This window comes from Burkholderia sp. YHN3-13 (assembly GCF_055810675.1).
Genome location: NZ_JBVVNQ010000006.1, coordinates 334,251 through 381,804, shown reverse-complemented (window position 1 = coordinate 381,804; position 47,554 = coordinate 334,251). Strand labels below are relative to the sequence as shown.

Sequence of the window (47,554 nt, the reverse complement as noted above, 5' to 3'; positions counted from 1 at the left end):
GGGTCGGCGGCGGCTCGGCCGGCCGGCGCCGCCGCTCGGCGGCAATCAGCAGGCCGCCGATCGCGAACGACGCGACGGCGAGCAGCGCCGGCACGAGCACCGGAAACCAGCGTTGCGCGAAATCGTCGATCAGGGCGGGGCGGTCGGGGTGGGCGGGGTCGAGCAGCACGTCGACGTTCTCGCCGATGTCGTACGCCGGGACGGTCGAGGCGGTATTGCCGGCAATTTCGCGGCGCTGGCCGTCGTTCGCGAGGTACGCGACGATCGGCCGGTACGCGCGCATCGCGTCGCTGTCCTGCACGATGCGCACGACCGTGCCCGGCGCGCGGATCAAGTGGCCGGTTGCGCGGCCGGCCGTGACGGCGAGCACGCCTGCGAGCACGAGCAGCGCGACGCCGAGTGCCAGCGCGACGAGCGCGTCCTTACCCGGCATGGTCCGATCCGGTTCGTGCGTCGCGCGGCGGATTCGGACGGGCTCGGGTGCGCGGCTCGACCGGACGGACAAGCCGATATCGGCGCAACCAGGCCCTCTGAATGGTCGCGTCTCGTTCACATGCTTCCATGTATGACGTCCCATGTTCTCTCAGTGCCGGCAGGCAAACGCCTGGGCCGGTCGTGTGATATTTGTCGGACGATTCTAGCGGAAACGTTGCGCGAGAGGCGCGCGGGTTGCATGCCGAGAAAGGTGTACAACCGTGAAATTCGGCGGCGGAAAAGGAAAAGGCCGGTCAGCTTGCGCTGACCGGCCTTTGAAATTCCTGGTGGGGCGTGAGTGACTCGAACACTCGACCTACGGATTAAGAGTCCGCTGCTCTACCAACTGAGCTAACGCCCCCAACAGAAGAAAGATTATGCCGGGGTTTTCAGGACATGGCAAGCCATTTGTGCAAATTTCCTGAAAATATTTCGTCACGCCGGCGGCCGGCGGCGGCGCGGTAACGAGCGATCGCAGTTTGCGCGCTCCCGGTATGATGACGCCACACGTGTTGCGCGGCGGTCGCGCAACGCTTTCTGGACAGTCGAAGATGGACGAAAACGCAGTCCGCGAATTGCTGGATCGCCTGCTGGCCCCGTGGGTCCGCTCGCTGGGTCTGGTCCCCGTGTCGATCGGCGACGACAGCGTCACGCTGCGCCTGCCGTTTTCCGGCGAATTCCGCCATTCGGGCGGCATCATCTGCGGCCAGGTGTTCACGGCGGCCGCCGATACCGCGATGGTGGTCGCGATCTCGTCCGCGCTCGGCGAGTTCCGGCCGATGACGACGGTATCGCTGAACACCAACTTCATGCGTCCCGTGCGCAAGGGCGACGTGCTTGTCACCGCGCGCGTGCTGCGGATGGGCCGCAACCTCGTGTTCGGCGAAGTCGAGCTGTTCGACGAGGACGGCAAGATGGCCGTCCATGCGACGTCGACCTACGCCCTCGTCAGCTGAGCGGCGCGATGTTCGACCAGATCGTTTTTGCGGGCGGCGGCAATCGCTGCTGGTGGCAAGCCGGCTTCTGGGACGTCGCGCAGCCGGCGCTCGGCCTGCGCCCGCGCGTGATCACCGGCATCTCGGCCGGCGCCGCGACCGCGTGCATGCTGTATACACGCGACGCCGCATGGGTGATGCGCTATTACGAAGAGGCGCTGCGCGACAACCGGAAGAACGCGTACTGGGGCAACCTGTTCGGGCGCGAGCCCGTGTTTCCGCATTACCGCATCTATCGCCAGGCGTTGCTCGACATCTACGGCGAGCCGTTCGCGAAGCTGGCCGACGCGCCGGAGATCCGCATCGGCGTGTCGCACGTGCCGCGCTGGCTCGGCGCGCGCAGCGCGGTCGCCGCCGGGCTCGTCGCGTACAACATCGAGAAATACGTGCGCAAGACGCTGCACCCGACGCTCGGGCGCACACTCGGCTTTCGGCCCGAATTCGTGCGGGCGCAGGCCTGCACGCGCGTCGACGAACTCGCCGACCTGATCCTGCAGTCGTCCTGCACGCCGCCGTTCACGCCGGTATTGCGCCGCGGCGGCCGGCCCGTGCTCGACGGCGGGATGGTCGACAACGTGCCCGTCGACGCGCTCGACCCGTCGCCCGGCGACGTGCTGGTGCTCGTCACGCGGCTGTATCCGCGTCCGCAGATGTTCACGGTCGCGCACGGCGATCAGCGGCGGCTGTACGTGCAGCCGTCGAGCAAGGTACCGATTTCGAGCTGGGATTACACGAGCCCGTCGCAGATGCGGCACGCGTACGATCTCGGGCGGCGCGACGGCGAGCATTTCCTCACGCGCGTCGGCGCGATGACGGGCGGCCGCGCGGCCGCCTGACGATCGGGAAGGGAGAAGCGGGGCCGCGCGGCGCGCGCAGCCCGTGCGATCAGCGCTTGCGGATCGGCGTCAGCGCTTCCGGGTTGGCGACGCTCGACATGTCGCCGTCGTCGAACGCGAGGATGTTGCGGAACGCCGCGCTGAAGTAAAGCTCGTAGCTTTCGCGCTCGACGTAGCCGATGTGCGGCGTGCAGATCACGTTTTCCATCCGCAGCAGGCTGTAGCCCTGCAGGATCGGCTCGCTCTCGAACACGTCGATCGCGACCATCCCCGGACGGTTGTGCGACAGCGCGTTGACGAGCGCGTTTTCCTCCAGCAGCTCGGCGCGGCTCGTGTTGACGAGCAGCGACGTCGGCTTCATTCGCATCAGGTCTTCCTGCTTCACGATCCCGCGCGTGTCGTCGTGCAGGCGCAGGTGCAGCGACAGCACGTCGCTCTGCTCGAACAGCGCTTCGCGGCTCTCGGCCGCCGTGTAGCCGTCGGCGCGCGCGGCTTCGAGCGAATGCTCGCGGCCCCAGATCAGCACGTTCATCCCGAAGGCCTTGCCGTAGCCGGCGACGAGCCGGCCGATCTTGCCGTAGCCCCAGATCCCGAGCGTCTGGCCGCGTAGCACCTGGCCGAGGCCGAAGTTCGGCGGCAGCGCCGACGTCTTCAGGCCCGACTGCTGCCAGGCGCCCTGCTTCAGGTTCGCGACGTATTGCGGAATGCGGCGCTGGGCGGCCATCACGAGCGCCCACGTCAGTTCGGCGGGCGCGATCGGCGAACCGGTGCCTTCGAGCACCGCGATGCCGCGGTCGGTACAGGCTTCCAGATCGATGTGGCTCGACACGCGGCCGGTCTGGCTGATCATGCGCAGGTTCGGCAGCTTGGCGAGCAGTTGCGACGTAATCGGGGTCCGTTCACGAATCAGCACGAGCGCCTCGACTTCCGCCAGGCGGCTTGCGAGCTGTCCCAGGCCGCGCACCGTATTGTTGAAGACCTTCACGTCGTGGCCGGCGAGCATCTCGAAGCAGTTCAGCTTGCGGACGGCGTCCTGGTAGTCGTCGAGGATGGCAATTTTCATGGTGAACGGGTGTCGCGCGTTGAAAGCGGCCGTGGCGGCGGCGCACGTTGCGCGCCCGTCCCGCCCGGCCGGGGCCGACATGATGCTACGTCGGCCGCCTGCGTGGTGTCTTTTTAACAGGTTGTTACGCTCCGCCGCAATTGGCGGGAGCCTGACCCGGCGCCGCTCGCGCGCAGTGTGGAAGGGTGCGCTGTTGTGTCGCATCAGACACGTCCTTCCTGATTCGGCTGCTTACTCGACGAGGTTCACCCAATTGTTGCTCCAATCAGAATAATTGGATCATCCATCCGCGTAAGGCGAGGATTTTTGACTATTTTTATCGTCAACCGGTGCCTTGTTGAGCAACTCTGCATCATTTCCGCTGTCGTAGGAGAATTACGCATTTGCTTCATCTTTTTGAAGTTGTACTAGCGGCAGGAGTCGTTTATGGATCATTTGCAGTCGATGCGCGTGTTCGTCAAGGTTGCAGATCTCGGCAGTTTCGCGCGGGCCGCGAGCGCAATGGATATCTCCAACGCGGTCGCGACGCGCCATGTCGCCGACCTGGAAGGCCGGCTTGGCACACGTTTGCTCAATCGCACCACGCGCAGCCTCTCCCTGACGGAGTCGGGTCAGGTCTATCTGGAGCGTGCCCGCCAGATCCTCGATGAGCTCGAGGACGTCGAGCAGATGGTCGTCGCGCGCAATCACGAGCCGGTCGGCACGCTGCGCATCGTCGCGCCGGTCGTGTTCGGCCTGCACAACCTCGCACCCGTGCTGCAGTCGTACACGGAGAATTTCCCGAAAGTGGTGCCGGATCTCACGCTGGTCGACCGGCAGGTCGATCTCGTCGAGGAAGGCTTCGACGTCGGTATCGTCGTCACGCGCCAGATGCGCAGCGCGAGCATCGTCACGCGGCGCCTGACCACCGGCTGCATGACCGTGTGCGCGACGCCGAGCTACCTGGAGAAGCACGGTGTGCCGACGCATCCGGAGCAGCTCGCCGAGCACCCGAGCCTGAGCCTGCCGACCGAATACTGGGGCGACGAGCGCGTGTTCACGGGGCCGGACGGCGAAGTGCGCGTGCGCCCGACCAACGTGATCGTCGCGAACAACACCGCGATGCTGCGCCAGTTCGCGCTGCTCGGCATGGGCGTCGCGATCCTGCCGAGCTACCTGATCGGCAGCGACATCGCGCGCGGCGCGCTGGTGCGGCTGCTGCCGGATTTCCGGCTGCCGCAGGTCGAGATCAACATCGCGTACCCGAGCCGGCGCCATCTGCCTGCGAAGGTTCGGACCTTCATCGACCACCTCGTCGAGCATTTCAGCCACTCGACCGACGCGATGATGGGGGAACAGTGGGCCGCGCAGAGTTCGGCGCTCGCGCCGATCGGCGTCGAGACGCGTGCCGAGCAGCCGGAAGCGGCCGACCCGAACCTGTCGCCGCGCCTGCCGCGTTCGCCGCGTACGCGCGTCGCGGCGCCGTCGCCGCTGTAACGGCGCGACGGCCGGGCGGCGGTTGCCGCCGGCACAAAAGAAAAACGCGGATCGAGCGATCGATCCGCGTTTTTTTCATGGCTGCCTGGCGCAGCCCGATACGCCGGGGAAGGCTCCCGGCTCCCGGCGGTCGGGCCGTTACGACCCCGTCTTGCGCGTCGTCGTCTTGCGGGCGGCGGTCTTGGTCGCCGTGGTCTTGGCGGCCGTCTTGCGGGCCGGTGCCGATTTCTCTTCGGCGCCTTCCGTCACGGTTTCGGCCTCCTTCGTCGCCGATTTTGCCGTCTTCTTCGCGGCGGCGGCCTTCGGTTCCTTCTTCTCGAACTCGAAACCGATCTTGCCGTCCGGCTGCTTCACGAGGAACGCCTTGAAGTTGCGGCCGGTACGCGACGACTTGAAGTTCGGCAGCAGATCCGTGCGGCCGTCGGCCAGCAGCTTGCCCATCTGCTCGCGCGTGATTTCCTGTTGCAGGATCACCTTGCCCGAGCGGAAGTCGCAGGTCTTCGGGTTCGCCACCGAGTGCTCGCACACGTAGCTCATCCCGTGCTCGAACACGCGGCCCTTGCACTTCGGGCACGCGCCGACCGGTTCCTGCGCGGAGAAGTCGGGCGCTTCGCCTTCCTCGCCGCCCTGGTCCTGGCCGAAATCGAACTCGAGCTTGTAGTTCTTCGTCTCGTCGTCGAAGGACAGCTTGAGGATCGCCGAGAACGGGCGGCCCATCTTGCTGCGGAAGCCGGACAGCGGCCCGATTTCCTTCTTCTGCAGCAATTCCTCGACTTCCGGGATCTCGAACTGCCGGCTGCCCGGGATCTTCGAGATCGAGAACTCGCACTTCGTGCACGCGAAGCGGCGGTAGTTTTCCTTCACCTGGCCGCCGCAGTTCGGGCATGGCGTCTCGAGCGTCGCGTAATCGCCGGGGATCGTGTCGGAATCGTATTCCTTCGCGCGCTTGACGATCTGCTGCGTCATGCGGGCGATTTCCTGCATGAACGCGTCCCGCCCGAGATTGCCGCGCTCCATCTGCGACAGCTTGTATTCCCATTCGCCGGTCAGCTCGGGCGCGGTCAGTTCCTTCACGCCGAGCCCGCGCAGCAGCGTCATCAGCTGGAATGCCTTCGCGGTCGGGATCAGCTCGCGGCCTTCGCGCAGCAGGTATTTCTCGCCGAGCAGGCCTTCGATGATCGCCGCACGCGTTGCCGGCGTGCCGAGACCCTTCGCGGCCATCGCCTCGCGCAGCTCGTCGTCCTCGACGAGCTTGCCCGCGCCTTCCATCGCCGACAGCAGCGTCGCTTCCGAATAGCGTGCGGGCGGCTTCGTCACGAGCGCGACGGCGGCGATTTCGTCCGTCTTCACCTTCTCGTCCTTCTGCACCGGCACGAGGTTCGCGTCCGCGCCTTCGGCGTCGCGGCCGTACACCTGCAGCCAGCCCGGCTCGACGAGCACCTTGCCTTCGGTCTTGAAGTGATGGCCGGCGACTTCGGTGATCCGCGTCGTGACGCGGAATTCGGCCGCCGGGAAGAACACGGCGAGGAAGCGCTTCACGACCATGTCGTACAGCTTCTGCTCCGGCTCGGACAGCGACTTCGGCGCCTGCAGCGTCGGGATGATTGCAAAGTGGTCGCTGATCTTCGAGTTGTCGAAGATCCGCTTGTTCGGCTTGACCCAGCCCTTGTCGAGCACCTGCTTTGCGTGCGGCAGGTAGTTGTTGCTCTCCTTGAGCATCTCGAGCGTGGACTCGACCGTCGACAGGTAGTCTTCCGGCAGCGCGCGCGCGTCGGTACGCGGGTAGGTCAGCACCTTGTGCTTTTCATACAGCGCCTGCGCGAGACCGAGCGTGTTCTTCGCGGAGAAGCCGAAGCGGCTGTTCGCCTCGCGCTGCAGGCTCGTCAGGTCGAACAGCAGCGGCGACAGTTGCGTTGACGGCTTCGATTCCTCGGAGACCGTGCCGATCTGGTCGCGGCACGCGGCGACGATCGTTTCGGCGGCCGGCAGGCTCCACAGGCGGGAGTCGCGCCTCTCCGGATCGAATTCGTCGCGCTTGAATTTCGGGTCGAACCACTTGCCTTCGTAGAAGCCGCCGGCGCACGCAAACTCGGCCTTCACTTCCCAGTAGTCGCGCGGAATGAAGCGGCGGATTTTCTCTTCACGTTCGACGACGATCGACAGCGTTGGCGTCTGAACGCGGCCGACGGTGGTCAGGAAGAAGCCGCCGCCCTTGCTGTTGAACGCGGTCATCGCGCGGGTACCGTTGATCCCGACGAGCCAGTCGGCTTCCGAGCGGCAGCGCGCGGCGTCGGCGAGCGGCTGCATGTCGGTGTCGCTGCGCAGGTTCGCGAAACCGTCGCGGATCGCCTGCGGCGTCATCGACTGCAGCCACAGGCGCTGGACCGGCTGCTTCGCCTTCGCGTGCTGCGCGATCAGGCGGAAAATCAGTTCGCCCTCGCGCCCCGCGTCACATGCGTTGATCAGGCGGTCGACGTCCTTGCGCTTCATCAGCTTCGTGAGCACCTTGAGGCGCGACTCGCTTTTTGCGATCGGGTTCAGGTCGAAATGCGGGGGGATGACGGGCAGATGCGCGAAGCTCCATTTCCCGCGCTTGACCTCGTACTCTTCCGGGGCGGCGATTTCCAGCAGGTGGCCGACAGCGGACGAAAGGACGAAATCGTCGCTCTCGTAATACTCGTCATGCTTGGTAAAGCCGCCCAAAGCGCGTGCGATGTCGTTCGCGACAGAAGGCTTTTCCGCAATGATCAGTGCTTTGGACATGACAGGTGTGTGTTGGTAGACCGGGTTCGCCGGTTGTGGGTCGCTTTTACGACCGCTTTATAGCACACGCCGCAGCGACGGCGGCTCGGCGTGTAAAAAGCGGCCCATCATAGAGGGGGGCTGCAACGGCGGCAAGCGCCTCGCCGCGGCGAGGCGCGCAAACACGCGCCCAACCGCTGCGCCGGCCGGCGAATTCAGGCTTCGACGATCAGGACGTTGCGCAATTTCGGTGCGTGCGGCGCGCCGGGTACCGCGCTCAGGTCGGACAGCATCCGCTCGACGATCGCCGCGTGCGGCAGCACCGTGCCGAAGAAACGTGCGGTGTTGGCGTCCTCGATCAGGATCGTCGGGAAGTTCTCGACGTCGAGATCGTCGAGCCGGTCGGCATGCGTTTCGATGTCGATCCAGGCGAAACAGGCGTTTGGATGCGCATCGGCGAGCTGGTCGAAGGCCGTCCGGTAGTCACGGCACGTGCCGCACCACTCGGCGCACAGGCAGGCGACGAGCAACGTGCCGGGATCGGCGAGGCGCTCGGCGATCCGATCCGCATCGGTGTCGAGGTTCAGCGCGGGCATGGAATTCCTTGGATATCGTCGGCGGCTTGGCCGCCTCTATGCCGGGGAATGTAGCACGCCGCGCGCGGCCGGGGTGGGCGCGGCGTCAAGCCGCGCGAAGCGTCCGCCGGGGAGGCTGGCGACGCGGCCGGCCAGCTCCAGCGCCAGCAGCGCGCCGTGCAGCACGTCGTCGGGCAGGCCGCTGTGTTCGGCGAGCCACTCGTAGGTAACGGGGCCGTATCCCAAGGCGGCAAGCACGGCTCGCTCCGGCGGGGAGCAGGGTGGCGGGCCGTCGATCCGGGCCGGCGCGATGGCCGCTGCGGCGGAATCCGCTGGTGCGATGGAGGCGGATTCGGGGGCGCGAATTTCGCCGTCTGTCGGGTCACGGCTGTCGGCGCGCGCGGCACCACCCGTCGCGCGCGCTGCCGGTTCACCCAACCCGTATTCCTCCAGCACGTCGAGCGGCGATGCGGTGAGCTTCGCGCCGTCGCGGATCAGCGCGTGGCAGCCCTGGGCAAGCGGTGCGTGGATCGAGCCCGGCACCGCGAACACGTCGCGCCCCAGTTCGTTCGCGAGCCGCGCGGTGATCAGCGAGCCGGAGCGCGGCGCGGCCTCGACGACGAGCGTGCCGATCGCCAGCGCGGCAATCAGCCGGTTGCGCCGCGGGAAATGCGCGGCACGGGCCGGCGTGCCGAGCGGCCATTCGGACACGATCGCGCCGCGCGCGGCGATCTCGTGCGCGAGTGCGCGATGCCGCGCCGGATAGACGAGATCGGCGCCCGTCGCGATGACGGCGACCGTGCCCGAGCGGCCGTCGAGCCCGCCGCGATGCGCGGCACCGTCGATCCCGAGCGCGAGGCCCGAGACGATCGAGAGCCCTGCGTCGGACAACGCGCGTGCGAAGCCCGTTGCGTCGGCGAGCCCCTGCGGCGTCGGGTGCCGGCTGCCGACCACGGCGAGGCCGCGTGCATGCAGCAGGTCGAGCCGGCCCTTTACATATAGCAGGGGCGGCGGATCGTGCAGGTCGCGCAGCCGCGGCGGGTAGGCCGGATCGTTGAGCGTGACCAGCACATTGCCCGGCGCGTCGAGCCACGCGAGCGCGGCGTCGGTGCACACGTCGAGATCGCCGCGCTCGCTTGCGCGGACGGCTTGCGCGGCGGCGGCGCTGCTCACCGCGGCAATGGCCGGGTCGGATGCGCGCAGCAGCGCGGCCGGCGAACCGAAGGTATCGAGCAGGATCTGCAGCACGGCCGGCGCGAGGCCGGGCGCATGCGCGAGCTGGAGCCACGCGCGCAGCGCGGACGGCGTCAGCGCTTGCGGCGACATGAGGCTGCCCTCGAATGCGGCGGCCAGCGAACCGCGTGGCGCCATGATAAAATTTTCATCATCCGAAATACTCGACAGGGCCGCGCGCACAAGCGCCCGGCCGATTGCAGGAGGCGCGATCCGCGGCGTTGATTCGCCACGCATCCGCCCCATCTTCATTGCATCCCGGCGGCGGCACCAGTCGGTCGGACGGCCGATGCGGCACGTCGCTCCACCGAATACCGAACACCATGGCTTTGCTCAATATTCTTCATTACCCCGACAAGCGGCTGCACAAGGTCGCCAAGCCCGTCGACAAGGTCGACGACCGGATCCGCAAGCTCGTCGCCGACATGGCCGAAACCATGTACGCGGCGCCCGGCATCGGCCTGGCGGCCACGCAGGTCGACGTGCACGAGCGCGTGATCGTGATCGACGTCTCCGAGGAGAAGAACGAGCTGCGCGCGTTCATCAACCCCGAGATCGTGTGGTCGAGCGACGCGAAGCAGATCTATGAAGAGGGCTGCCTGTCGGTGCCCGGCATCTACGACGAAGTCGAGCGGCCCGATCACGTGCGCGTGCGCGCGCTCAACGAGCAGGGCGAGACCTTCGAGCTCGACTGCGAAGGCCTGCTCGCCGTGTGCGTCCAGCACGAGATGGATCACCTGATGGGGCGCGTGTTCGTCGAATACCTGTCGCCGCTCAAGCAGACGCGCATCAAGACGAAGATGAAGAAACTCGAACGCGCGATGTAACGCGCGTTCCCCCTGCCCGACCCGAACGCTTTCATGACCCATACGTTGCGCGTGATTTTTGCCGGCACGCCGGAATTCGCCGCGGCTGCCCTTGCCGCGATCCACGAGGCCGGTTTCCCGGTGCCGCTCGTGCTCACCCAGCCCGATCGCCCTGCGGGGCGCGGGATGAAGCTGCAGGCGAGCGCCGTGAAGCGTTACGCCGTCGAGCACGGGATGCCGGTCGCGCAGCCGCCGTCGCTGCGCCGCGCGGGCAAGTACCCGGCCGAGGCGGCCGACGCGATCGAGCTGCTGCGCACGACGCCGCACGACGTGATGGTGGTGGCCGCGTACGGCCTGCTGCTGCCGCAGGAAGTGCTCGACATCCCGCGCGCCGGCTGCATCAACATCCATGCGTCGCTGCTGCCGCGCTGGCGCGGCGCCGCGCCGATCCATCGTGCGATCGAGGCCGGCGACGCCGAGACGGGCGTCACGCTGATGCAGATGGACGTCGGCCTCGACACCGGCGCGATGATCGAGGAAGCCCGTGTCGCCATCGCGGCCGACGATACGACCGCGACGCTGCACGACCGTCTGGCCGCCGACGGCGCGCGGCTGATCGTCGACGCGCTCGTGCGGCTCGAGCGCGACGGCACGCTGCCGGCGACGCCGCAGCCGGCCGACGGCGTGACCTATGCGGAAAAGATCGACAAGCACGAAGCGGCGCTCGACTGGCGCAAGCCTGCCGACGTGCTCGCGCGCCAGGTGCGTGCGTTCGATCCGTTTCCGGGCGGCGTCGCGACGCTCGACGGCGCGGCGATCAAGCTGTGGGCGGCCGAGCCCGTGGCGGCGCGCGGCGACGCGGCGCCCGGCACGATCGTCGAAGCCGCGCCGGAAGGCGTGGTCGTCGCGTGCGGCAGCGGCGCGCTGCGCGTCACGCAGTTGCAGAAGCCGGGCGGCAAGCGGTTGCCCGCGCGCGAATTCCTGGCCGGCTCGCCGCTCGCCGCGGGCCAGCGTTTCGCGTTGCCCGACGCGGCCTGAGCGCTATTCGATCCGACCTGCCCGCCCTGCGCAATCGGCCGAACGGCCGAGTCGCGCGGCGCGGCAGGCGCGCGTAGAATTTCCCTGCGCTCTCCGGTTTCGAGGTTTTCATGTTCGGCATCACCCATTTCGGTTTCTTCGTGCTGGCGGTTTTCTTGCTGAACGTCACGCCCGGCCCCGATACGGCCTACATCGTCGGCCGCAGCGTCGCGCAGGGCCGCGGCGCGGGGCTGATGTCGGCGTTCGGCATTTCGGCCGGCTGCTGCGTGCACGCGCTCGCGTGCGCATTCGGCCTGACCGCCCTGCTCGCGGCGTCGGCCACCGCGTTCACGGTGATCAAGCTGGTTGGCGCGGCCTACCTGATCTACCTCGGCGTGCGGATGATCGTCACGAAGCAGGCCGCCGCGCCGTCGGGCGCCGAAGCCGCGCAGGCCGCGGCCGTCAAGCCGCTGCGCCAGCTGTTCATGCAGGGCTTCTGGACCAACGTGCTGAACCCGAAGGTCGTGCTGTTCTTTGTGTCGTTCTTTCCGCAGTTCGTGTCGGCCGACAGCCCGCACAAGGCATGGGCGTTCCTGACCCTCGGCGCGGTGTTCGTCGCGATGAGCACGGTCTGGACCAGCCTCGTCGCATGGGTGGCGGGCAGCGTCACGCAGCGTTTTTCCGGCAAGCCGGGCGTCAGGAAATGGCTCGACCGCACGGTCGGCAGCGCGTTCGTCGGCCTCGGGCTGCGTCTTGCGGCATCGCAACGCTGAGATTGAATTTTTCCGGCAAGACCTTATCTAACAAATCGCTTACAATTTTCCGCCGTGCGCTGTGATGCGCGGCGGGTCCCCTGACGGATAAGGAGTGGGTATGTTCAATTGGGTCAAAACGGCGATGCTGATGGCCGCGATCACGGCCCTGTTCATCGTGATCGGCGGGATGATCGGCGGCTCGCGGGGCATGACGATCGCGCTGCTGTTCGCGCTCGCCATGAATTTCTTCTCGTACTGGTTCTCGGACAAGATGGTGCTGCGCATGTACAACGCGCAGGAAGTCGACGAGAACACGGCGCCGCAGTTCTACCGGATGGTGCGCGAGCTGGCCACGCGCGCGAACCTGCCGATGCCGCGCGTCTACCTGATCAACGAGGATGCACCGAACGCGTTTGCGACGGGCCGCAACCCCGAGCACGCGGCGGTTGCCGCGACGACGGGCATCCTGCGCGTGCTGTCGGAGCGCGAGATGCGCGGCGTGATGGCGCACGAGCTCGCGCACGTGAAGCACCGCGACATCCTGATCTCGACGATCACCGCGACGATGGCGGGCGCGATCTCCGCGCTCGCGAACTTCGCGATGTTCTTCGGCGGGCGCGACGAGAACGGCCGGCCGGCCAACCCGATCGCGGGTATCGCGGTCGCGCTGCTCGCGCCGATCGCCGGCGCGCTGATCCAGATGGCGATTTCGCGGGCCCGCGAGTTCGAGGCCGACCGCGGCGGCGCGCAGATTTCCGGCGATCCGCAGTCGCTCGCGACCGCGCTCGACAAGATCCATCGCTATGCGGCGGGTATCCCGTTCCAGGCGGCCGAGGCCCATCCGGCCACCGCGCAGATGATGATCATGAACCCGCTGCACGGCGGCGGCCTGCAGAACCTGTTCTCGACGCACCCGGCCACCGAGGAGCGCATCGCGCGCCTGATGGAGATGGCGCGTACCGGCCGCTTCGACTGAACCCCGGTGTACCGCGCGGCCGTTGCCGCGCGGGGGCCGTCACGCCACCCCGCACGCTTCGCGCTGCGGGGTGTTTCATTTGGGCGCGCCTTAAAGAGGTCAAAGGGGCCAAAGGGGCCGCGTGGTCGCACGCTACAATGCGCGGTTGGGGATCGCGGGGCCTCGCGGCCGCCGCGATCCTGCCGTTAGCCGTATTTGTTTGCCGCGCCTGATTGCCGATTCCGTACCGATGACACGAACCCGTTCTTCCGCTCCGTCTTCTTCCGGCCGCCCGGCGCGTCTGGCCGCGCTGCATCTGGCGCCCGATTCGCTCGGCTTCGCGCTCGACGCGGCCGCGCAGGCGGTCGATGCGGTACGGCGCGGCACCGCGCTGCCGGCAGCGTTGTCGGCGGTATTCGCGCAGATGGCGTCCGGCGCACAGGCGCTCGCGCGCGGTGCGACACAGGACGTCGCCTACCGGACGATGCGTCGCCTCGGCAGCGCGGACTGGCTGATCGGCAAACTCGTCAGCAAGGCGCCGCCCGCGCACGTGCATGCGGTGCTCGCCGGCGCGCTCGCGCTGCTGCTCGACCCGGCGGACGAGGCCGCGTATCCGGCGTTCACGGTGGTCGACCAGGCCGTCACCGTCATCGGCGCGCGGCGCGAATGCGCGTTCGCGAAGGGCATGGTCAACGCGGTGCTGCGCCGTTTCCTGCGCGAACGCGATGCGCTCGTCGCGGCAATGCAGGACGATCCGGTCGCACGCTGGAATTACCGCGCATGGTGGGTCGATGCGGTGAAGCGTGCAGCGCCCGATGCGTGGCCGGCGATCCTCGCGGCCGGCGAACGACAGGGGCCGCTGACGCTGCGCGTAAATGCGCGCCGCGCGAGCGTCGACGCGTATCTCGAGACGCTGCGTGCGAGCGGGATCGAAGCGACCGCAATCGGCCAGCACGCGGTGCGGCTTGCGTCGGCGCTGCCGGTCGAACGCATTCCGGGGTTCGCCGACGGCGTCGTGTCGGTGCAGGACGCCGGCGCGCAGCTCGCGGCCGAATGGCTCGACGCGCGCGACGGCATGCGCGTGCTCGATGCATGCGCGGCGCCCGGCGGCAAGACCGGCCATATTCTCGAACTCGCTGACGCGGAAGTCGTTGCGCTCGAAAGCGATGCGACGCGCGCGGCGCGCATCGGCGAGAATCTCGTGCGCCTGTCGCTCGAGGCGGACGTGCGCGTCGGCGATGCCGGCTCACCCGACGCGTGGTACGACGGGCGCCCGTTCGACCGGATCCTCGCCGACGTGCCGTGCTCGGCGTCCGGCATCGTGCGGCGGCACCCCGACATCCGCTGGCTGCGCCGCGAGGCCGACATTCCGGCGCTCGTCGCGGAGCAGCGCCGCATCCTGTCGGCGCTGTGGCCGCTCGTGAAGCCGGGCGGCGAACTGCTTTACGTGACCTGCTCGATCTTCCCGGAAGAAGGCGAAATGCAGGCCCGCTGGTTTGAAGCGGCCTGTGAAGATGCGGTACGATTGGACGCCCCCGGCCAGCTGCTGCCGGGCGGCGTGCAGGGACGGGCGGCCGCCGGCGCACTCGACCAGAACACCGATCACGACGGATTTTTCTACGCGCGGTTTCAGAAACGGTGACGATCAAACACCTTTTTCCCTTTCGGCTCGCGGCCGTCCTGCTGGTCGCGTTGATGCTGTGCCTGGCCGTCGTCCGGCCGGCGCATGCCGAATCGATCGCCGTGCAGCGCGCGTCGCTCCAGGCCGACGGAAGCGGCTGGAGCCTCGACGCGCGTTTCGACTTCGAGCTGAATCCGAACCTCGAGGATGCCGTCAACAAGGGCATCCCGCTTTACTTCACGACCGACTTCGAGCTGAGCCGCGCGCGCTGGTACTGGTTCGACGAGCAGCCGGTGGCGGTGACGCAGACGATCCGCCTGTCGTTCCAGCCGCTCACGCGCGAGTACCGCGTGTCGACGGGCGGCCTGCAGCTCGGCTTCCCGTCGCTGAAGGACGCGCTCGCCGTGATCCGGCACATCACGTCGTGGCACGTGATCGACCGCAACCAGGTGCGCGCGGGCGAGACCTACACGGCGTCGGTGCGGATGCAGCTCGACACGGCGCTGATGCCGAAGCCGTTCCAGGTCGATGCCGTGAACAACCGCGACTGGACACTCGGGTCCGACTGGAAGCGCTTCAACTTCACGGTGACCGAACGTGCTAAATAAAGTGCGCCGCGCGGCCAGCGGGAAGAGCTTCCTCATTCGCGTGATCGTCTCGACCGTCGCGCTGACCGCGTTGCTGCTGCTCGTGCTGCTCGCCGCCGCGAGCGCGAACACCGAGTTCTTCGATCGCTACTACTCGTGGCTGTACGCGACGAACATCGTCGTCGCGCTCGTGTTCCTGCTCGTGGTGCTCGGGCTGATCGGGATGATCGTCGTGCGCCTGAGGAAGGGCAAGTTCGGCACGCGGCTGCTCGCGAAACTCGCGGTGTTCTTCGCGCTCGTCGGCGTGGTGCCGGGCGGGATCATCTACATCGTGTCGTACCAGTTCGTGTCGCGCAGTATCGAGTCGTGGTTCGACGTGAACGTCGAGACGGCGCTGACGGCCGGCCTGAACCTCGGCCGCGGGATGCTCGATGCATCGCTGTCCGATCTGCAGACGAAGGCGCGGCTGATGTCCGACCAGCTCGCGAGCGTCGACGCGAACACGAACGGCACGACGCTCACGCTGCTGCGGCTGCGCGACCAGTTCGGCGTGCAGGACGCGACGATCGTCGAGCCGAGCCGCGGCGGCTCGGGCGCGGCGCCCGACCTGCACATTGTCGCGCAGGCGTCGGGCAATTTCGCGGCGCTGATTCCGGACGACCTGCCGACACCGCTGATGCTGAGCCAGGCGCGCGAACACGGCGCGTACGCGGCGATCGAGGGCGAGGTCGACGGCGACCCGCGCGCGCATGGCGCGAAGGGCGCGCTGCGGCTGCGCGTGGTGCGGCCGATTCCCGATGCGACGACGTCGCTGCTGCAGCCGGCGGAGCGCTTCCTGCAGCTCACGCAGCCGGTGCCGCCGACGCTCGCGCACAACGCGGACGCCGTGCAGCGCGCCTACCGCGAGTACCAGGAAAAGTCGCTCGGCCGCACGGGGCTGCGCAAGATGTACATCGGCACGCTGACGCTCGCGCTGTTCCTCGCGACCTTCATCGCGATGATGCTCGCGCTCGCGCTCGGCCAGCAGCTCGCGCGGCCGCTGTTCCTGCTCGCGCAGGGCACGAAGGAAATCACGGAAGGCGATTACACGCCGAAGCGCGAGATCAAGACGCGCGACGAGCTCGGCTTCCTCACGCAGTCGTTCAACGCGATGACACGGCAGTTGTCCGAGGCACGGCTCGCGGTCGAGAAGAACCGCATCGCGCTCGAGCATTCGAAGACGTATCTCGAGAGCATCCTCGCGAACCTGACGGCCGGCGTGTTCGTGCTCGACCGCCAGTTCCGGCTGACGACGGCCAATCGCGGCGCCGAGCGGATCTTCCGGCAGCCGTTCAACTCGATGATCGGCACGACGCTCGACCGGATCGGCGTGGCCGCGGGGTTCGGCGCGATGGTGCGCAAGGCGTTCGCCGATCGCGAGGCGGCGTCCGACGGCGGCAGCGGCGACCGCGGCCACTGGCAGCAGCAGTTCGCGATCGAGGTGCCGGGCGAAAGCGATCCGCTGACGCTGCTCGTGCGCGGCACGCGCCTCGTGTCGACGGTCGAAGGGCAGGCAGACGATCCGCAGACGTCCGGTTACGTCGTCGTGTTCGACGACATTTCCGACGTGATTTCCGCGCAGCGGTCGGTCGCGTGGGGCGAGGTCGCACGCCGGCTCGCGCACGAGATCAAGAATCCGCTGACGCCGATCCAGCTGTCGGCCGAGCGGCTGCAGATGAAGCTGTCCGACAAGCTCGCGCCGTCCGATGCGGACGTACTCAAGCGCGGCGCGACGATGATCGTGAACCAGGTCGCGGCGATGAAGCGGATGGTCGACGATTTCCGCGAATACGCGCGCACGCCGCCGGCGGTGCTCGCGAACCTGCAGTTGAACGAGCTGGCGAGCGAGGTGCTCGGGCTGTATGGTGTCGGCGAAGGCAAGAGCCCGATCGTCGCCGAGCTCGCGCCGTCGCTGCCGGTGATACGCGGAGACGCGACGCAACTGCGCCAGGTGATTCACAACCTGCTGCAGAATGCGCAGGATTCGGTCGCGGAGTCCGCTCATCCGCGTGTGTTGATCGAAACCAAGACAGTAGAATATGGCGATCCCGACGCCGAGGGTAAAACGCGCGTCGCGGTACGTCTTACCGTGTCCGACAACGGGCCCGGTTTTCCGGCACGCATCCTGACCCGCGCGTTCGAGCCTTATGTGACGACGAAGGCGAAGGGCACGGGGCTCGGGTTGGCCACGGTCAAGAAAATCGTCGACGAGCATGGCGCGCGGATCGATCTGCGCAATCGCATGCACGGCGAGACCGTTGAGGGTGCGCAGGTGTCGATCCTGTTCCTGCAGATGGCAAGCGATACGCCAGGCGCCGAACATCGCGCACAGGACGGGGCGACCCCCGCTAAGACAAAAGCAAGTGAGCAGACAAAGGCAGCGTAAATGGCAACCATCCTGGTGGTAGATGATGAAATGGGCATCCGGGAATTGCTCTCGGAGATCCTCAGCGATGAAGGACATGTCGTCGAGGCGGCGGAGAACGCGCAGGCTGCGCGGGAATACCGACTGAATCAGGCGCCCGATCTCGTGCTGCTCGATATCTGGATGCCCGATACCGACGGCGTGACCTTGCTCAAGGAGTGGGCGGCGCAAGGGCTGCTGACGATGCCCGTGATCATGATGTCCGGGCACGCGACGATCGATACGGCCGTCGAGGCGACGAAGATCGGCGCGCTCGATTTCCTCGAGAAGCCGATCGCGCTGCAGAAGCTGCTGAAGTCCGTCGAGCACGGCCTCGCCCGCGGCGCGGCGCCGGTGTCGGCGAACGCGGCGGCGAAGGCCGGCGCCGGACAGGCCGCAGGGCCCGCGGCGGTTGCGTCCGCGGCCGCGCTGCCGACGCTCGGCGACGACATGGCATCGGCACTCGGCCTGGCGGGCCAGACGGCCGCGATCCCGTTCGACATCCCGTTGCGCGAAGCGCGCGACGCGTTCGAGCGCGCCTACTTCGAATATCACCTCGCGCGCGAGAACGGCAGCATGACGCGCGTCGCGGAGAAGACGGGCCTCGAGCGCACGCACCTGTACCGCAAGCTCAAGCAGCTCGGCGTCGAGCTCGGCAAGAAGCCGACCGAAGGCGCCGTATAAAAATATTTTGTGAAAGCACTTGCTCAGGTACGAATAGCTCGATATACTTTCATTCTTCGTTGGCCCGGTAGCTCAGTTGGTAGAGCAGCGGATTGAAAATCCGCGTGTCGATGGTTCGATTCCGTCCCAGGCCACCAGCATTTAAAACCCCAAGAATCGGAAGGTTCTTGGGGTTTTTCGTTTGTGGTGGGTATCGCGTGTCGTGGGCGGCGTGGCCGGCAGCATTCGCAGGGGCATGATAAAATCCGTGCCCGCTCAATGACTTAGCGCATCGCTTCACGCGCACGGCAGGCTGCGAAGCGCACGCCGCCGCGGCATGCGGCAACGATGCTGCGCGATGGACGGTATAAGCGCGCCGCCGCGTTCGCGGCCGACCGCGCTGCCTATACTGGTCGAGCCGGCGCGGGCCGGCCGCGTCGGGCCGCCCGGCGGCAGCCGGCCCAGGGTCGGAGCGCGACGCGAGCCTACACATTCACGGAGTATCACGGTGACTCGGACAGACGCTAAAGACGGCGCGCTCGTGTTGTTTTCCGGCGGGCAGGACTCGGCCACGTGCGTGGCATGGGCCCTCGAACGCTACCAGACGGTCGAGACGCTCGGCTTCGATTACGGCCAGCGCCATATCGTCGAGCTCGAATGTCGCGAAGGCGTGCGCGAAGCGCTGAAGCGCGATTTTCCCGCATGGTCGGACCGGCTCGGCGACGATCACATGATCGACCTGTCGGTGCTCGGCGCGATCAGCGATACCGCGATGACGCGCACGATCGAGATCGAGACGACGGCGAACGGCCTGCCGAACACGTTCGTGCCGGGCCGCAACCTGATGTTCATGACGATCGCCGCGGCGATCGCCTATCGCCGCGGGCTGCGCGTACTGGTCGGCGGGATGTGCGAGACCGATTTCTCGGGCTATCCCGACTGCCGCGACGACACGATGAAGGCGCTGCAGGTTGCGCTGAATCTCGGGATGGATACGCGCATGGTGCTCGAGACGCCGCTGATGTGGCTCGACAAGGCGCAGACCTGGCAACTGGCCGAGCAGCTCGGCGGCGAAGCGCTCGTCGAACTGATCCGCGTCGAGACGCACACGTGCTACGTGGGCGAGCGCGCGGAACTGCACGACTGGGGCTTCGGCTGCGGCGAGTGCCCGGCCTGCAAGCTGCGCAAGCGCGGCTACGAGGCTTACCTGAAGGGCGAGCGGGTGACCGAAGCGCCGCTGTGACGCGGATGCGCCGGCAGCGCCGCATGAATAACGGATTCTGATCGATAACGAGCGGCGCGAGCCGGACGAAGCACGATGACTTACGCGGTCAAGGAAATTTTCTACACGTTGCAGGGCGAGGGCGCGAATGCGGGCCGGCCGGCCGTGTTCTGCCGGTTCGCCGGCTGCAACCTGTGGTCGGGCCGCGAAGAGGATCGTGCGGAGGCCGTGTGCCGCTTCTGCGATACCGACTTCGTCGGCACCGACGGCGAGAACGGCGGCAAGTTCAAGGACGCCGATGCGCTCGTCGAGACGATCGCCGGCCTGTGGCCGGAGGGCGAGGCGCACCGCTTCGTCGTCTGCACGGGCGGCGAGCCGATGCTGCAGCTCGACCAGCCGCTCGTCGACGCGCTGCACGCGGCCGGCTTCGAGATCGCGATCGAGACCAACGGCTCGCTGCCGGTGCTCGAATCGATCGACTGGATCTGCGTGAGCCCGAAGGCCGACGCGCCGCTCGTCGTCACGAAGGGCAACGAGCTGAAGGTCGTGATCCCGCAGGACAACCAGCGGCTGGCCGACTATGCGAAGCTCGACTTCGAGTACTTCCTGGTCCAGCCGATGGACGGCCCGTCGCGCGACCTCAATACGAAACTCGCGATCGACTGGTGCAAGCGTCATCCGCAGTGGCGGCTGTCGATGCAGACCCACAAATATCTGAACATTCCCTGAGCCCCGGCTTTTGACATCGTGCTGATTACCCGAAAACTCGAATTCGACGCGGGCCACCGCATCCCCGATCACCGCAGCCAGTGCAGGAACCTGCACGGCCATCGCTACGTGCTCGAAATCACGCTGCGCGGCGATCTCGTCGATACCGAGGGGGCGCCCGACCGCGGCATGGTGATGGATTTCGCCGACGTGAAGGCGCTCGCGATGGAGCACCTCGTCAGCAAGTGGGATCACGCGTTCCTGGTCTATGCGCGCGACGAGGTCGTGCGCTCGTTCCTCGAGCAGATGGCCGACCACAAGACCGTCGTGATCGACCGGATCCCGACCGTCGAGAACCTCGCCGCGATCGCGTTCGACCTCCTCGCGAACGTGTACGACGCGCACTACGGCGTGAACCTGCGCCTCGAGCGCGTGCGGCTGTACGAAACGCCGAACTGCTGGGCCGACGTCGAGCGCCAGCCCGGCCGCTGATTTTCCTTCCCGGCAGCCCGCGCCGGCCGGTGCGGGCTGCCCGTCACCGTGCCGTGCGGCTTCGACCCGCGCCGGCGCCGCATCCCGCCTGTTCCCACATTCCGCGTAACCGCGCGCTATGATCGTCGAGTGGCACCGGACACGATGCCCGTGCGCCGTCGTACGGCATGCGCTGTCAGATCGGCTGCCTGTCGCCGACTAACGATTCCAGGGGCGATCCTGGTGCCGCCGCCGTGCCGCACTGCACGACGGGTTGCGTCCCGCCTCGCCTGTTGCTTGTCCCGTTCGATTGCCGTTCCGTCCAGGAGGCCGTATCGATGAGCACGCTCACCAATTCCCTCAAACAACGCCTGCGTGATGGCGACGATCCGCTGTACGGCCTGTGGCTGTCGCTCGGCAGCGAGTCGGCCGCGGAAGCGCTTGCGCATGCCGGCTACGACTGGCTCTGCATCGACATGGAGCATGCGCCGAACGACAGCCGCGACGTGGCCTCGCAGCTGCGCGCGATCGCGGCCGCCCACCTGCCGAGCGAGCCCGTCGTGCGGGTGCCGGCGCGCGAGCCGTGGCTCGTGAAGCGCGCGCTCGACGCCGGCGCGCGCACGCTGATGTTCCCCGGCATCGAGACGCCCGACGAAGCCGCGCACGCGGTGCGGCTCACGCGCTATCCGTCGCCCGATTCGCCCGACGGGCTGCGCGGCGTCGCGGGCATGGTGCGCGCGGCGGCATTCGGCATGCGCCGCGATTACGTGCAGACGGCGAACGCGCAGGTCGCGGTGATCGTGCAGATCGAATCGGCGCGCGGTGTCGACGAAGTCGAGCGGATCGCGGCGACGCCGGGCATCGACTGCCTGTTCGTCGGCCCGGCCGATCTCGCGGCGAGCCTCGGGCATCTCGGCGACATCCGCCACCCGGACGTCGAAACCGCGATGGCGCGCGTGCTGGCGGCCGGCCGGCAGGCCGGCGTCGCGGTCGGCATCTTCGCCGGCGACACGGCGGCCGCGCGCCAGTACCGCGAGGCCGGCTACCGGATGATCACGGTGTCGGCCGACGTGAGCTGGCTGTTGCGCGCGACGCGGCAGGCATTGCAGGAGGTACGGTCATGAACGGCGGCAGCGGTGAATGCGGCGTGCGCGCGCGGATCGGCGTGATGGTCGGCCTGTGGGCCCTGTGTATCGCGGCGGCCGCGCAGGGCACGCCGCAAGCGAAGCCCGATCCGTCGCGCGAGACGCAGTCGGCGGTCGCGGACTACAACGCCGGCGACTATCGCGCGGCGCTGGTGCAGTTCCACGACGCGGCCGAGCGCGGCGATCGTCTCGCGCAATTCAACTACGCGATGATGCTGCTGACGGGCGAGGGCGTGACCGCGAACGTCGACGAAGGGTTGCGCTGGCTGAAGCGCGCGGCCGACGCGAACATGTCGCATGCGCAATACGTGTACGGCCGGATGTTCGACGACGGCGAGTTCGTCGCGCGCGACCCGGCCGAAGCGCATCGCTGGTTCCTGCGGGCGGCGAAGCAGGGGCACGTGCAGGCCGAGCTGTCGCTCGCGAACCAGTTCCTCGACGGGCGCGGCACGCCGCGCGACAACCGGCAGGCGTTCGGGTGGTACAAGCAGGCCGCCGACGCCGGCGAGCCGACCGCGCAGTACGTGACCGCGTCGTTCTACGAGCGCGGCGGCGACGGCGTCGCGCAGAACCTGAACATCGCGCGGGCGTATTACGCGGCGGCGGCCGCGCAGGGCGACGAGACGGCCGGGCTGAAATTCAAGGAGCTGAGCGCGCGGCTGAAGTCGCAGGGGCCGGCACCGGGCGGAGCGGCGGAGCCGGGCGGGCCGCACGCGCCGCCGCCATGAGCGCACGCGGCGTTGTGGTCCGCTCCATGAAAAACGGCGCCCCGGAGCGCCGTTTTCCTCGACCGCGGCGCAGGCCGCGCGGTCAGCTCTTCATCAGCCGCCGCTGCCGCCCGACGCTCATGATCATCCCGATCGCGATGCCGAGCGTCGTGAGCGCGGTGCCGCCGTAACTCATGAACGGCAGCGGCACGCCGACGACCGGCAGCACGCCGCTCACCATCCCGATGTTGACGAACGCGTAGACGAAGAACGCGAGCGTGAGCGAGCCCGCGAGCAGGCGGCCGAACAGCGTCGCGCCTTGCGCGGCGATGTAGAGCCCGCGCGCGATCAGCGCCATGTACAGCGTCAGCAGCACGAGCCCGCCGACGAGCCCCCATTCCTCCGAGAACACCGCGAAGATGAAGTCGGTGTGCTTTTCCGGAATGAATTCGAGGTGCGCCTGCGTGCCTTTCAGATAGCCCTTGCCGAGCACGCCGCCCGAGCCGATCGCGATCACGGCCTGGATCGTGTGGAAGCCCTTGCCCAGCGGGTCGGAGGTCGGGTCGAGCAGCGTGCACACGCGGTGCTTCTGGTAATCGTGCATCAGCGGCCACTGCACGTCCGGCTGGCAGATGCGCTCCTCGAACACCGCGATCGAGCCGACCGCGATCACGCCCGCGACGAGCACCGGCACGATCAGCTTGAACGACAGGCCGGCAAGGTAGATCACGAAGAAGCCGGCCGCGAACACGAGCAGGCCCGTGCCGAGGTCGGGCTGCTTCGCGATCAGCCCGACCGGCACCATCAGGATCCCGAACGCGGCGACGAAGTCGTACCAGCGCAGCCCGCCCTCGCGGCGCTGGTAGTACCACGCGAGCATCAGCGGTGTCGCGATCTTGAGGATTTCGGACGGCTGGATCACGACGCCGACGTTCAGCCAGCGCTTCGCGCCCTTCTTGGTCATCCCGAACAGCGCGACCGCAACCAGCAGCGCGACCCCGAACGTATAGAGCGGGACCGCGAAGCGCATCAGCGTGGTCGGCGGAATGTTGGCGATCACCCACATCAGCACGAAGGTCAGCAGGATGTTGCGCAGCTGATCCTCGACGCGGCCCGGCATGTCGATCGATGCGCTGTACAGCGTGACGATGCCGACGCACAGCAGCAGGAACACGATGAGGGCGAGCGGGCGGTCGAAGCCCGCGAACATCTGCTTGATCTTGTCGAGCCAGGCGCGCTTGTCGAATTGCATGCCTTTCTCCGTTAATGAGCGGTGCCGGCGTCCGCCGCTTTCGCGGGGGCCGTCGCACGGTGGTTGTCGTCCCGCGGCGCGGCGGCGAGCGGCTGCGCATCGCTGGCGGGCCGGCGCGGCCGGTGCGGGCGCCGGATCGGCGGCAGGCTCGCGGCCCTCGGCGCCGCGGCGCTCGCGTCGGCCGGCTGGGCCGCGCTGGCGGCTGCGTCCGATGCGGCGGCGGCCGAGGCAGCCGATGCCGCATCCGCCGCGCTGGCCGCGGTCGGCACGACCGGCTGCGGCAGCGCCTTGAAGCCGGCCGCGACGGCGGCGGGCTTGGTCGCATCGCCGATCACCGGTGCGCTGATGGGTTCGGTCGCCGACGCGGCGGCCGCCACGGCCGCCGCCTCGTTCTTCGGGTTCTGGCGCTCGACCAGGTAGTAGTCGAGCACGCGGCGCGCGATCGGGCCGGCGGCCTGCGCGCCCCAGCCGCCGTTCTCGACGACCAGCGCGATGGCGATCTGCGGGTGGTCGACCGGCGCGTACGCGATGAACAGCGCGTGGTCGCGCAGGTGCTCGGCGAGCAGGTGGCCCTTGTAGTTCGAGCCCTGCAGCGAGAACACCTGCGCGGTACCGGTCTTGCCGGCCGCGAGGTACGGCGCGCCGCGGAATACCTTGTACGCGGTGCCGGACGGGTTCTCGATCACGTTCTCCATCCCGCGCTTCACGACGTCGATGTCGGCCGCCTTGAGCGGGATCACCTCGCTTTCCTTCGGCACGGTCAGGTGGCGCGCGCGCGTGATCGGATCCTCGACTTCCTTCACGAGGTGAGGCTTCATCACGACGCCGTTGTTCGCGAGCGTCGCGGTCGCGTGAGCGAGCTGCAGGATCGTGAACGAGTTGTAGCCCTGGCCGATCCCGAGGCTGATCGTTTCGCCGTCGAACCACTTCTGCTGCGCGGCCTTCTTGAACGCCTTCTTCTTCCAGTCGGTCGACGGCAGGATCCCGCGCGCCTCGCCCTGGATGTCGATCCCGGTGATCTGGCCGAAGCCGAACGGCTTCATGAAGTTGGCGATCGCGTTCACGCCGAGGTCGCGCGCGAGCATGTAGAAGTAGGTGTCGTTCGACACCATGATCGCCTTGTTCATGTCGACCCAGCCCTGGCCCGAACGCACGTCGTTGCGGAACGTGTGGCCGCCGAACGTGAAGTAGCCGGGATCCTGGAAGCCCCAGCCCGGCGTGCGCTTGCCGAGCGTCAGGCCCGCGAGCGCCATGAACGGCTTGTAGGTCGAGCCGGGCGGGTAGGTGCCGTGCAGCGGGCGGTTCAGCAGCGGCTTGTCCGGCGAGTTGTTCAGCTCGTCCCAGGTCTGCTGGTCGATGCCGTCGACGAACGAGTTCGGGTCGAAGCTCGGCGACGACACGAACGCGAGCACGTCGCCCGTTTTCGGCTCGATCGCGACGAGCGCGCCGCGCTTGCCGGCGAACGCCTGCTCGGCGACCTGCTGCAGCCCGATGTCGAGGGACAGCACGAGGTTGTTGCCGGGCGTCGCCTGCGTGCGCGACAGCGTGCGCACCGGCCGGCCGCCGGCCGTCACCTCGACTTCCTCGAAGCCCGTCAGCCCGTGCAGCTCGGTCTCGTAGCTCTGCTCGACGCCGATCTTGCCGATGTAGTCGGTGCCCTTGTAGTTGTTCGCGTCGCGGCGCGGATCGTAGTTTTCCTGGTCGCTGTCGTTGTCGTCGCTCATCGCGTCGATGCGATCCTGGTCGCGCTTCGAGATCCGGCCGATGTAGCCGATCACGTGCGCGGCCGTCATGCCGAGCGGATATTGCCGGAACAGCCGCGCGCGCACGTCGACGCCGGGGAAGCGGAAGCGCTGCGCGGTGAAACGCGCGACTTCCGCGTCGGTGAGCCGCGTGCGGATCGGCAGGCTCTCGAAGTTCTTCGAGTCTTCCTGCAGCTTCTTGAAGCGGCGGCGGTCGCGCGCGTCGATCGGGACGATCTCGGACAGCTTGTCGATCGTGTTGTCGAGCGTGTCGTCGAGCTTCGACGGCGTGATCTCGAGCGTGTACGCCGAATAGTTCTTCGCGAGGATCACGCCGTTGCGGTCGGTGATGATCCCGCGGTTCGGCACGATCGGCGCGACCGAGATGCGGTTCTCCTCGGCCTGCAGCGCGTATTTGCCGTGCTGCATCAACTGCAGGTAGAAGAAGCGGCTCGCGAGCAGCCCGAAGCAGACGAACACGAACACGCCCGCCGCCGCGACGCGCAGGCGGAACTTCGAGAGCTGCTGTTGGGTGTCGTTGAATTCGGTCATGCGGTTAGGGGCGGTCTGGCCCGCGCGGGCGGGCGAGGTGCCGCCCCTGGGCGCAACGGGCGTGGGGGCGGCGGGTATTCAAGGTCGGTCCGGCTCAGATGGGGCGCGTGTCGTCCGGATCGACCGGGCGGCGTTGCGGCATCAGCAGCAGGTGGCTCGCGATCGGCCACAGCGCGGCTTCGACGAAGCCGTCGACGAGATAGCGCCAGCCCGGGAACGCCGCGCCCATCAGCAGACGGATCACGAACGGCACGAGCTGCGCGACGACGAGCAGTGGCGTCACATACAGCACCTGCACGCCGATCGGCATCCACAGCACGCGGCGGTGGATCGTGATCGCGCCGTACGACAGCAGCGTATAGGCGAGCGCGTGCTCGCCGAGCAGCCCCGCGTCGTGCACGTCCATCAGGATGCCGAGCGCGAACGCGACGCCCATCCCGACCTTGCGCGGCTGATGGATGTTCCAGAACAGCAGCACGAGCGCGACGAAGTCGGGCACGCCGGGCAGGCGGCCCCACGGCATCAGGTTCAGCAGGAACGCGGCGGCGAGGCTGAAGACGATGAAGTACGGATTGACCGGCTGCAGGATGTATTGCGGGCGGTTCATCGCTGGGCTCCTGGTTGCCCGGCCGCGGGCTTCGCGGGCGCGGCGGCCGGCTTGGCCGGAGCGGCGGGCGCCGCCGGTGCAGGCTTCGCGGCCGGCGGGGTCGCGGCGGCCGGCTTCGCGTTCGCGTCGGCCTTCTCGCCCTTCGCGGCGGCTTTCGCGCCCTTCTTGCCCTTCGCGTTCTTGTCGGCGGCCGGATCGGGCTCGGCCGGGCGCGGCGGGATGTCGTTCTGGTAATGCAGCACGAGCATCTGGCGCGCGCCGCGCACGGCGGCGATCGGCGCGCAGGTCACGCGTGCGAATGCGGTATCGGCGAGCTTGTCGACGCGCGCGACCTTCGCGACCGGCAGGCCGGGCGGATAGACGCCGTCGAGGCCGCTCGTGACGAGTTCGTCGCCGGCGACGAGATCCGCGCTCGTCGGCACGAAGCGCAGGTCGAGCGAATCGCCCTTCGGCGTGCCGTAGATCACGCTGCGCAGGCCGGTGCGCAGCACCTGCACGGGAATCGCGAGATCGCGGTCGGTGACCAGCGTGACTTCGGCCTGCAGCGGGAACACGCGCGTGACCTGGCCGATCACGCCGTCCTCGCTGACGACGGGCGAGCCGTTCTGGATGCCCTGTTGCGAGCCTTGTCCGATCACGATCTTCTGCGTGAACGGATCGCTCGTGTCGTACTGGATCTCGACCGGCGTCGATTGCGTCGCGATGTGCTGGCGCAGCTCGAGCACCGCGCGCAGGTGCGCGTTTTCCTGCGTGAGCACGGCGGCCTGGTTGGCCTGCGTGGACAACTGCAGGTTGCGTTTGCGCAGATCGTCGTTCTCGTGGCGCAGCGACGCGCCGGTGACGGCGATGTCGGCCGCGCCCATGAACAGGTCGCGCGGCACGAGTGCCGCGCGCTGCAGCGGATAGAGCACGGTGCCGAGCACGCCGCGCACGATTTCGAGCGTGCTGAAGCGCGCGTCCGACACGAGGAGCGCGATGGCGAGGGCAACGAAGAAGATGAGCCGCGCGAGCGCGGGCGGACCTTGCTTGAAGAGGGGCGGCGGACTGTATTCCATGGTCGGCGCCGGGCGCGTGTGATCGGTTAAATGATGCTCAGACGCGCAAACGGCGCGGCGGTTCGTTCTGAACGAGCGATCCGGCCACGCCGCGGGTGCGTCATGTCAGGGAACTGCCTAGACGATCACTCGTACGAGAAGATGCTGCCCAGCTTGTCCATGCGCTCGAGCGCCATGCCCGAACCGCGCACGACGCAGGTGAGCGGATCTTCGGCGACGAGCACCGGCAGGCCGGTTTCTTCCGCGAGCAGGCGATCGAGGTCGCGCAGCAGCGCGCCGCCGCCCGTCAGCATCATCCCGCGTTCGGCGATGTCGGCGCCGAGTTCCGGCGGCGTCTGCTCGAGCGCGATCTTCACCGACGACACGATCTGGTTCAGCGGATCGGTCAGCGCCTCGAGGATTTCGTTGCTCGAGATCGTGAAGCTGCGCGGAATGCCTTCCGACAGGTTGCGGCCCTTCACTTCCATTTCCTTGACTTCGGAGCCCGGGAACGCGGAGCCGATTTCCTTCTTGATCGCCTCGGCGGTCTGTTCGCCGATCAGCATCCCGTAGTTGCGGCGGATGTAGTTGACGATCGCCTCGTCGAACTTGTCGCCGCCGACGCGCACCGAACCCTTGTACACGATGCCGCCGAGCGAGATCACGCCGACTTCGGTCGTGCCGCCGCCGATGTCGACGACCATCGAGCCGGTGGCTTCCGACACCGGCAGGCCCGCGCCGATCGCGGCCGCCATCGGCTCCTCGATCAGGTAGACCTGCGATGCGCCGGCGCCGTGCGCGGCTTCCTTGATCGCGCGGCGCTCGACCTGGGTCGAGCCGCACGGCACGCAGATGATGATGCGCGGCGACGGCGAGAACATGCGCGATTCATGAGCGGTCTTGATGAACTGCTTGATCATCTGCTCGGTGACGGTGAAGTCGGCGATCACGCCGTCCTTCATCGGGCGGATCGCCTCGATGTTGCCCGGCACCTTGCCGAGCATCTGCTTGGCTTCCTTGCCGACCGCCTGGATCGTCTTCTTGCCGTTGGGGCCGCCTTCCTGGCGGATCGACACGACGGACGGCTCATCGAGGACGATGCCCTTGCCGCGCATGTAGATCAGGGTGTTTGCGGTGCCGAGGTCGATCGCAAGATCGTTGGAGAAGTAGCTGCGCAAAAAACCGAACATTCAGAATCCTGTTTCGCTCTGGGCCGGCCCTGCTTAGCGGACGCTGAGGGCGGCAGCGGAAAAAATAACAGCCTCGGGAAGCGTGGCGGAAGCGGCCGCCGCGGCGCACGAAGCTGCGAGTGATGTCTACCGGGGATCGCACGAAGCACGCACGGCTTGCCGAAGCGGGGCGAAACGGTGCGGGAAAAGGCTGCCGGGTTTGGGTCGAACGCGTAATGATACCTTATAATTTCACGGTATTTGAATCGAAACGGGCGGTATTTTTGCCGCTTCGGCCCCGATTTTTGAGGGTGGGATCGCACCCTCCAACCCCCCGCCGCAGCGCTGCTTTCGATGCGCTGCGCAGCCTTGTTTTTCCGGTGATCGCATGGCCCTGACCCTGACCGATGTGAAACGCATCGCGCACCTCGCGCGACTCGAAATGGCCGACGCCGACGCCGAGCACATGCTCGGCCAGCTCAATGAATTCTTCGGGCTCGTCGAGCAGATGCAGGCGGTCGACACCGCCGGCATCGCGCCGCTCGCCCACCCGATCGAACAGATCCAGCAAGTCGCGCAGCGCCTGCGCGACGACGCCGTGACGGAAGTCGTCAATCGCGACGACAACCAGCGTCCGGCGCCGGCCGTCCAGGACGGCCTCTACCTCGTGCCGAAGGTGATCGAGTAAGCATTCGATGACAAGCGCGCCGGCCGCCCTGCGCCGCGCGCCACCCAGAATTCCCAGGAAAACCACTCAATGCACGCAAAAAGCCTCACCGAACTGCGCGCCGCGCTCGCCGCCAAGGAGTGCTCGGCCGTCGAGCTCGCGCAGCTCTACCTGAAGCGGATCGACGCCGCACGCGACCTGAACGCGTTCGTCCAGGTCGACGCCGACCTGACCCTCGCGCAGGCGAAAGCCGCCGACGCGGAACTCGCGCGCGGCGCGGGCGGCGCGCTCACCGGCCTGCCGATCGCGCACAAGGACGTCTTCGTCACGCGCGGCTGGCGCTCGACCGCCGGCTCGAAGATGCTCGCGAACTACGAGAGCCCGTTCGACGCGACCGTCGTCGCCCGCCTGCAGGCGGCCGGCATGGTCACGCTCGGCAAGACCAACATGGACGAGTTCGCGATGGGCTCGTCGAACGAGAATTCCGCGTTCGGCGCGGTGAAGAACCCGTGGGACACGAACGCCGTGCCGGGCGGCAGCTCGGGCGGCAGCTCGGCCGCCGTCGCCGCGCGCCTCGCGCCGGCGGCAACCGGCACCGACACCGGCGGCTCGATCCGCCAGCCCGCGTCGTTCGCGGGCGTGACGGGCATCAAGCCGACCTACGGCCGCGTGTCGCGCTACGGGATGATCGCGTTCGCGTCGTCGCTCGACCAGGGCGGCCCGATGGCGCAGAGCGCGTCCGACTGCGCGCTGCTGCTGAACGGGATGGCCGGCTTCGACGAGCGCGACTCGACGAGCCTCGAGCGCGACGACGAGGATTTCACGCGCCACCTCGGCCAGCCGTGGGCGGCCGGCAACGATGCGGGCAAGCCGCTCGCGGGCCTGCGTATCGGCCTGCCGAACGAGTATTTCGGCGACGGCCTCGCCGACGACGTGCGCGCGGCGATCGACGCGGCGCTGAAGCAGTATGAGGCGCTCGGCGCGACGCTCGTGCCGGTGTCGCTGCCGAAGACGGAACTGTCGATCCCCGTGTACTACGTGATCGCGCCGGCGGAAGCGTCGTCGAACCTGTCGCGTTTCGACGGCGTGCGTTTCGGCCATCGTGCCGCGCAGTACGGCGACCTGCTCGACATGTACAAGAAGTCGCGTGCCGAAGGCTTCGGCCCCGAGGTGAAGCGCCGCATCCTGGTCGGCACGTACGTGCTGTCGCACGGCTACTACGACGCGTACTACCTGCAGGCGCAGAAGATCCGCCGCATCATCGCGAACGATTTCCAGGAAGCGTTCAAGACCTGCGACGTGATCATGGGCCCGGCGTCGCCGACGGTCGCATGGGATCTCGGCGCGAAGGGCGACGATCCGGTGCAGATGTATCTCGCGGACATCTACACGCTGTCGGTGAGCCTCGCCGGTCTTCCCGGCATGAGCGTGCCGTGCGGCTTCGGCGCGGGCGCGAACGCGAAGCGCCCGGTCGGCCTGCAGATCATCGGCAACTATTTCAACGAAGCCCGGATGCTGCAGGTCGCCGACGCGTTCCAGCGCGCGACCGACTGGCACAAGCAAGTTCCGGCAGGGGTGTAAGCAATGGCTACTCAATGGGAAGTCGTCATCGGTCTCGAGACGCACGCGCAACTGTCGACCGTCTCGAAGATTTTCTCGGGCGCGTCGACGCAGTTCGGCGCCGAGCCGAACACGCAGGCCTGCCCGGTCGACCTGGCGCTGCCGGGCGTGCTGCCGGTGCTGAACCGCGGTGCGGTCGAGCGGGCGATCCGCTTCGGCCTCGCGATCGGCTCGACCATCGCGCCGCGCAGCATCTTCGCGCGCAAGAATTATTTCTACCCCGATCTGCCGAAGGGTTATCAGATCAGCCAGTACGAGATTCCGGTCGTGCAGGGCGGCCGGATCACGATCCAGGTGCCCGCCAACGAGAAGGCCGGCAAGCCGGCCTACGAGAAGACGGTCAACCTGACCCGTGCGCATCTCGAGGAAGATGCGGGCAAGTCGCTGCATGAGGACTTCGCCGGGATGACGGGGATCGACCTGAACCGCGCGGGCACGCCGCTGCTCGAGATCGTCACCGAGCCGGAAATGCGCAGCGCGGCCGAGGCCGTCGCGTACGCGAAGGCGCTGCACGGGCTCGTCGTGTGGCTCGGCATCTGCGACGGCAACATGCAGGAAGGCTCGTTCCGCTGCGATGCGAACGTGTCGGTACGCCCGGTCGGCCAGGAGAAGTTCGGCACGCGCGCGGAAATCAAGAACCTGAACTCGTTCCGGTTCCTCGAGGAAGCGATCAACTATGAAGTGCGTCGCCAGATCGAGCTGATCGAGGACGGCGGCGAGGTCGTGCAGGAAACGCGCCTCTACGATCCGGACAAGCGCGAGACGCGTTCGATGCGCAGCAAGGAAGACGCGCACGACTACCGCTACTTCCCCGACCCCGACCTGATGCCGCTCGTGATCGGCCAGGACTGGATCGAGCGCGTGCAGTCCGGGATGCCCGAGCTGCCGGCCGCGATGCAGCAGCGCTTCGCCGACGAGTACGGCGTGTCCGCGTACGACGCGGGCGTGCTGACGTCGAGCAAGGCGATGGCCGCGTATTTCGAGTCGGTGGTCGCGAAGGCCGGCGCGGCGAACGCGAAGACCGTCGCGAACTGGCTGATGGGCGACGTGTCGTCGCAGCTGAACCGCGACGGCATCGAGATCGACGCGATCCCCGTGTCGGCCGCGCAGCTCGCGCTGTTGCTGCAGCGCATCGCCGACGGCACGATCTCGAACAAGATCGCGAAGGAAATCTTCGCGACGATCTGGGACGAGAAGGCGACCGACGAAGGTGCGGCCGACCGCATCATCGATGCGAAGGGGCTCAAGCAGATCTCCGACACCGGCGCGCTGGAAGCGATCATCGACGACGTGCTCGCGGCGAACGCGAAGTCGGTCGAGGAATTCCGCGCGGGCAAGGAAAAGGCGTTCAACGCGCTGATCGGCCAGGCGATGAAGGCGACCAAGGGCAAGGCCAATCCGCAGCAGGTCAACGAACTGCTGAAGAAGAAGCTCGGCTGAGCATGACCGCGCGCCTGAACCGCGCTTGACGACGGGCCGCCTCGAACCAGTTCGGGGCGGCCCGTTGCGTTTGGCGGATGCGTTATCGTATGCGCCACACCGTCCAACGGAGGAACGAATGGCGAAACAACCGTCTCTCGACGATTTCCGCGTGCCTGAATTCACGCGCGAGAAGGAAGCCGCCGCATTCAAGCTCGATGCGTTCGACCCGGCCGCGAAGCCGTTTTCGTCCGGCTCGAAGGACGCCGACCGCGAACGGCTGTCGGCCGTGTCGACCGAGCTCGACGTCCAGCAGGAGCGCCTGCACACGCAGCAGAAGAAGCGTGTGCTGCTCGTGCTGCAGGGGATGGACACCAGCGGCAAGGACGGCACCGTGCGCGCGGTGTTCCGCGAGGTCGACCCGCTCGGCCTGCGCGTCGTGTCGTTCAAGGCGCCCACGCCGATCGAGGCCGCGCACGATTTCCTGTGGCGCGTGCACGCGCAGGTGCCGGCCGCGGGCGAGCTCGCGATCTTCAACCGCAGCCACTACGAAGACGTGCTGGTGCCGCGCGTGCTCGACGCGATCGACGCGAAGGAGTGCGAGCGCCGCTACCGGCAGATCCGCGATTTCGAGACGATGCTGCACGAAAACGGCACGACGATCGTCAAGTGCTTCCTGCACATCTCGAAGGACGAGCAGCGCGCGCGGCTGCAGGCGCGCATCGACGATCCGACCAAGCACTGGAAGTTCGACATCGCCGATCTCGATGCGCGCAAGCATTGGGACGCCTACCAGTCCGCGTACCGCGACGCGCTCGCCGCGACGTCGGTCGAGCATGCGCCGTGGTACGTGATCCCCGCGAACTCGAAGACGCACCGCAACGTGATGATCGCCGAGCTGCTGCTGCGCACGATGACCGACATGAAGCTGGAATTCCCGCCGCCGAAGCCCGAGCTCGAAGGCGTGAAGATCCGTTAAGCTGCCACCCTGTAAAAACATCGAACTGAACGGAACCCGACATGATGCGAGTGATTACCGCCAACCTGAACGGCATCCGCTCCGCCGCGAAGAAGGGCTTCTTCGACTGGCTCGGCGAACAGAACGCCGATTGCGTGTGCGTGCAGGAAATCAAGGTATCGGCCGACGACCTGCCGGCCGAATTCGTCGAGCCGCACGGCTTCAAGAGCTATTTCCACCACGCCGAGAAGAAGGGCTACAGCGGCGCGGGCGTGTACAGTCGCCGCGAACCCGATGACGTGATCATCGGCTTTGGCAGCAGCGAATTCGATGCCGAAGGGCGCTACGTCGAGGCGCGCTACGGCAAGCTGTCGGTCGTGTCGGTGTACGTGCCGTCCGGTTCGAGCGGCGAGGAGCGCCAGCAGGCGAAGTACCGCTTCATGGACGAATTCATGCCGCACCTCGCGCAGCTCAAGAAGAAGCGCGAGGTGATCCTGTGCGGCGACGTGAACATCGTCCACAAGGAAATCGACATCAAGAACTGGAAGAGCAACCAGAAGAACTCGGGCTGCCTGCCGGAAGAGCGTGAATGGCTCACGAAGCTGTTCGACGACGTCGGTTATGTCGACGTGTTCCGCACGCTCGACCCGCGTCCCGAGCAGTACACGTGGTGGAGCAATCGCGGCCAGGCGTACGCGAAGAACGTCGGGTGGCGGATCGACTACCAGATCGCGACGCCGGGCGTGGCCGGTACCGCGAAACGCACGTCGATCTTCAAGGACATCAAGTTCAGCGATCACGCGCCGCTGACGATCGACTACGACTACGCGAAGTGATTGCCGGCGCTGCGCCGCGTGCGCAGTCGCCGAATGCGAAACGGGCCGCATGTCGAACATGCGGCCCGTTTCGTTTGAGGCGGGGTTTACTGCTTGATCGACGCCATGTCGATCACGAAGCGGTACTTCACGTCGCTCTTCAGCATCCGCTCGTAAGCGGCATTGATCTGCTGCATCGGAATCGTCTCGATATCCGACGTGATCCCGTGCTGCGCGCAGAAGTCGAGCATTTCCTGCGTTTCCGCGATCCCGCCGATCAGCGAGCCCGCGAGGCGGCGGCGCTTGAAGATCAGGTTGAACACCTGCGGCGACGGGTGATCGTGTTCCGGCGCGCCGACGAGCGTCATCGTGCCGTCGCGCTTCAGCAGGTGCAGGAACGGGTTCAGGTCGTGCTGCGCGGCGACCGTGTTCAGGATGAAGTCGAAGCTGTTCAGGTGCGCGTTCATCTGCGCTTCGTCCTTCGAGATCACGACTTCGTGCGCGCCGACGCGCTTGCCGTCCTCGATCTTCGACGGCGACGTCGTGAACAGCACGACGTGCGCGCCCATCGCGCGCGCCAGCTTCACGCCCATGTGGCCGAGGCCGCCGAGCCCGACGATGCCGACCTTCTTGCCGGGGCCGACGTTCCACTGCCGCAGCGGCGAGTAGGTCGTGATCCCCGCGCACAGGAGCGGCGCGGCGCCGGCCGGGTCGAGCGTGTCCGGCACGCGCAGCACGAACGCCTCGTCGACGACGAGTTGCGTCGAATAGCCGCCGTACGTGACGTCGCCCGTCACGCGATCCTGGCCGTTGTAGGTGCCGACGAAGCCGTTCTCGCAATACTGCTCGAGCCCTTCGGCGCAGCTCGGGCAGGTGCGGCACGAATCGACGAGGCAGCCGACGCCGACCAGCTCGCCGACCTTGAAGCGCGAGACCTGCGGGCCGGTCGCCGTCACGCGGCCGACGATCTCATGACCCGGCACGACCGGGTAGATCGTGTTGCGCCATTCGTTGCGCGCCTGGTGCAGGTCCGAGTGGCAGACGCCGCAGTAGAGGACGTCGATCTGGACGTCGAGGTCGCGCAGCGCGCGACGCTGGAATTCGAACGGGGCGAGCGGCGACTGCGAATCGGTCGCCGCGTAGGCATAGGTAGTGCTCATGCGATGGGCTCCTTGTCCGGAACGGATCCGGCGAAACAGACTGCCGTCGCATCATGTGGCGATGCGGCGAGGCAGGACGTCATCGTAAGGATCGCGGCGCGCCGGCGAAATACACGAAGGTCTCGAAGATTTGCCTATTCCTCTTGAACTGCACGCGAACAGCCGTCAAAACGCGTGCAGGCTGCTACATTGCAAGCCAGATTCTCTTGCCGCGCAGGACCACGCCGATGAGCTTCCAACCCCTTTTGGCCGACGCGGGCGACCGCGTGCAGCGCCGCATGATCGAGCTGCACACGCATCTCGCGCCGAACGAGGGCGATACGCTCGCGGCGCTCGACGGCGTGCGCCTGATCCGCGTGAGCCGTCCCGTGCCGCGCCTGCCCGTGCTGTACGAACCGAGCATCATCGTCGTGTGCCAGGGGCGCAAGCTCGGCTATCTCGGCGACCGCTCGTTCGTCTACGACGCGCAGCAGTACCTGGTGCTGTCGGTGCCGCTGCCGTTCGAATGCGAGACCTTCGCGAGCATGGACGAGCCGTTTCTCGCGATCTCGATCCGCGTCGACCTCGCGGTGATCGCCGAGCTCGCGATCTTGCTCGACGAGACGCTCGGCGCGGCCGTCAGCGAACCGCTCGGCGTCTATTCGACGCCGCTCGACGCGCCGCTGGCCGACGCGGTCGTGCGGCTGCTCGAAGCGCTTGCATCGCCGCACGACACGCGCGTGCTGGGGCCCGCGATCATGCGCGAGATCGCCTATCGCGTGCTGACGGGCGAGCAGGGCGACGCGATGCGCGCGGCGCTCGTGCAGCAGCATCACTTCGGCCGTATCGCGAAGGCGCTGCGGCGCATCCATGCGGAACTGAACGCCGACCTCGACGTCGAGACGCTCGCGCGCGAGGCCGGAATGAGCCTCGCGGTGTTCCACGCGCAGTTCAAGCACGTGACGGCGACGTCGCCGATGCAGTACGTGAAGGCCGCGCGGCTGCACCAGGCGCGGCTGATGATGGTGCAGGACGGGATGGGCGCCGGCACGGCGGCCGCGCGCGTCGGTTATGCGAGCGCGTCGCAGTTCAGCCGCGAGTTCAAGCGGCTGTTCGGCCGCAGCCCCGGTGACGAGGTGCGCTGGATGCGTGAAAGCGGGGTCCGCCCGGTCGCGACCGGGGTGGACGCGTAGCGTCCGGCGTTACCCGGCGGCGCGCCGGACGACCTTGCGCCGTTGCGCGCTGATGCCCGCATAGTCGGGCAGCGCGTCGACCCGCTTGCCGATCGCCTTCGCATACAGCGGAATCAGGTCGGGCAGCCGGTTCAGCAGGTCCTGGCGTCGCGCGGTGCTGTATGGGTGCGTGTAGATGAAGCCCGTCGCCTTGTTCGCGCGCGTCGCGACCGCGAGCTTGTCCCACAGCGTGATCGCGGCGCGCGGATCGAAGCCCGCGCGTGCGGCGATGTCGCCGCCGATCACGTCGGCTTCGGTCTCGTCGGTCGGCTCGTAGTGAAGCGACTGCAGGCGCTCGCCGAGATTCAGCGCCTGCGGCAGCGGATCGCCGACGTCGAACAGCGGCGGCAGCGCGGCCGCCCGCAGCGACGTCTGCGACGTCGCGCTGAAGTTGCTGCGCGCGTGTTCGCGCAGCGCGTGCGCGATGCCGTGCGCGAGCAGCACGCCGAGCTCGTCGTCGTTCAGGCGGATGCGGTCGAGCATGCCGCCGTACACGAGCACCTTGCCGCCCGGCAGGCAGGTCAGGCGGATGTCGCGCGAGCGGATCGCGTTGACGTCCCAGGCCCAGCTCTTCACGCGGTCGTTCCACTTCACCGAATACGGCGCGAGCTTCGCGACGATCGCGCGCAGGCGTTTCACGCGCGGCTGGTTCGCGGGCAGCAGCCGGTTGCTGTCGGCGGCCGTCTGCACGATCTGCGCATATTCGTTCGCGGTGAGCTGTTCGAGCAGTGGCGACGGGATCAGCGTGCGGAACGCGATCGCGTTGCCGTAGCGGACCTGCTGCTGAGGCGTTTGCGCATACGCCTTCGCCGGCGCGGCGGCGCCCGTCGGCTGCGCGGCTTCGGCGGCGGACGGTGCCGCGGGCGCGGCGGAAGTCGCCGGCGCGGGCGGTGCGGCAGGCCCGGAGCCCGCCGCGGTCGCGGCGGCGTCGGATGCGTGCGCGAACGACGCCGCAAGTGCCGCGGCGCCGATGCTCAGCGAGGCCGCCGCGCGCGCGACGCGGTGCAGGCGGTCACTGCGCACGGCTGGCCTCGCCGTTGCGGGCGGTACCGTTCCACGGCGCGATCTTGAACAGCAGCAGCATGCCGGGAATCGCGAGCGCGGTACACACGATGAAGTAGTCGAACCAGCCGATCTTCGCGACGATGAAGCCGCTCGCGGCCGACGCGAGCGTGCGCGGCACCGACGCGAGGCTCGTGAACAGCGCGAACTGCGTGGCCGTGTAGCGCGGGTCGGTCGTGCTCGCGATATAGGCGACGAACGCGGCCATCGTCAGGCCCGTCGTGAAGGTTTCGAACCCGTAGACGATCGCGAGCGCGACCGTCATCGGGCTGAATTGCGGCGCGACGGCGATGCCGAATACCGACAGCGCCGATGCGATCGCATGGCTCGTCGAGACGGTGAAGTCGTACAGCATCGCGAGCACCGGCGAGCCGGGGCCGAGCTGCGCGAGCCACGCGAAGCCGAGCGTCGACACCATCTGCAGCGCGCCGAAGATCCACAGCCCGCGACCGATGCCGATCTTCACGAGCCAGATGCCGCCGATGATGCCGCCGGCGACGCTCGCGACGAGCGCGGTGGTCTTCGCGACGATGCCGATCTCGGTGCGCGAGAAGCCGATGTCGAGGAAGAACGACGTCGACAGCGTGGTGGCCATCGTGTCGCCGATCTTGAACAGGAAGATGAACGCGATGACGAGCAGCGCGCCGGCCCAGCCGTCGCGCTGGATGAATTCGCGGAACGGCAGCACGATCGCGTCGCGCAGGTTGCGCGGCGGCGTGCCGACCACTTCGGGCTCGCGCACGAGCAGCGTCATCAGGATGCCCGGCAGCATGAACGCGCCGGTGAGCGCGAACACCGCGTCCCACGGCATGTGGTCGGACAGGATCAGCGCCAGCGAGCCGGGGATCAGCGCGGCGAGCTTGTACGCGTTCACGTGCACCGCGTTGCCGAGGCCCTGCTCGGTGTCGCGCAGCAGCTCGCGGCGGTACGCGTCGATCACGATGTCGGAGCTCGCGCCGAAGAACGCGACGAGCGTCGTGAGCGCGGCGACCGTCCAGATCGAGTCGCGCGGCGACACGAAGCCGAGCGCGGCGATCGCGCCGGCGACCAGCACCTGCGTGAGCAGCATCCAGCCGCGCCGGCGGCCCGGCCGCCAGCCGGGCAGGCGCGGGATGTAGCGGTCCATCAGCGGCGCCCACAGGAACTTCCACGTATACGGGAACTGGATCAGCGCGAACAGGCCGATTTCCTTCAGGTTCACGCCCTCGGAGCGCAGCCATGCCTGCACCAGGTAGACGAGCGTGAAGAGGGGCAGGCCTGACGTGAAGCCGAGGAACACGCAGATCAGCATGTGCGTGTTCAGATAGGCTCGCCAGCCGGGGTGATCCTCGTGAGCGGTGAGTGCGGGCGCCTCGTGTGGCGTTTTCGACATGGACTGGAACTGGGTAGCGTTGACTGATTGCGGCGGCAGCGCGCGGCGGGGGCGGCGCGGGCCGGGCCCGGCGTCCGTCAACGGCCCCCCGGCTCAGCTGCGCTTGACGCGGTAGACAGCAAGACTACCACGCCAGTTCGCTCCCCATCGAATCGGCTGGCCTTCGTGCAGCACGACGCGGTCGAGGATCGTGACGCCGACTTCGGGCGCGAGCGCCTCGAAATCCTTGATCGTCAGCACCCGCACGTTCGGCGTGTTGTGCCACTGGTACGGCAGCGATTTCGACACGGGCATGCGGCCGTGCAGCACCGACAGCCGGTGCGGCCAGTAGCCGAAGTTCGGGAACGACACGATGCACTCGCGGCCGACGCGCGCCGTTTCGCGCAGGATCGCGGCCGTCTGGTGGATCGTCTGCAGCGTTTGCGACAGGATCGCGATGTCGAAGCTGTGGTCCTCGAACAGCCGCAGGCCGTCCTCGAGATTCTGCTGGATCACGTTGATGCCGTTCTTCGCGCTCGCGAGCACGCCCGCGTCGTTCAGCTCGATGCCGTAGCCGGTGACGTCCAGTTCCTCCATCAGCAGCGCCAGCAGCGAGCCGTCGCCGCAGCCGAGGTCGAGGACGGTCGAGCGCGGCTCGACCCAGCGCGCGATCGTGCGGAAATCCGCGCGCGCGGACAGGGAATTCAGCGCTTGCTGGTTCATGCACCCACCTCGTTGGCGATTCGTTCGTAATACGCGCGGATCAGGTTGTGATAGCGCGCGTCGTCGAGCAGGAACGCGTCGTGACCGTGCGGCGCATCGATTTCCGCGTAGCTGACCGTGCGCTTGTTGTCGAGCAGCGCCTTCACGATCTCGCGCGAGCGCGCGGGCGCGAAGCGCCAGTCGGTCGAGAAGCTCGCGATCAGGTACTTCGCCTGCGTGTGCGCGAGCGCGGCCGTCAGGTTGCCGTCGAACGCCTTCGCCGGGTCGAAGTAGTCGAGCGCGCGCGTGATCAGCAGGTACGTGTTCGCGTCGAAGTAGTCGGCGAACTTGTCGCCCTGGTAGCGCAGGTACGACTCGACCTCGAATTCGACGTCGAAGCTGAAGTTGTACGCGTCGAGCGCGCCGTCGGCGCGGCGCAGCGCGCGGCCGAATTTCTCGGCCATGTCGTCGTCGGACAGGTACGTGATGTGGCCGATCATCCGCGCGACGCGCAGGCCGCGCTTCGGTTTCACGCCGTGCGCGTAGTAGTCGCCGCCGTGGAAGTCGGGATCGGACAGGATCGCCGAGCGCGCGACCTCGTTGAACGCGATGTTCTGCGCGGACAGCTTCGGCGTCGACGCGACGTCGATGCAGTGCGCGACGCGCTCCGGATACATCAGGCTCCACGCGAGCGCCTGCATGCCGCCGAGGCTGCCGCCCATCACCGCGGCGAAGCGCTCGATGCCGAACGCGTCGGCGACGCGCGCCTGCGCATGCACCCAGTCCTCGACGGTCACCACCGGGAACTTTGCACCGTACGGCTTGCCGGTCGACGGATCGATGCTCATCGGGCCGGTCGAGCCGAAACACGAGCCGAGGTTGTTCACGCCGATCACGAAGAAGCGGTTGGTGTCGAGCGGCTTGCCGGGGCCGACCATGTTGTCCCACCAGCCGGTGCTGCGCGGATCGTCCGCGTAGACGCCGGCGACGTGGTGCGACGCGTTGAGCGCGTGGCAGACGAGCACCGCGTTCGAGCGCGCGGCGTTGAGCTCGCCGTACGTCTCGACGACGAGCTGATAGTTGCCGATCACGCTGCCGCTTTGCAAGCGCAGCGGTTCGGCGAAGTGCATGGTCTGTGGAGCGACGATGCCGATCGATTCCATTCGTTCCGCCTTATGACTGGGCGGCTAAATGGTGTCGGCGAGGCGCGGAGTCGGAGATGCGCGGCTGACGACCTCTTTAGCCGCATTTGTAGTGAACCGCCGGGACGGAGACATCGTCAACGCCCGGCCGGTTCGCGCGCCCGCAATCGAGTCAGCAAATCGGCGCGCTCCGACCTGCCGCCCGAGGAGCGACAGTCGGCAAAGTATAGCGGAAATTGCGCGGCGCGGATTCCGGCACGCATGGCGCGGCGTGCCGCCGGGCGCCGGTCACTGCAGGATCAGCCGCAGATGCGCATCGGCCTGCTCGCCCGGCGGCTTGTGGAATCCGCCTTTCGCGAAGCGGTGCCAGCGGCCGATCACGTAGCTGACGAGCAGGCTCGCGCGGGCGGCGGGATCGTAGTCGGCCGGCAGCACGAAGGGCGTCGCGCCGTCGGGCGCCTGCGCCTCGGTGCGCGCGACGCGCAGGCATTGCTTGACGGTCGCCTCGATGCGGTCGAGCAGCTGGTTCACGCGCTCGGTCAGCCGCTCGTCCTCGCCGACCAGCGCCTCGCCGGTCAGCACGCGCGTCATCCCGGGGTTCTTCGCGGCGAAATTGAGCATCGTCAGCGCGATCGTTCGGGCCTGCAGCACGCCGTTCGGTTCCTTCGCGACGATCTGGTTGACGAGCCCGAACAGCGCCTGCTCGATGAACTCGATCAGCCCTTCGTACATCTTCGCCTTGCTGGCGAAGTGCCGGTACAGCGCGGCTTCCGACACGTCGAGCCGGGCCGCGAGCGCGGCGGTCGTGATCTTCTCGGGTTTCGGCGCCTCGAGCATCGTCGCGAGCATCTGCAGGATCATGACGCGGCGCTCGCCCGGCTTGGGGCGCGGGCGCGAGGGGGTAGCCTGGCTTTCGGTTACGGCTTGGTCCTGCGGGTAAGTCGGCTGCATTTTTGTCGCCCCGATCGTGTGCCCAGTCGGAGCGATTTTAGCGAACGAATGCGCTGGTCGACATAGTGGGGACGCCCGGTAACGGGCAGATGGCCCGGCAGGTGGCCGGTGATCCATACCGTGCCGATGCCGAGACGCTTGTAGCGCTTCAGGTGGCCGCGCGTATCCTCGACGAGGATCGCGTCGGACAGGCGAGCATGCGCGGCGCGCAGCGTCCGGCGCAGCATCGTGTGATCGGGCTTCGCGCGCCACGTGCGGCGGTCGCGCATGTGCTCGATCGCGATCACGCGCTCGAACAGCCGCTCGATGCGCAGCTCGCGCAGAACCGCGCGCGCATAGTTTTCCGGCGCGTTGGTCAGGATCAGCTTGCGGCCCGGCAGCGCGGCGACGATGCGCGCGAGGCCGCGCTCGGCGCGGACCATCGCGGGCAGGTCGGAAAACGTGTGGACCACGCGCAGGAAGTCGTGCGGGTCGATCGGGTGATGGCGCGTGAGGCCGAGCAGCGCGGCGCCGTAGCGCTCGGTGTAGCCGGTGCGCAGGCGGTCGGCTTCGGCGCGCTCGACCTGCAGCGTGTCGACGATGTACTGCGTCATCGCACGGTTGATCTCGGGAAAGATCGCGTGCGACGCGTGGTGCAGCGTGTTGTCGAGGTCGAACAGCCAGACGGGCGCGCCGGCGCGCGGCCGGCTGCGCGAGATGCGCCGGCGCCGCAGCGGGGCCGGCAGGTCGGGGCCGGGCGACTGGCGGCGTGCGCTCAATGCGAGCGGATCATCGTGCCGAACGGCTGCTCGGTCAGGATTTCCAGCAGCACCGAATGCTCGATCCGGCCGTCGACGATGTGTACCGACTTCACGCCGCTCTTCGCCGCGTCGAGCGCCGACGAGATCTTCGGCAGCATGCCGCCGGAGATCGTGCCGTCCTCGAACAGCGCGTCGATCTCGCGGGCGGACAGATCGGTCAGCAGGTTGCCGTCCTTGTCCATCACGCCGGGGATGTTGGTCATCATCAGCAGCTTCTCGGCGTTCAGCACGGTCGCGAGCTTGCCGGCGACGAGGTCGGCGTTGATGTTGTACGAGAGGCCGTCTTCGCCGAAGCCGATCGGCGAGATCACCGGAATGAACGCGTCGTCCTGCAGCGCCTTCACGACCGCCGGGTTGATCGCCTCGACTTCGCCGACCTGGCCGATGTCGATGTACTCGCCCGGGTTGTCGCGGTCCGGCATCAGCAGCTTGCGCGCGTGGATCAGGCCGCCGTCCTTGCCCGTCAGGCCCACCGCGTGACCGCCGAAGTGGTTGATCAGCATCACGATGTCCTGCTGCACTTCGCCGCCCAGCACCCACTCGACGACTTCCATCGTCTCTTCGTCGGTGACGCGCATGCCCTGGATGAAGGTGCCGGCCTTGCCGATCTTCTTCAGCGCGTGATCGATCTGCGGACCGCCGCCGTGGACGATCACCGGGTTGATGCCGACCAGTTTCAGCAGGATCACGTCGCGCGCGAAGCCCTGCTTGAGCCGCTCTTCCGTCATCGCGTTGCCGCCGTATTTGATGACCACGGTCTTGCCGTGGTAACGGCGGATGTACGGCAGCGCCTCGGCGAGGATTTCTGCTTTCAGCGTCGGGGCGATCTGCGAGAGGTCGATGGGCTCGGACATGGCGGCGGCTCTGGCTGGGAACGGTTGAAACACGGCGAATTGTACAGGAGTGGCGCAGCGCAGCATCGGGTTTTTGGGCGGCCCGGAATGCCGGCGGCGCGAGGCGGCACGGCGTGCGGCGGCCCGCCGGCTATGGCGCGGCGCGATTCCGGCGGCCGGGCGCGCGCGGTCGCGGCAGGGCGATGCGCGCCGGTTGGCGGCGGACGTCGGCCGGGCGGCCGGCGTGCAAAATCCGTGCGCCGCGCTATGCTTGTCGCGTGGGGCGGCTTTCCGCCCGTTTCCGCGATTGCGCCATGACCGACTCCGCCGCCGACGCCCGTTCCGTCCCGCGCCGCGCGCGTTGCCCGCACTGCGGGCGCGGCTTCGACTGCGGCGCGCGTACGCAGCCGTTCGACTGCTGGTGCGCGTCGATGCCGGTGCTGCCCGGCGGCGCCCCGCCGGCGGCCGGCGCACGCTGCCGCTGCCCCGAATGCCTTGCCGACGAGATCGCGCAGCGGCTGGCCGGCACGACCGGCTGACGGCGTCGGCCGTGCCGCGGTTCGCGCCGTCCGTGCGCGCCGATCCGGCCCCGCTAGAGGCGCCGCCCGCTAAACGGGTAAACTGCTCGGATGCAACGAATCACCACTACCGGGCGCGTCAACCTCAGTCACCTGTTCTGGCTTCGCAATCTCGCGATCATCGGCCAGCTCGTGACGATCGGCGTCGTGCAGACCTATTTCGGCGTGCATCTGCCGTTGCCGGCGATGCTGATGGTCATCGCGCTCGAGATCGTTTTCAATGCGCTGACCTGGGTGCGCGTGCTGCGCGCGCGGCCCGAGACCAATTTCGAGCTGCTCGGCCAGCTGTGGGTCGACCTCGGCGCGCTGTCCGCGCTGCTGTTCCTGTCGGGCGGCACGACCAACCCGTTCGTGTCGCTGTACCTGCCGTCGCTCGCGATCGCGGCGGCCGTGCTGCCGTGGCACCTGATGATCTGGCTCGCGGCGTTCGCGGTCGCGTGCTACGCGGCGCTCGGTTTCGATTCGGTGCCGCTCAACATGGACAATCCGGCTAACCTGTTCGACTACTACCGTACCGGCATGTGGGCGAACTTCATGGTGAGCGTCGGGCTGATCGCGTGGTTCGTCGCGCGCATGTCGAATGCGCTGCGCCAGCGCGATGCGGCGCTCGGCGAAGCGCAGCAGCATCTGCTGCGCGACGAGCGGGCCGTTGCGCTCGGCGTGCAGGCGGCCACCGTCGCGCACGAGATGGGCACGCCGCTGTCGACGATCGCGATGCTCGCCGAGGAACTGCGCGACGCGGCGCGTGCCGATCCGGGGCTCGCGCGCTACGAGGCCGACCTGAAGGTGCTCGAGGAGCAGATGACGCTCTGCACGTCGGCGCTCGCGCGCCTGCGCAGCCGCGCGAGCGCGCCGGCGAGCCGCCAGCCGGTGGACGACTGGCTCGACACGTTCGTCGAGCACTGGCGCCTGCGGCATCCGCATGTGCAATTCGAGCTGCTCGGCGCGCGTCCGGCGGGCGTCGCGCTCGACGACACGGTCGCGGCCGGCCAGATCCTGACGATCCTGCTCGACAACGCCGCGCGCGCGAGCCCGCAGCGCGTGACGCTGGCCGCGAAGGTCGCGCATGGCGGCGCGGCCGACGAGATCGAATTCGAGGTATGCGACGACGGGCCCGGCATTCCGGCCTCGCTGCGCGAATCGCTCGGCGCGATGCCGGTCGACAGCACGCAGGGCGGGCATGGGGTCGGCCTGTATCTCGCGTTCAGCGCGGCCGCGCGGCTCGGCGGCGAGATCGAGCTGTCCGATGTCACGCCGCGCGCGGCGGGCGGCAACGGGCGGGCCGGCGGTGCGGGCAATGGTCACGCCGCCGCCGCATCGGGACCACGCGCGGGCCAGCGCACGGGCGAACGGGCAGCCGAACGGCCGGCCGGCACGCCGGACAGCCGCGCGACCGCCGCGCGCGGCACGCGGGCCGTGCTGCGCCTGCCGGTCGTGCGCGTCGCGGCGCCGGCCGCCTCAACCAACACGTAGACGGAGAAACCACATGAGCGAGAACAATTTCCTGGTGATCGACGACAACGAGGTGTTCGCGGGCACGCTCGCGCGCGGCCTCGAGCGGCGCGGTTACGCGGTCCAGCAGGCGCACGACAAGGAGGCGGCGCTGCGGCTCGCCGCCGGCGGCAAGTTCCAGTTCATCACCGTCGACCTGCACCTGGGCGAGGATTCGGGCCTGAGCCTGATCGCGCCGCTGTGCGACCTGCAGCCCGACGCGCGGATCCTGGTGCTGACCGGCTACGCGAGCATCGCGACGGCCGTGCAGGCCGTGAAGGAAGGCGCCGACAACTACCTCGCGAAGCCGGCGAACGTCGAGTCGATCCTGGCCGCGCTGCAGACCAACGCGACCGAGGTGCAGGCCGACGAGGCGCTCGAGAACCCGGTCGTGCTGTCGGTCGACCGGCTCGAATGGGAGCACATCCAGCGCGTGCTGGCCGAGAACAACAACAACATCTCGGCGACCGCACGCGCGCTGAACATGCACCGCCGAACGCTGCAGCGCAAGCTCGCGAAAAAGCCGGTGCGCCAGTAAGCGGGCGCACCAACGAAAACGGGCGGCCCGCCGGGCCGCCCGTTTCGTATCCGGTGCCGCGCGCGTTACAGCACGTAGCGCGACAGGTCCTCGTCCTGCGACACTTCGCCGAGTGCGCGATCGACATACTTCGCGTCGATCGTCACGCGCTCGCCGGCGTGGTTGCCGGCCGAGAACGACACTTCCTCGAGCAGCTTCTCGATCACCGTGTACAGCCGGCGCGCGCCGATGTTCTCGGTCTTCTCGTTGACCGCGAACGCGATCTCCGCGAGGCGGCGAATGCCGTCTTCGGCGAATTCGAGCTGCACGTCCTCGGTCGCGAGCAGCGCCTGGTACTGCTTGACGAGGCTCGCGTCGGTGGCGACGAGGATCGCTTCGAAGTCGTTCACCGACAGCGAGTCGAGCTCGACGCGGATCGGGAAGCGGCCTTGCAGTTCGGGGATCAGGTCGCTCGGCTTCGCGAGGTGGAACGCGCCGCTCGCGATGAACAGGATGTGGTCGGTCTTCACCATCCCGTACTTCGTGTTGACCGTCGTGCCTTCGACGAGCGGCAGCAGGTCGCGCTGCACCCCCTGGCGCGACACTTCGCCGCCGCTGCCTTCGTTGTTGCGCGACGTGATCTTGTCGATCTCGTCGAGGAACACGATGCCGTTCTGCTCGACGTTCTGCACGGCCTTCGTCTTCACTTCCTCTTCGTTCAGCATCTTCGCCGCTTCCTCGTCGGTCAGCAGCTTCAGCGCTTCCTTGATCTTCACCTTGCGGCGCTGCTTCTTGCCGCTGCCGAGGTTGGAGAACATCGAGCGGATCTGCTCGGTCATCTCTTCCATGCCCGGCGGCGCCATGATGTCCATGCCGGCCGACGGCTGCTCGAGGTCGAGCTCGACTTCCTTGTCGTCGAGCTGGCCTTCGCGCAGGCGCTTGCGGAAGGTCTGGCGCGTCGCGTTGTTGTCGTCGTTCGCGTGTTCGGCATTGCCGCCGAAGCCCACCGCGCGCGGCTGCGGCAGCAGGATGTCGAGGATGCGGTCTTCCGCCTGGTCGGTCGCCTTGCTGCGCACCTTGCGCATCTCGGTCTCACGCGTCTGCTTGACGGAGATCTCGATCAGGTCGCGCACGATGCTGTCGACGTCGCGGCCGACGTAGCCGACTTCGGTGAACTTGGTCGCTTCGATCTTGATGAACGGCGCATCGGCGAGCTTCGCGAGGCGGCGCGCGATTTCGGTCTTGCCGACGCCCGTCGGCCCGATCATCAGGATGTTCTTCGGCGTGATTTCCTGGCGCAGCGGATCGGCCACCTGCTGGCGGCGCCAGCGGTTGCGCAGCGCAACCGCGACGGCCTTCTTCGCCTTCGCCTGGCCGATGATGTGCTTGTCGAGTTCCGAGACGATCTCGGCAGGGGTCATGGTGCT

Annotated in this window: 44 protein-coding genes and 2 tRNA genes (1 of these 46 running past the window's edge); 26 read left to right on the top strand and 20 right to left on the bottom strand. The window is 67.8% G+C overall.

Annotated elements, in window-relative coordinates; translation table 11 throughout:
- Both AC0KUR_RS17515 and AC0KUR_RS17510 read right to left on the bottom strand, forming a co-directional pair.
- Positions 1-577, bottom strand: a 577-nt coding sequence (locus AC0KUR_RS17515) for a DUF3592 domain-containing protein (protein WP_473376220.1), incomplete at its 3' end; no start/stop codon positions are given.
- Between the two features lie 182 nt (positions 578-759).
- Positions 760-835 (bottom strand) — tRNA-Lys (locus AC0KUR_RS17510).
- 190 nt (positions 836-1,025) lie between these two features.
- On the opposite strand from AC0KUR_RS17510, the gene AC0KUR_RS17505 reads away from it, so the two are divergent.
- A complete protein-coding gene (locus AC0KUR_RS17505) occupies positions 1,026-1,430 on the top strand; it encodes a PaaI family thioesterase (RefSeq protein ID WP_034201217.1) in 405 nt (134 codons plus the stop codon).
- A gap of 8 nt (positions 1,431-1,438) precedes the next feature.
- On the top strand, positions 1,439-2,305 hold the full coding sequence (locus tag AC0KUR_RS17500) for a patatin-like phospholipase family protein (RefSeq protein WP_034190218.1): 867 nt from the start codon (positions 1,439-1,441) through the stop codon (positions 2,303-2,305).
- A 49-nt stretch (positions 2,306-2,354) separates the two neighbouring features.
- Here the strand turns inward: AC0KUR_RS17500 and AC0KUR_RS17495 are convergent, their stop codons facing one another.
- Positions 2,355-3,368 carry a D-2-hydroxyacid dehydrogenase family protein gene (locus tag AC0KUR_RS17495; RefSeq protein WP_034190219.1) on the bottom strand — a complete coding sequence of 338 codons (1,014 nt, stop codon included), beginning with the start codon at positions 3,366-3,368 and terminating at the stop codon, positions 2,355-2,357.
- Positions 3,369-3,794: 426 nt separating this feature from the next.
- Here AC0KUR_RS17495 and AC0KUR_RS17490 point away from each other — a divergent pair, with 426 nt between their 5' ends.
- Complete coding sequence (locus tag AC0KUR_RS17490) at positions 3,795-4,844, top strand: LysR family transcriptional regulator (RefSeq protein ID WP_034190220.1); 1,050 nt, start codon at positions 3,795-3,797, stop codon at positions 4,842-4,844.
- A 138-nt stretch (positions 4,845-4,982) separates the two neighbouring features.
- Here AC0KUR_RS17490 and AC0KUR_RS17485 read toward each other — a convergent pair whose 3' ends face one another.
- The 3 genes from AC0KUR_RS17485 to dprA form a co-directional block, all read right to left on the bottom strand.
- The gene (locus tag AC0KUR_RS17485) at positions 4,983-7,607 is read right to left on the bottom strand and encodes a DNA topoisomerase III (RefSeq protein ID WP_034190221.1); all 2,625 of its coding nucleotides are present in this window, start codon (positions 7,605-7,607) and stop codon (positions 4,983-4,985) included.
- Between the two features lie 194 nt (positions 7,608-7,801).
- Entirely contained in the window at positions 7,802-8,182 is a 381-nt protein-coding gene (locus AC0KUR_RS17480) for a thioredoxin family protein (RefSeq protein WP_034190222.1), read from the bottom strand.
- Positions 8,183-8,218: 36 nt separating this feature from the next.
- Complete coding sequence (gene dprA, locus AC0KUR_RS17475; RefSeq protein WP_473376219.1) at positions 8,219-9,532, bottom strand: DNA-processing protein DprA; 1,314 nt, start codon at positions 9,530-9,532, stop codon at positions 8,219-8,221.
- A gap of 185 nt (positions 9,533-9,717) precedes the next feature.
- Here dprA and def point away from each other — a divergent pair, with 185 nt between their 5' ends.
- The 14 genes from def to AC0KUR_RS17405 all read left to right on the top strand — a co-directional run bounded on the left by def (position 9,718) and on the right by AC0KUR_RS17405 (position 22,515).
- On the top strand, positions 9,718-10,221 hold the full coding sequence (gene def / locus AC0KUR_RS17470) for a peptide deformylase (RefSeq protein ID WP_006477461.1): 504 nt from the start codon (positions 9,718-9,720) through the stop codon (positions 10,219-10,221).
- A gap of 33 nt (positions 10,222-10,254) precedes the next feature.
- On the top strand, positions 10,255-11,238 hold the full coding sequence (fmt, locus tag AC0KUR_RS17465) for a methionyl-tRNA formyltransferase (RefSeq protein ID WP_034190224.1): 984 nt from the start codon (positions 10,255-10,257) through the stop codon (positions 11,236-11,238).
- A 110-nt stretch (positions 11,239-11,348) separates the two neighbouring features.
- Positions 11,349-11,990: a LysE family translocator gene (locus AC0KUR_RS17460; RefSeq protein ID WP_049032085.1), complete on the top strand. Its 642-nt coding sequence runs from the start codon at positions 11,349-11,351 to the stop codon at positions 11,988-11,990.
- A gap of 100 nt (positions 11,991-12,090) precedes the next feature.
- The gene (gene htpX / locus AC0KUR_RS17455; protein WP_059561479.1) at positions 12,091-12,948 is read left to right on the top strand and encodes a zinc metalloprotease HtpX; all 858 of its coding nucleotides are present in this window, start codon (positions 12,091-12,093) and stop codon (positions 12,946-12,948) included.
- A gap of 229 nt (positions 12,949-13,177) precedes the next feature.
- Positions 13,178-14,569 (top strand): 16S rRNA (cytosine(967)-C(5))-methyltransferase RsmB, encoded by a 1,392-nt coding sequence (gene rsmB / locus AC0KUR_RS17450; protein ID WP_034190227.1) that lies wholly within the window; start codon positions 13,178-13,180, stop codon positions 14,567-14,569.
- A complete protein-coding gene (locus AC0KUR_RS17445; protein ID WP_034190340.1) occupies positions 14,566-15,156 on the top strand; it encodes a DUF4390 domain-containing protein in 591 nt (196 codons plus the stop codon). The genes rsmB and AC0KUR_RS17445 overlap by 4 nt, the downstream gene beginning before the upstream one ends.
- The gene (gene esaS, locus AC0KUR_RS17440) at positions 15,146-17,560 is read left to right on the top strand and encodes a sensor histidine kinase EsaS (protein WP_034190228.1); all 2,415 of its coding nucleotides are present in this window, start codon (positions 15,146-15,148) and stop codon (positions 17,558-17,560) included. The genes AC0KUR_RS17445 and esaS overlap by 11 nt, the downstream gene beginning before the upstream one ends.
- Positions 17,561-18,262, top strand: coding sequence for a response regulator transcription factor EsaR (gene esaR, locus AC0KUR_RS17435; protein ID WP_034190229.1), 702 nt, complete (start codon positions 17,561-17,563; stop codon positions 18,260-18,262).
- Between the two features lie 61 nt (positions 18,263-18,323).
- Positions 18,324-18,399, top strand: a tRNA-Phe gene (locus AC0KUR_RS17430).
- A 350-nt stretch (positions 18,400-18,749) separates the two neighbouring features.
- A complete protein-coding gene (gene queC, locus AC0KUR_RS17425) occupies positions 18,750-19,484 on the top strand; it encodes a 7-cyano-7-deazaguanine synthase QueC (protein WP_059561481.1) in 735 nt (244 codons plus the stop codon).
- Positions 19,485-19,559: 75 nt separating this feature from the next.
- A complete protein-coding gene (gene queE, locus AC0KUR_RS17420) occupies positions 19,560-20,192 on the top strand; it encodes a 7-carboxy-7-deazaguanine synthase (RefSeq protein WP_226229444.1) in 633 nt (210 codons plus the stop codon).
- Positions 20,193-20,210: 18 nt separating this feature from the next.
- A complete protein-coding gene (gene queD / locus AC0KUR_RS17415; protein ID WP_006482561.1) occupies positions 20,211-20,663 on the top strand; it encodes a 6-carboxytetrahydropterin synthase QueD in 453 nt (150 codons plus the stop codon).
- Positions 20,664-20,980: 317 nt separating this feature from the next.
- Positions 20,981-21,766 carry an HpcH/HpaI aldolase family protein gene (locus AC0KUR_RS17410; RefSeq protein ID WP_034190232.1) on the top strand — a complete coding sequence of 262 codons (786 nt, stop codon included), beginning with the start codon at positions 20,981-20,983 and terminating at the stop codon, positions 21,764-21,766.
- A complete protein-coding gene (locus AC0KUR_RS17405; protein WP_034190233.1) occupies positions 21,763-22,515 on the top strand; it encodes a tetratricopeptide repeat protein in 753 nt (250 codons plus the stop codon). Before AC0KUR_RS17410 ends, AC0KUR_RS17405 begins: the two co-directional genes overlap by 4 nt.
- A gap of 82 nt (positions 22,516-22,597) precedes the next feature.
- On the opposite strand, the gene rodA is transcribed toward AC0KUR_RS17405, so the two are convergent.
- The 5 genes from rodA to AC0KUR_RS17380 all read right to left on the bottom strand — a co-directional run bounded on the left by rodA (position 22,598) and on the right by AC0KUR_RS17380 (position 28,871).
- Positions 22,598-23,746, bottom strand: coding sequence for a rod shape-determining protein RodA (gene rodA, locus AC0KUR_RS17400; protein ID WP_049028978.1), 1,149 nt, complete (start codon positions 23,744-23,746; stop codon positions 22,598-22,600).
- A gap of 11 nt (positions 23,747-23,757) precedes the next feature.
- Positions 23,758-26,040 carry a penicillin-binding protein 2 gene (mrdA, locus tag AC0KUR_RS17395; protein ID WP_034190235.1) on the bottom strand — a complete coding sequence of 761 codons (2,283 nt, stop codon included), beginning with the start codon at positions 26,038-26,040 and terminating at the stop codon, positions 23,758-23,760.
- A gap of 94 nt (positions 26,041-26,134) precedes the next feature.
- Positions 26,135-26,647 carry a rod shape-determining protein MreD gene (mreD, locus tag AC0KUR_RS17390; protein ID WP_006482567.1) on the bottom strand — a complete coding sequence of 171 codons (513 nt, stop codon included), beginning with the start codon at positions 26,645-26,647 and terminating at the stop codon, positions 26,135-26,137.
- Positions 26,644-27,702 (bottom strand): rod shape-determining protein MreC, encoded by a 1,059-nt coding sequence (mreC, locus tag AC0KUR_RS17385; protein WP_473376218.1) that lies wholly within the window; start codon positions 27,700-27,702, stop codon positions 26,644-26,646. Before mreC ends, mreD begins: the two co-directional genes overlap by 4 nt.
- Before the next feature lie 125 nt (positions 27,703-27,827).
- The gene (locus tag AC0KUR_RS17380) at positions 27,828-28,871 is read right to left on the bottom strand and encodes a rod shape-determining protein (protein ID WP_004189550.1); all 1,044 of its coding nucleotides are present in this window, start codon (positions 28,869-28,871) and stop codon (positions 27,828-27,830) included.
- Positions 28,872-29,238: 367 nt separating this feature from the next.
- Between AC0KUR_RS17380 and gatC the strand changes: the two genes are divergently transcribed.
- The 5 genes from gatC to AC0KUR_RS17355 all read left to right on the top strand — a co-directional run bounded on the left by gatC (position 29,239) and on the right by AC0KUR_RS17355 (position 34,350).
- On the top strand, positions 29,239-29,538 hold the full coding sequence (gatC, locus tag AC0KUR_RS17375; protein ID WP_034190237.1) for an Asp-tRNA(Asn)/Glu-tRNA(Gln) amidotransferase subunit GatC: 300 nt from the start codon (positions 29,239-29,241) through the stop codon (positions 29,536-29,538).
- Positions 29,539-29,607: 69 nt separating this feature from the next.
- Positions 29,608-31,098 carry an Asp-tRNA(Asn)/Glu-tRNA(Gln) amidotransferase subunit GatA gene (gene gatA / locus AC0KUR_RS17370; RefSeq protein WP_034190238.1) on the top strand — a complete coding sequence of 497 codons (1,491 nt, stop codon included), beginning with the start codon at positions 29,608-29,610 and terminating at the stop codon, positions 31,096-31,098.
- A 3-nt stretch (positions 31,099-31,101) separates the two neighbouring features.
- Entirely contained in the window at positions 31,102-32,577 is a 1,476-nt protein-coding gene (gene gatB / locus AC0KUR_RS17365) for an Asp-tRNA(Asn)/Glu-tRNA(Gln) amidotransferase subunit GatB (RefSeq protein WP_034190239.1), read from the top strand.
- A 118-nt stretch (positions 32,578-32,695) separates the two neighbouring features.
- The gene (locus AC0KUR_RS17360) at positions 32,696-33,535 is read left to right on the top strand and encodes a polyphosphate kinase 2 family protein (RefSeq protein ID WP_034190240.1); all 840 of its coding nucleotides are present in this window, start codon (positions 32,696-32,698) and stop codon (positions 33,533-33,535) included.
- 41 nt (positions 33,536-33,576) lie between these two features.
- Positions 33,577-34,350, top strand: coding sequence for an exodeoxyribonuclease III (locus AC0KUR_RS17355; protein ID WP_034190241.1), 774 nt, complete (start codon positions 33,577-33,579; stop codon positions 34,348-34,350).
- 86 nt (positions 34,351-34,436) lie between these two features.
- Here the strand turns inward: AC0KUR_RS17355 and AC0KUR_RS17350 are convergent, their stop codons facing one another.
- Positions 34,437-35,489 (bottom strand): NAD(P)-dependent alcohol dehydrogenase, encoded by a 1,053-nt coding sequence (locus AC0KUR_RS17350; protein WP_034190242.1) that lies wholly within the window; start codon positions 35,487-35,489, stop codon positions 34,437-34,439.
- Positions 35,490-35,716: 227 nt separating this feature from the next.
- On the opposite strand from AC0KUR_RS17350, the gene AC0KUR_RS17345 reads away from it, so the two are divergent.
- Positions 35,717-36,661: an AraC family transcriptional regulator gene (locus AC0KUR_RS17345; protein ID WP_034190243.1), complete on the top strand. Its 945-nt coding sequence runs from the start codon at positions 35,717-35,719 to the stop codon at positions 36,659-36,661.
- Positions 36,662-36,670: 9 nt separating this feature from the next.
- On the opposite strand, the gene AC0KUR_RS17340 is transcribed toward AC0KUR_RS17345, so the two are convergent.
- From AC0KUR_RS17340 to argB, 7 genes are all read right to left on the bottom strand, one after another.
- Entirely contained in the window at positions 36,671-37,723 is a 1,053-nt protein-coding gene (locus AC0KUR_RS17340) for a M48 family metallopeptidase (protein WP_473376217.1), read from the bottom strand.
- Complete coding sequence (locus tag AC0KUR_RS17335) at positions 37,713-39,134, bottom strand: AmpG family muropeptide MFS transporter (protein ID WP_059561492.1); 1,422 nt, start codon at positions 39,132-39,134, stop codon at positions 37,713-37,715. The genes AC0KUR_RS17340 and AC0KUR_RS17335 overlap by 11 nt, the downstream gene beginning before the upstream one ends.
- Before the next feature lie 93 nt (positions 39,135-39,227).
- Positions 39,228-39,836: a methionine biosynthesis protein MetW gene (gene metW, locus AC0KUR_RS17330; protein WP_034179337.1), complete on the bottom strand. Its 609-nt coding sequence runs from the start codon at positions 39,834-39,836 to the stop codon at positions 39,228-39,230.
- A complete protein-coding gene (gene metX, locus AC0KUR_RS17325; protein WP_034190246.1) occupies positions 39,833-40,978 on the bottom strand; it encodes a homoserine O-succinyltransferase MetX in 1,146 nt (381 codons plus the stop codon). The genes metW and metX overlap by 4 nt, the downstream gene beginning before the upstream one ends.
- Positions 40,979-41,245: 267 nt before the next feature.
- Complete coding sequence (gene slmA, locus AC0KUR_RS17320) at positions 41,246-41,908, bottom strand: nucleoid occlusion factor SlmA (protein ID WP_034190247.1); 663 nt, start codon at positions 41,906-41,908, stop codon at positions 41,246-41,248.
- Positions 41,875-42,666, bottom strand: coding sequence for an HAD-IA family hydrolase (locus tag AC0KUR_RS17315; protein ID WP_034190248.1), 792 nt, complete (start codon positions 42,664-42,666; stop codon positions 41,875-41,877). The genes slmA and AC0KUR_RS17315 overlap by 34 nt, the downstream gene beginning before the upstream one ends.
- Entirely contained in the window at positions 42,663-43,562 is a 900-nt protein-coding gene (argB, locus tag AC0KUR_RS17310; RefSeq protein ID WP_034190249.1) for an acetylglutamate kinase, read from the bottom strand. The genes AC0KUR_RS17315 and argB overlap by 4 nt, the downstream gene beginning before the upstream one ends.
- Before the next feature lie 293 nt (positions 43,563-43,855).
- Between argB and AC0KUR_RS17305 the strand changes: the two genes are divergently transcribed.
- The 3 genes from AC0KUR_RS17305 to AC0KUR_RS17295 all read left to right on the top strand — a co-directional run bounded on the left by AC0KUR_RS17305 (position 43,856) and on the right by AC0KUR_RS17295 (position 46,148).
- Positions 43,856-44,080 (top strand): cysteine-rich CWC family protein, encoded by a 225-nt coding sequence (locus AC0KUR_RS17305; protein ID WP_034190250.1) that lies wholly within the window; start codon positions 43,856-43,858, stop codon positions 44,078-44,080.
- 90 nt (positions 44,081-44,170) lie between these two features.
- The gene (locus tag AC0KUR_RS17300) at positions 44,171-45,592 is read left to right on the top strand and encodes an ATP-binding protein (protein WP_473376216.1); all 1,422 of its coding nucleotides are present in this window, start codon (positions 44,171-44,173) and stop codon (positions 45,590-45,592) included.
- Between the two features lie 13 nt (positions 45,593-45,605).
- Positions 45,606-46,148 (top strand): response regulator transcription factor, encoded by a 543-nt coding sequence (locus AC0KUR_RS17295; RefSeq protein WP_021156278.1) that lies wholly within the window; start codon positions 45,606-45,608, stop codon positions 46,146-46,148.
- Between the two features lie 65 nt (positions 46,149-46,213).
- Here the strand turns inward: AC0KUR_RS17295 and hslU are convergent, their stop codons facing one another.
- Positions 46,214-47,554 carry the 3' portion of an ATP-dependent protease ATPase subunit HslU gene (gene hslU, locus AC0KUR_RS17290; protein WP_034190252.1) on the bottom strand. It continues 3 nt past the right edge of the window, so the window shows 1,341 of its 1,344 coding nt (coding positions 4-1,344); the start codon falls outside the window, past its right edge — the gene reads right to left on this strand; the stop codon is at positions 46,214-46,216.

Bases quoted from the DNA above. Each gene is read 5' to 3' on its own strand.
- AC0KUR_RS17335 (WP_059561492.1), bottom strand. From the start codon at position 39,134: ATGTCGAAAACGCCACACGAGGCGCCCGCACTCACCGCTCACGAGGAT.
- AC0KUR_RS17505 (WP_034201217.1), top strand. From the start codon at position 1,026: ATGGACGAAAACGCAGTCCGCGAATTGCTGGATCGCCTGCTGGCCCCG.
- fmt (WP_034190224.1), top strand. From the start codon at position 10,255: ATGACCCATACGTTGCGCGTGATTTTTGCCGGCACGCCGGAATTCGCC.
- AC0KUR_RS17350 (WP_034190242.1), bottom strand. From the start codon at position 35,489: ATGAGCACTACCTATGCCTACGCGGCGACCGATTCGCAGTCGCCGCTC.
- AC0KUR_RS17380 (WP_004189550.1), bottom strand. From the start codon at position 28,871: ATGTTCGGTTTTTTGCGCAGCTACTTCTCCAACGATCTTGCGATCGAC.
- slmA (WP_034190247.1), bottom strand. From the start codon at position 41,908: ATGCAGCCGACTTACCCGCAGGACCAAGCCGTAACCGAAAGCCAGGCT.
- AC0KUR_RS17295 (WP_021156278.1), top strand. From the start codon at position 45,606: ATGAGCGAGAACAATTTCCTGGTGATCGACGACAACGAGGTGTTCGCG.
- AC0KUR_RS17305 (WP_034190250.1), top strand. From the start codon at position 43,856: ATGACCGACTCCGCCGCCGACGCCCGTTCCGTCCCGCGCCGCGCGCGT.
- AC0KUR_RS17355 (WP_034190241.1), top strand. From the start codon at position 33,577: ATGATGCGAGTGATTACCGCCAACCTGAACGGCATCCGCTCCGCCGCG.
- gatB (WP_034190239.1), top strand. From the start codon at position 31,102: ATGGCTACTCAATGGGAAGTCGTCATCGGTCTCGAGACGCACGCGCAA.
- queE (WP_226229444.1), top strand. From the start codon at position 19,560: ATGACTTACGCGGTCAAGGAAATTTTCTACACGTTGCAGGGCGAGGGC.
- AC0KUR_RS17500 (WP_034190218.1), top strand. From the start codon at position 1,439: ATGTTCGACCAGATCGTTTTTGCGGGCGGCGGCAATCGCTGCTGGTGG.
- gatA (WP_034190238.1), top strand. From the start codon at position 29,608: ATGCACGCAAAAAGCCTCACCGAACTGCGCGCCGCGCTCGCCGCCAAG.
- esaR (WP_034190229.1), top strand. From the start codon at position 17,561: ATGGCAACCATCCTGGTGGTAGATGATGAAATGGGCATCCGGGAATTG.
- AC0KUR_RS17460 (WP_049032085.1), top strand. From the start codon at position 11,349: ATGTTCGGCATCACCCATTTCGGTTTCTTCGTGCTGGCGGTTTTCTTG.
- mreD (WP_006482567.1), bottom strand. From the start codon at position 26,647: ATGAACCGCCCGCAATACATCCTGCAGCCGGTCAATCCGTACTTCATC.
- AC0KUR_RS17300 (WP_473376216.1), top strand. From the start codon at position 44,171: ATGCAACGAATCACCACTACCGGGCGCGTCAACCTCAGTCACCTGTTC.
- AC0KUR_RS17485 (WP_034190221.1), bottom strand. From the start codon at position 7,607: ATGTCCAAAGCACTGATCATTGCGGAAAAGCCTTCTGTCGCGAACGAC.
- AC0KUR_RS17495 (WP_034190219.1), bottom strand. From the start codon at position 3,368: ATGAAAATTGCCATCCTCGACGACTACCAGGACGCCGTCCGCAAGCTG.
- rodA (WP_049028978.1), bottom strand. From the start codon at position 23,746: ATGCAATTCGACAAGCGCGCCTGGCTCGACAAGATCAAGCAGATGTTC.
- AC0KUR_RS17405 (WP_034190233.1), top strand. From the start codon at position 21,763: ATGAACGGCGGCAGCGGTGAATGCGGCGTGCGCGCGCGGATCGGCGTG.
- metX (WP_034190246.1), bottom strand. From the start codon at position 40,978: ATGGAATCGATCGGCATCGTCGCTCCACAGACCATGCACTTCGCCGAA.
- mreC (WP_473376218.1), bottom strand. From the start codon at position 27,702: ATGGAATACAGTCCGCCGCCCCTCTTCAAGCAAGGTCCGCCCGCGCTC.
- AC0KUR_RS17480 (WP_034190222.1), bottom strand. From the start codon at position 8,182: ATGCCCGCGCTGAACCTCGACACCGATGCGGATCGGATCGCCGAGCGC.
- htpX (WP_059561479.1), top strand. From the start codon at position 12,091: ATGTTCAATTGGGTCAAAACGGCGATGCTGATGGCCGCGATCACGGCC.
- AC0KUR_RS17345 (WP_034190243.1), top strand. From the start codon at position 35,717: ATGAGCTTCCAACCCCTTTTGGCCGACGCGGGCGACCGCGTGCAGCGC.
- argB (WP_034190249.1), bottom strand. From the start codon at position 43,562: ATGTCCGAGCCCATCGACCTCTCGCAGATCGCCCCGACGCTGAAAGCA.
- dprA (WP_473376219.1), bottom strand. From the start codon at position 9,532: ATGGCGCCACGCGGTTCGCTGGCCGCCGCATTCGAGGGCAGCCTCATG.
- gatC (WP_034190237.1), top strand. From the start codon at position 29,239: ATGGCCCTGACCCTGACCGATGTGAAACGCATCGCGCACCTCGCGCGA.
- AC0KUR_RS17360 (WP_034190240.1), top strand. From the start codon at position 32,696: ATGGCGAAACAACCGTCTCTCGACGATTTCCGCGTGCCTGAATTCACG.
- AC0KUR_RS17490 (WP_034190220.1), top strand. From the start codon at position 3,795: ATGGATCATTTGCAGTCGATGCGCGTGTTCGTCAAGGTTGCAGATCTC.
- def (WP_006477461.1), top strand. From the start codon at position 9,718: ATGGCTTTGCTCAATATTCTTCATTACCCCGACAAGCGGCTGCACAAG.
- metW (WP_034179337.1), bottom strand. From the start codon at position 39,836: ATGAACCAGCAAGCGCTGAATTCCCTGTCCGCGCGCGCGGATTTCCGC.
- rsmB (WP_034190227.1), top strand. From the start codon at position 13,178: ATGACACGAACCCGTTCTTCCGCTCCGTCTTCTTCCGGCCGCCCGGCG.
- AC0KUR_RS17410 (WP_034190232.1), top strand. From the start codon at position 20,981: ATGAGCACGCTCACCAATTCCCTCAAACAACGCCTGCGTGATGGCGAC.
- mrdA (WP_034190235.1), bottom strand. From the start codon at position 26,040: ATGACCGAATTCAACGACACCCAACAGCAGCTCTCGAAGTTCCGCCTG.